General features: G+C 70.7%; 62 protein-coding genes and 3 tRNA genes (1 of these 65 running past the window's edge). 17 read left to right on the plus strand and 48 right to left on the minus strand.

Features of this window, described 5'->3' with window-relative positions:
* Positions 1-209: 209 nt before the first annotated feature.
* The 3 genes from HGG74_RS10625 to HGG74_RS10635 form a co-directional block, all read right to left on the minus strand.
* Positions 210-689 carry a hypothetical protein gene (locus tag HGG74_RS10625; protein WP_168486340.1) on the minus strand — a complete coding sequence of 160 codons (480 nt, stop codon included), beginning with the start codon at positions 687-689 and terminating at the stop codon, positions 210-212.
* Entirely contained in the window at positions 670-1,479 is an 810-nt protein-coding gene (locus tag HGG74_RS10630; RefSeq protein ID WP_168486341.1) for a carbon-nitrogen hydrolase family protein, read from the minus strand. The genes HGG74_RS10625 and HGG74_RS10630 overlap by 20 nt, the downstream gene beginning before the upstream one ends.
* 70 nt (positions 1,480-1,549) lie before the next feature.
* Entirely contained in the window at positions 1,550-2,860 is a 1,311-nt protein-coding gene (locus HGG74_RS10635; RefSeq protein ID WP_168486342.1) for an adenylosuccinate synthase, read from the minus strand.
* A 253-nt stretch (positions 2,861-3,113) separates the two neighbouring features.
* On the opposite strand from HGG74_RS10635, the gene HGG74_RS10640 reads away from it, so the two are divergent.
* Entirely contained in the window at positions 3,114-4,019 is a 906-nt protein-coding gene (locus HGG74_RS10640; protein WP_312856824.1) for a DUF72 domain-containing protein, read from the plus strand.
* 132 nt (positions 4,020-4,151) lie between these two features.
* On the opposite strand, the gene HGG74_RS10645 is transcribed toward HGG74_RS10640, so the two are convergent.
* Positions 4,152-4,592, minus strand: a complete 441-nt coding sequence (locus HGG74_RS10645) for an SRPBCC family protein (RefSeq protein ID WP_168486343.1) — start codon at positions 4,590-4,592, stop codon at positions 4,152-4,154.
* Positions 4,593-4,641: 49 nt separating this feature from the next.
* On the minus strand, positions 4,642-5,268 hold the full coding sequence (locus HGG74_RS10650) for a thymidine kinase (RefSeq protein WP_168486344.1): 627 nt from the start codon (positions 5,266-5,268) through the stop codon (positions 4,642-4,644).
* A 185-nt stretch (positions 5,269-5,453) separates the two neighbouring features.
* Here HGG74_RS10650 and HGG74_RS10655 point away from each other — a divergent pair, with 185 nt between their 5' ends.
* Positions 5,454-6,275: a hypothetical protein gene (locus HGG74_RS10655; protein WP_168486337.1), complete on the plus strand. Its 822-nt coding sequence runs from the start codon at positions 5,454-5,456 to the stop codon at positions 6,273-6,275.
* Positions 6,276-6,383: 108 nt separating this feature from the next.
* On the opposite strand, the gene HGG74_RS10660 is transcribed toward HGG74_RS10655, so the two are convergent.
* A complete protein-coding gene (locus HGG74_RS10660; RefSeq protein WP_168486345.1) occupies positions 6,384-6,815 on the minus strand; it encodes a DUF3151 domain-containing protein in 432 nt (143 codons plus the stop codon).
* Complete coding sequence (fbaA, locus tag HGG74_RS10665; RefSeq protein WP_168486346.1) at positions 6,815-7,837, minus strand: class II fructose-bisphosphate aldolase; 1,023 nt, start codon at positions 7,835-7,837, stop codon at positions 6,815-6,817. Before fbaA ends, HGG74_RS10660 begins: the two co-directional genes overlap by 1 nt.
* 334 nt (positions 7,838-8,171) lie before the next feature.
* On the opposite strand from fbaA, the gene HGG74_RS10670 reads away from it, so the two are divergent.
* A complete protein-coding gene (locus tag HGG74_RS10670; RefSeq protein ID WP_168486347.1) occupies positions 8,172-8,729 on the plus strand; it encodes a hypothetical protein in 558 nt (185 codons plus the stop codon).
* Between the two features lie 82 nt (positions 8,730-8,811).
* Here the strand turns inward: HGG74_RS10670 and HGG74_RS10675 are convergent, their stop codons facing one another.
* The 5 genes from HGG74_RS10675 to hutG are packed head-to-tail and all read right to left on the minus strand — an operon-like array spanning position 8,812 to position 15,349.
* Complete coding sequence (locus tag HGG74_RS10675) at positions 8,812-9,390, minus strand: peroxiredoxin (protein WP_168486348.1); 579 nt, start codon at positions 9,388-9,390, stop codon at positions 8,812-8,814.
* A 30-nt stretch (positions 9,391-9,420) separates the two neighbouring features.
* Positions 9,421-10,104 (minus strand): TrmH family RNA methyltransferase, encoded by a 684-nt coding sequence (locus HGG74_RS10680; protein WP_168486469.1) that lies wholly within the window; start codon positions 10,102-10,104, stop codon positions 9,421-9,423.
* 33 nt (positions 10,105-10,137) lie between these two features.
* The gene (locus HGG74_RS10685) at positions 10,138-12,837 is read right to left on the minus strand and encodes an aminotransferase class I/II-fold pyridoxal phosphate-dependent enzyme (protein ID WP_312856817.1); all 2,700 of its coding nucleotides are present in this window, start codon (positions 12,835-12,837) and stop codon (positions 10,138-10,140) included.
* Positions 12,834-14,324 (minus strand): amino acid permease, encoded by a 1,491-nt coding sequence (locus tag HGG74_RS10690; RefSeq protein WP_168486349.1) that lies wholly within the window; start codon positions 14,322-14,324, stop codon positions 12,834-12,836. Before HGG74_RS10690 ends, HGG74_RS10685 begins: the two co-directional genes overlap by 4 nt.
* Positions 14,325-14,359: 35 nt before the next feature.
* A complete protein-coding gene (gene hutG, locus HGG74_RS10695; RefSeq protein ID WP_376766136.1) occupies positions 14,360-15,349 on the minus strand; it encodes a formimidoylglutamase in 990 nt (329 codons plus the stop codon).
* A 135-nt stretch (positions 15,350-15,484) separates the two neighbouring features.
* On the opposite strand from hutG, the gene HGG74_RS10700 reads away from it, so the two are divergent.
* The 3 genes from HGG74_RS10700 (at position 15,485) to hutH (ending at position 19,648) form a co-directional block, all read left to right on the plus strand.
* A complete protein-coding gene (locus HGG74_RS10700; protein WP_168486350.1) occupies positions 15,485-16,252 on the plus strand; it encodes an IclR family transcriptional regulator in 768 nt (255 codons plus the stop codon).
* Positions 16,253-16,399: 147 nt separating this feature from the next.
* On the plus strand, positions 16,400-18,094 hold the full coding sequence (gene hutU, locus HGG74_RS10705; RefSeq protein ID WP_168486351.1) for a urocanate hydratase: 1,695 nt from the start codon (positions 16,400-16,402) through the stop codon (positions 18,092-18,094).
* Positions 18,095-19,648: a histidine ammonia-lyase gene (hutH, locus tag HGG74_RS10710; RefSeq protein ID WP_168486352.1), complete on the plus strand. Its 1,554-nt coding sequence runs from the start codon at positions 18,095-18,097 to the stop codon at positions 19,646-19,648.
* A 33-nt stretch (positions 19,649-19,681) separates the two neighbouring features.
* Here the strand turns inward: hutH and HGG74_RS10715 are convergent, their stop codons facing one another.
* Together HGG74_RS10715 and pyrE are read right to left on the minus strand one after the other, a co-directional pair.
* Positions 19,682-20,692: a thioesterase domain-containing protein gene (locus tag HGG74_RS10715; RefSeq protein ID WP_168486353.1), complete on the minus strand. Its 1,011-nt coding sequence runs from the start codon at positions 20,690-20,692 to the stop codon at positions 19,682-19,684.
* A gap of 40 nt (positions 20,693-20,732) precedes the next feature.
* Positions 20,733-21,320 carry an orotate phosphoribosyltransferase gene (gene pyrE / locus HGG74_RS10720; protein ID WP_168486354.1) on the minus strand — a complete coding sequence of 196 codons (588 nt, stop codon included), beginning with the start codon at positions 21,318-21,320 and terminating at the stop codon, positions 20,733-20,735.
* Between the two features lie 83 nt (positions 21,321-21,403).
* Between pyrE and nadE the strand changes: the two genes are divergently transcribed.
* The 3 genes from nadE to HGG74_RS10735 are packed head-to-tail and all read left to right on the plus strand — an operon-like array spanning position 21,404 to position 23,880.
* Entirely contained in the window at positions 21,404-22,225 is an 822-nt protein-coding gene (gene nadE / locus HGG74_RS10725) for an NAD(+) synthase (RefSeq protein ID WP_168486355.1), read from the plus strand.
* A gap of 22 nt (positions 22,226-22,247) precedes the next feature.
* Positions 22,248-23,051: an exodeoxyribonuclease III gene (locus HGG74_RS10730; protein ID WP_168486356.1), complete on the plus strand. Its 804-nt coding sequence runs from the start codon at positions 22,248-22,250 to the stop codon at positions 23,049-23,051.
* A 4-nt stretch (positions 23,052-23,055) separates the two neighbouring features.
* Positions 23,056-23,880 carry a DUF8083 family protein gene (locus tag HGG74_RS10735; protein WP_168486357.1) on the plus strand — a complete coding sequence of 275 codons (825 nt, stop codon included), beginning with the start codon at positions 23,056-23,058 and terminating at the stop codon, positions 23,878-23,880.
* 21 nt (positions 23,881-23,901) lie between these two features.
* On the opposite strand, the gene HGG74_RS10740 is transcribed toward HGG74_RS10735, so the two are convergent.
* The 7 genes from HGG74_RS10740 to HGG74_RS10770 all read right to left on the minus strand — a co-directional run bounded on the left by HGG74_RS10740 (position 23,902) and on the right by HGG74_RS10770 (position 27,130).
* Positions 23,902-24,168: a DUF1876 domain-containing protein gene (locus tag HGG74_RS10740; RefSeq protein ID WP_168486358.1), complete on the minus strand. Its 267-nt coding sequence runs from the start codon at positions 24,166-24,168 to the stop codon at positions 23,902-23,904.
* A gap of 67 nt (positions 24,169-24,235) precedes the next feature.
* Positions 24,236-24,847, minus strand: coding sequence for a hypothetical protein (locus tag HGG74_RS10745; RefSeq protein ID WP_168486359.1), 612 nt, complete (start codon positions 24,845-24,847; stop codon positions 24,236-24,238).
* On the minus strand, positions 24,844-25,467 hold the full coding sequence (locus HGG74_RS10750) for a hypothetical protein (RefSeq protein WP_312856818.1): 624 nt from the start codon (positions 25,465-25,467) through the stop codon (positions 24,844-24,846). The genes HGG74_RS10745 and HGG74_RS10750 overlap by 4 nt, the downstream gene beginning before the upstream one ends.
* Entirely contained in the window at positions 25,464-25,835 is a 372-nt protein-coding gene (locus HGG74_RS10755; RefSeq protein WP_168486360.1) for a hypothetical protein, read from the minus strand. Before HGG74_RS10755 ends, HGG74_RS10750 begins: the two co-directional genes overlap by 4 nt.
* A complete protein-coding gene (locus tag HGG74_RS10760) occupies positions 25,832-26,023 on the minus strand; it encodes a DUF2273 domain-containing protein (RefSeq protein WP_168486361.1) in 192 nt (63 codons plus the stop codon). Before HGG74_RS10760 ends, HGG74_RS10755 begins: the two co-directional genes overlap by 4 nt.
* A gap of 19 nt (positions 26,024-26,042) precedes the next feature.
* Entirely contained in the window at positions 26,043-26,450 is a 408-nt protein-coding gene (locus HGG74_RS10765) for an Asp23/Gls24 family envelope stress response protein (protein WP_168486362.1), read from the minus strand.
* A 152-nt stretch (positions 26,451-26,602) separates the two neighbouring features.
* Complete coding sequence (locus HGG74_RS10770) at positions 26,603-27,130, minus strand: hypothetical protein (protein ID WP_168486363.1); 528 nt, start codon at positions 27,128-27,130, stop codon at positions 26,603-26,605.
* A 316-nt stretch (positions 27,131-27,446) separates the two neighbouring features.
* On the opposite strand from HGG74_RS10770, the gene HGG74_RS10775 reads away from it, so the two are divergent.
* Both HGG74_RS10775 and HGG74_RS10780 read left to right on the plus strand, forming a co-directional pair.
* Positions 27,447-27,887, plus strand: coding sequence for a hypothetical protein (locus HGG74_RS10775; protein WP_168486364.1), 441 nt, complete (start codon positions 27,447-27,449; stop codon positions 27,885-27,887).
* Entirely contained in the window at positions 27,884-28,303 is a 420-nt protein-coding gene (locus HGG74_RS10780) for a hypothetical protein (protein ID WP_168486365.1), read from the plus strand. Before HGG74_RS10775 ends, HGG74_RS10780 begins: the two co-directional genes overlap by 4 nt.
* A gap of 105 nt (positions 28,304-28,408) precedes the next feature.
* Here the strand turns inward: HGG74_RS10780 and HGG74_RS10785 are convergent.
* The 6 genes from HGG74_RS10785 to HGG74_RS10810 all read right to left on the minus strand — a co-directional run bounded on the left by HGG74_RS10785 (position 28,409) and on the right by HGG74_RS10810 (position 31,605).
* Positions 28,409-28,484, minus strand: a tRNA-Phe gene (locus HGG74_RS10785).
* Positions 28,485-28,543: 59 nt separating this feature from the next.
* A tRNA-Asp gene (locus tag HGG74_RS10790) sits at positions 28,544-28,617 on the minus strand.
* Positions 28,618-28,700: 83 nt separating this feature from the next.
* Positions 28,701-28,773, minus strand: a tRNA-Glu gene (locus tag HGG74_RS10795).
* A gap of 104 nt (positions 28,774-28,877) precedes the next feature.
* Complete coding sequence (lepB, locus tag HGG74_RS10800) at positions 28,878-29,384, minus strand: signal peptidase I (RefSeq protein WP_168486366.1); 507 nt, start codon at positions 29,382-29,384, stop codon at positions 28,878-28,880.
* An 11-nt stretch (positions 29,385-29,395) separates the two neighbouring features.
* On the minus strand, positions 29,396-30,889 hold the full coding sequence (locus HGG74_RS10805) for a multicopper oxidase family protein (RefSeq protein ID WP_246262833.1): 1,494 nt from the start codon (positions 30,887-30,889) through the stop codon (positions 29,396-29,398).
* Positions 30,890-31,071: 182 nt separating this feature from the next.
* A complete protein-coding gene (locus HGG74_RS10810; protein ID WP_168486368.1) occupies positions 31,072-31,605 on the minus strand; it encodes a hypothetical protein in 534 nt (177 codons plus the stop codon).
* Positions 31,606-31,695: 90 nt separating this feature from the next.
* Here HGG74_RS10810 and HGG74_RS10815 point away from each other — a divergent pair, with 90 nt between their 5' ends.
* Positions 31,696-32,064 carry a metallopeptidase family protein gene (locus HGG74_RS10815; RefSeq protein WP_168486473.1) on the plus strand — a complete coding sequence of 123 codons (369 nt, stop codon included), beginning with the start codon at positions 31,696-31,698 and terminating at the stop codon, positions 32,062-32,064.
* A 2-nt stretch (positions 32,065-32,066) separates the two neighbouring features.
* Positions 32,067-33,047, plus strand: coding sequence for a cation diffusion facilitator family transporter (locus tag HGG74_RS10820; protein WP_168486369.1), 981 nt, complete (start codon positions 32,067-32,069; stop codon positions 33,045-33,047).
* 6 nt (positions 33,048-33,053) lie between these two features.
* Here HGG74_RS10820 and HGG74_RS10825 read toward each other — a convergent pair whose 3' ends face one another.
* Positions 33,054-34,076 (minus strand): universal stress protein, encoded by a 1,023-nt coding sequence (locus tag HGG74_RS10825; RefSeq protein WP_168486370.1) that lies wholly within the window; start codon positions 34,074-34,076, stop codon positions 33,054-33,056.
* Between the two features lie 196 nt (positions 34,077-34,272).
* On the opposite strand from HGG74_RS10825, the gene HGG74_RS10830 reads away from it, so the two are divergent.
* Positions 34,273-34,878, plus strand: coding sequence for an FAD-binding protein (locus HGG74_RS10830; protein ID WP_168486371.1), 606 nt, complete (start codon positions 34,273-34,275; stop codon positions 34,876-34,878).
* On the opposite strand, the gene HGG74_RS10835 is transcribed toward HGG74_RS10830, so the two are convergent.
* Positions 34,875-35,474: a copper resistance CopC family protein gene (locus HGG74_RS10835; protein ID WP_312856819.1), complete on the minus strand. Its 600-nt coding sequence runs from the start codon at positions 35,472-35,474 to the stop codon at positions 34,875-34,877. The genes HGG74_RS10830 and HGG74_RS10835 overlap by 4 nt on opposite strands.
* Before the next feature lie 73 nt (positions 35,475-35,547).
* On the opposite strand from HGG74_RS10835, the gene HGG74_RS10840 reads away from it, so the two are divergent.
* Entirely contained in the window at positions 35,548-37,011 is a 1,464-nt protein-coding gene (locus tag HGG74_RS10840; protein ID WP_376766133.1) for an NCS2 family permease, read from the plus strand.
* A 364-nt stretch (positions 37,012-37,375) separates the two neighbouring features.
* On the opposite strand, the gene HGG74_RS10845 is transcribed toward HGG74_RS10840, so the two are convergent.
* From HGG74_RS10845 to HGG74_RS10895, 11 genes are all read right to left on the minus strand, one after another.
* A complete protein-coding gene (locus HGG74_RS10845; RefSeq protein ID WP_168486372.1) occupies positions 37,376-38,236 on the minus strand; it encodes a spermidine synthase in 861 nt (286 codons plus the stop codon).
* Positions 38,236-39,033 carry an O-methyltransferase gene (locus HGG74_RS10850; RefSeq protein WP_168486373.1) on the minus strand — a complete coding sequence of 266 codons (798 nt, stop codon included), beginning with the start codon at positions 39,031-39,033 and terminating at the stop codon, positions 38,236-38,238. The genes HGG74_RS10845 and HGG74_RS10850 overlap by 1 nt, the downstream gene beginning before the upstream one ends.
* Positions 39,023-39,355 carry a thiamine-binding protein gene (locus HGG74_RS10855; protein ID WP_168486374.1) on the minus strand — a complete coding sequence of 111 codons (333 nt, stop codon included), beginning with the start codon at positions 39,353-39,355 and terminating at the stop codon, positions 39,023-39,025. The genes HGG74_RS10850 and HGG74_RS10855 overlap by 11 nt, the downstream gene beginning before the upstream one ends.
* Positions 39,356-39,418: 63 nt before the next feature.
* Positions 39,419-40,441, minus strand: a complete 1,023-nt coding sequence (locus HGG74_RS10860) for a HoxN/HupN/NixA family nickel/cobalt transporter (protein ID WP_168486375.1) — start codon at positions 40,439-40,441, stop codon at positions 39,419-39,421.
* A gap of 17 nt (positions 40,442-40,458) precedes the next feature.
* The gene (locus tag HGG74_RS10865; protein ID WP_312856820.1) at positions 40,459-41,298 is read right to left on the minus strand and encodes an urease accessory protein UreD; all 840 of its coding nucleotides are present in this window, start codon (positions 41,296-41,298) and stop codon (positions 40,459-40,461) included.
* A 7-nt stretch (positions 41,299-41,305) separates the two neighbouring features.
* Positions 41,306-41,923, minus strand: coding sequence for an urease accessory protein UreG (ureG, locus tag HGG74_RS10870; protein ID WP_168486376.1), 618 nt, complete (start codon positions 41,921-41,923; stop codon positions 41,306-41,308).
* Between the two features lie 16 nt (positions 41,924-41,939).
* Entirely contained in the window at positions 41,940-42,632 is a 693-nt protein-coding gene (locus tag HGG74_RS10875) for an urease accessory protein UreF (protein WP_246262834.1), read from the minus strand.
* Positions 42,613-43,098, minus strand: coding sequence for an urease accessory protein UreE (gene ureE / locus HGG74_RS10880; RefSeq protein WP_168486377.1), 486 nt, complete (start codon positions 43,096-43,098; stop codon positions 42,613-42,615). The genes HGG74_RS10875 and ureE overlap by 20 nt, the downstream gene beginning before the upstream one ends.
* A gap of 33 nt (positions 43,099-43,131) precedes the next feature.
* Positions 43,132-44,853, minus strand: a complete 1,722-nt coding sequence (ureC, locus tag HGG74_RS10885; RefSeq protein WP_168486378.1) for an urease subunit alpha — start codon at positions 44,851-44,853, stop codon at positions 43,132-43,134.
* A complete protein-coding gene (locus tag HGG74_RS10890) occupies positions 44,850-45,206 on the minus strand; it encodes an urease subunit beta (protein WP_168486379.1) in 357 nt (118 codons plus the stop codon). The genes ureC and HGG74_RS10890 overlap by 4 nt, the downstream gene beginning before the upstream one ends.
* Positions 45,203-45,514, minus strand: a complete 312-nt coding sequence (locus HGG74_RS10895; protein WP_168486380.1) for an urease subunit gamma — start codon at positions 45,512-45,514, stop codon at positions 45,203-45,205. Before HGG74_RS10895 ends, HGG74_RS10890 begins: the two co-directional genes overlap by 4 nt.
* 154 nt (positions 45,515-45,668) lie before the next feature.
* Between HGG74_RS10895 and HGG74_RS10900 the strand changes: the two genes are divergently transcribed.
* Positions 45,669-46,322 (plus strand): hypothetical protein, encoded by a 654-nt coding sequence (locus HGG74_RS10900; protein ID WP_168486381.1) that lies wholly within the window; start codon positions 45,669-45,671, stop codon positions 46,320-46,322.
* Here the strand turns inward: HGG74_RS10900 and HGG74_RS10905 are convergent.
* From HGG74_RS10905 to HGG74_RS10940, 8 genes are all read right to left on the minus strand, one after another.
* Positions 46,319-47,245, minus strand: a complete 927-nt coding sequence (locus tag HGG74_RS10905) for an NUDIX domain-containing protein (RefSeq protein ID WP_168486382.1) — start codon at positions 47,243-47,245, stop codon at positions 46,319-46,321. The two genes, HGG74_RS10900 and HGG74_RS10905, sit on opposite strands and share 4 nt — an antisense overlap.
* Before the next feature lie 56 nt (positions 47,246-47,301).
* Positions 47,302-47,613: an AzlD domain-containing protein gene (locus HGG74_RS10910; RefSeq protein WP_168486383.1), complete on the minus strand. Its 312-nt coding sequence runs from the start codon at positions 47,611-47,613 to the stop codon at positions 47,302-47,304.
* Positions 47,610-48,419 (minus strand): AzlC family ABC transporter permease, encoded by an 810-nt coding sequence (locus HGG74_RS10915; protein ID WP_168486384.1) that lies wholly within the window; start codon positions 48,417-48,419, stop codon positions 47,610-47,612. Before HGG74_RS10915 ends, HGG74_RS10910 begins: the two co-directional genes overlap by 4 nt.
* Positions 48,420-48,428: 9 nt before the next feature.
* On the minus strand, positions 48,429-48,968 hold the full coding sequence (locus tag HGG74_RS10920) for an SRPBCC family protein (RefSeq protein ID WP_512698804.1): 540 nt from the start codon (positions 48,966-48,968) through the stop codon (positions 48,429-48,431).
* Positions 48,969-49,015: 47 nt separating this feature from the next.
* Positions 49,016-49,246: a hypothetical protein gene (locus tag HGG74_RS10925; protein WP_246262835.1), complete on the minus strand. Its 231-nt coding sequence runs from the start codon at positions 49,244-49,246 to the stop codon at positions 49,016-49,018.
* Between the two features lie 208 nt (positions 49,247-49,454).
* A complete protein-coding gene (locus HGG74_RS10930; protein WP_246262836.1) occupies positions 49,455-51,617 on the minus strand; it encodes a glycoside hydrolase family 15 protein in 2,163 nt (720 codons plus the stop codon).
* Positions 51,618-51,680: 63 nt separating this feature from the next.
* Complete coding sequence (locus tag HGG74_RS21940; RefSeq protein WP_281356119.1) at positions 51,681-51,809, minus strand: hypothetical protein; 129 nt, start codon at positions 51,807-51,809, stop codon at positions 51,681-51,683.
* 237 nt (positions 51,810-52,046) lie between these two features.
* Entirely contained in the window at positions 52,047-52,976 is a 930-nt protein-coding gene (locus tag HGG74_RS10940; RefSeq protein WP_168486386.1) for a glycerophosphodiester phosphodiesterase, read from the minus strand.
* Between the two features lie 176 nt (positions 52,977-53,152).
* On the opposite strand from HGG74_RS10940, the gene HGG74_RS10945 reads away from it, so the two are divergent.
* Positions 53,153-53,244 carry the 5' end (the start) of a DUF445 domain-containing protein gene (locus HGG74_RS10945; protein ID WP_168486481.1) on the plus strand. 1,114 nt of this gene lie beyond the right edge of the window, so the window shows 92 of its 1,206 coding nt (coding positions 1-92); the start codon lies at positions 53,153-53,155; the stop codon falls past the right edge of the window.

Below are 53,244 nucleotides of genomic sequence, written 5' to 3' on the forward strand. Positions count from 1 at the left end.
CCGGCGGCAACCGCCTGGCCTCCACCCGCTGGTCCTTCACCACCGGACGGTAAGGGACCGGAAGGGCCGGGTCCCGGAGAAATCCGGGGCCCGGCCCTTCGCTGTGGGAGTTGTGGGCGCTGCACAAAGGCGAAGGCGCCGCCGAAGCTCGTTGGGGGGAAGCTCCGGCAGCGCCTGCATAAGGGTAATCGCCGGGACGGGCGGAAAGGTTACGCGGGTTCCGAAAGTTTTTCGGATTCGGCGAACACCTGCCGGTAGCGCCTCAGGTCGGCGGCCGGTGTGTCCGCCGGATACGACACCACCACCCAGCCCGAGCGGTACGCGTCCCGGCCCGGCACCGCCGCCTCGCGCGCGGCGGCCTCGGCGGCCAGTTCCCGGGTGGCAAACCTGGCGAACAGGCTGCCCGTGCCGGCGCTGACCGCCTGCCGGCAGCGCCCGCCGCCGCACGCGGATCCGGTCACATCCTCCACCGGAGCCAGCCGGCCGGCCAGGCTCCGGTCCAGCTCCAGCACGGCGGCGTGGACGTCCTGGTGCTTGGCCGGGTAGAGCCAGTGCTCGGCGGCGGCCAGCCCCAGCGTGGCCAGGACCATGGCCACGGCAATCAGTGCCAGGGTCCGCCACCGCCGGCCCGGGGCCCACTGCGCGCGGCCGGCCCCGGCCGGCACCGGATCAGTACTGTGGTTCGACAATGGTGGTGCCGGCGGCGAGCCGGCGGTTCCTCAGCACCGGCAGGAATTCCCGGACCTCGTCGATGCGCCGGCGGGTGACGTCCACGGTCACCAGGCCGCGGGGTTCGTCGCCGAGCCAGTCCTGCGGAACGCCCATCGGGTCCAGGATGGCCGAGTGCCCCACGGTATGGTCGCTGGATGTGCCCGCAGCCGCCACCCAGCAGGTGTTCTCGATGGCCCGGGCCTTCAGCAGGGTCTCCCAGTGCTCGACCTTGTGGTCCCCCTTGAACCAGGCCGCGGCCACGCAGATCAGGTCCGCGCCCTCGACCGCCAGCGCGCGGGCCATCTCGGGGAAGCGCAGGTCGTAGCAGGTCATCACCCCGACCTTCAGGCCGCCGAGCTCCACCAGCACCGGTCCGCCGTCGCCGGCCTTGATGTGCGCCGATTCCTGGTAGGAGAACGCGTCGTACAGGTGCAGCTTGCGGTAGGTCGCCGCGATCCTGCCGGTGGCGTCCACCACCACCAGGGTGTTGTACGGCCGGGGCTCGCCGCTGGCCTCGTAGCCGCCGGCGATGACGGCGAGGCCCACCTGGGCGGCGATGAAGGACAGCTGCTGGACGAAGGTGGACCAGCTGGCCTCGACCGCCTCCGCGAAGCCGCCCTCGACCTTGCCCACGGTGAACATGGATTCCTCTGGGAAGAGCACCAGCTCCGCGCCGCCGGCCTTGGCCTCCTCGGCCAGCGAGCGCATGACCGAGAGGTTCTCGCTGACATTCCCGGTGGGGTCGAACTGCCCCACGCTGACCTTCATCGGTCCTCTCCCGTCTTCGCTGCGTCTTACCTGGCGGTCATTACCCTTCCAGCCTACCGCCCGGTGCCGGTCAGCCGCGGACGGCCACCGGCTCCTCGCTGATCAGGTCCCGGACCACGATGGTCTGGTCCCGGTCCGGGCCCACGCCGATGGCGGAGAACCGGGTCCCGGACATCGCTTCCAGCGCGTGCACGTAGGTCTGCGCGTTGGCCGGCAGGTCCTCGATGCTCCGGGCGCCGGTGATGTCCTCGGTCCAGCCCTCGAAGTACTCGAAGATCGGCTTGGCGTGGTGGAACTCGGTCTGGGTCATCGGCATCTCGTCGTGCCGCACGCCGTCGACGTCGTAGGCCACGCACACCGGGATCCGCTCGATGCCGGTAAGCACGTCCAGCTTGGTGACGAAGTAGTCGGTGAAGCCGTTGACCCGCGAGGCGTGGCGGGCCAGCACCGCGTCGTACCAGCCGCAGCGGCGCGGCCGGCCGGTGTTGACGCCGAACTCGCCGCCGGTCTTCTGCAGGTACTCGCCCATTTCGTCGAACAGCTCGGTGGGGAACGGGCCGGCGCCCACGCGCGTGGTGTAGGCCTTGATGATGCCCACGCTGCGCGTGATCCGGGTGGGGCCGATGCCCGAGCCCACGGAGGCACCGCCGGCGGTGGGGTTGGAAGAGGTGACGAACGGGTAGGTGCCGTGGTCCACATCCAGGAAGGTGGCCTGGCCGCCCTCCATCAGCACCACCTTGCCCTCGTCCAGGGCCTTGTTCAGCAGGTAGGTGGAGTCGACCACCAGCGGGCGCAGCCGGTCGGCGAAGGAGAGGAAGTACTGCACGGTCTCCTCGATGTCCACGTCGCGCCGGTTGTAGACCTTGACCAGCAGTTCGTTCTTCTGCCGCAGCGAGCCTTCGACCTTCTGGCGCAGGATCGACTCGTCGAAGACGTCCTGGACGCGGATGCCCAGCCGGGCCACCTTGTCCATGTAGGCCGGGCCGATGCCGCGGCCGGTGGTGCCGATGGCCCGCTTGCCCAGGAAGCGTTCGGTGACCTTGTCCATGGTCTGGTGGAACGGGGCGACCAGGTGGGCGTTGGCGGAGACGCGCAGCCGGGAGGTGTCGGCTCCGCGGGCTTCCAGCCCGTCGATCTCCTCGAACAGGGCCTCGAGGTTCACCACGCAGCCGTTGCCGATGACCGGGGTGGCGTTGGGGGACAGGATGCCGGCGGGCAGCAGCTTCAGTTCGTACTTTTCGCCGCCGACGACGACGGTGTGGCCGGCGTTGTTGCCGCCGTTCGGCTTGACCACGTAGTCCACGCGGCCGCCGAGCAGGTCGGTTGCCTTGCCTTTTCCTTCATCGCCCCACTGGGCGCCGACGATCACGATTGCTGGCATGGGATCCTCCCCCATATCGAAAGCGGCAGGGTCCCCTCCGGCGCGGCGGCTGCCGGCCCCAAGTTCTCTGCCGTGCATGAGACAGCCCCGCACCCCGTGCCCGGATACTGCTGCGGAACGGAGTTCTGGGGCTCTTACCCCCTAAGTTTAGCGAATCCGCTGCCGGACCGGCGGCTGCAGGCGGTTGTGTCCGCGGCGGCGCCCGCCGCTGGCCCCCGGCGGTGCCGGACGGTAGCGTGCGGGTGTGGATACCATTGACCCGGGCGGCGGACCGTCCGCGGGCCCGGCAGGGGCACCCCCGGTGCTGGTCGGCACGTCCGGCTGGCGGTACCCGGAATGGCGCGGCAGCTTCTACCCGGCGGGCCTGCCGCAGCGTCTGGAACTCGAATACGCCGCCGGCCGCCTGGCGTCCGTGGAGCTGAACGCCTCCTTCTACGGCCTGCAGCGCCCGTCCAGCTACCAGCGGTGGCGCGAGGCCACGCCGGCCGCCTTCGTCTTCGCGGTCAAGGGCCCGCGGCAGGTGACGCACCTGAATGCGCTGCGCAGGGTGCAGGTTCCGCTGGCCAATTTCTTCGCCTCGGGCGTGCTGGCCCTGGGCGCCAAGCTGGGGCCTCTCCTGTGGCAGCTGCCGCCCCGGCTGGCCTGGGACCCGGCGCGGCTGGAGGAGTTCCTGGCGCTGCTGCCGCGCGGCACCGCCGCGGCAGCGGAGCTGGCCGCCCGGCACGCCGACCTGCCCGCGGACCGGACCTGGACTGCCGGGGAGCCCGGGGCGGGCAGCACGGTCCCGGACCGGCCGCTGCGCCACGCCGTGGAAGTCAGGCATCCCAGCTTCGCCAATGCGCAGTTCTACGACCTGCTGCGCCGGTACGACACAGCCCTGGTGGTGGCCGATACCGCCGGCCGGTGGCCGCTGCTGGAGGAGGTGACGGCCGGCTTCATGTACGTGCGGCTGCACGGCAGCGAGGAACTCTACGTCAGCGGCTACAGCGATGCCGAGCTTCAGGCCTGGGCCGGCAAGATCCGCGGCTGGCTGGCCGGCACCGGCTGCCCGGACGGGGCAGGACGCCCAACGTACGTCTACTTCGACAACACCGCCGGGGCGCGGGCACCGTTCGACGCCATCGCTCTGGCCTCCCGGCTCGCGGGACGGGGCAGCTGACATGGGCGGGAACAAAGGCGGGCCCGTGATGCGCATCCGGCGGGAGCAGGTGCCGCGCCTGCCAGGCCAAGCACCTGTACGAGCTGCCGTTCCGGCTCCCGGCCCTGCAGGCCGGGAGCCGGGCACCGCGGACTACGGGGCCTTCTCCGCGTAACGCTTGAAGTTCTCCAGCAGCTGGCCGTCCGCTGCGGCCAGTTCGTCCCGGATCTGTCCGGCCAGGCCGGCCAGCCGGTCGCTGACGACGACGTCGACGGTCAGCGTCAGCCGCGTGTCATCGCCGTCCTCGGCCAGGTCGTAGCGGTAGTCCGTGCGCACATCCCCGGCCCCGAAGCTGATGGTGATGCTGCGTCCCGGATCCACCGCGGACACCGTGGAGGTGCGGTCATGGCCCTGGACATGGAAGTCCAGGGCCAGGCCCGGCGCCAACGGTCCCTCGGCATGCATTTCGGTGACCCCGGGCATCCAGGCCGGCGCCGCCGCGGTCCAGTCGGTCAGCAGCGCCCAGACCCGGGCCGGCGGCAGGAAGACGAGCTCGCTGGTGGTGAAGGCTGTGGCGGAGGTGTCGGCACCCATAGGGGCATTGTGCCTGCCGCCGGCGCGGCTGGGAAGAAGGGCTGCGGACTCAGACCCCCAGCCGGCCGCCGGAAGCCTGCAGGTAGCAGGTGCCGCAGAAGGATTCGTACCAGACGTCCTGGCCGTCGATGGCCACCTGGTCGCCGTCGAAGACGATGTCCGAGCCCACCCGACGGGTGTTGAACACCGCCTTGCGCCCGCAGCGGCAGATGGTCTTGAGCTCCTCGAGGCTGTGGGCGATTTCGAGCAGGCGCCGCGCCCCGGGGAAGGCCTCGGTACGGAAGTCGGTGCGGATGCCGTAGGCCAGCACCGGGACATCGTCGAGCACCGCGATGCGGAACAGATCGTCCACCTGCGCGGGGTCCAGGAACTGGGCCTCGTCCACAAGCAGGCAGGCCACCGGCTGGACCTCCACCTGCTCCAGCAGGGCATCCGGGTCCACCCCGGCGGCAAGCTCCGCGAAGTGCCCGCGCACCGGCTCGCCGGGACGGATCAGGAAGTCCGCCTCCCGGGTCATGCCCAGACGGGAAACGATCGCGCTGTCCCCCTTGGTGTCCAGCAGCGGTTTGGCCAGCAGCACCCGCTGTCCGCGCTCTTCATAATTGAAGGCCACCTGCAGCAGCCCGGTAGACTTACCCGAGTTCATCGCCCCATAGCGGAAATACAGCTTGGCCAATCCGGTCCTTTCGCGCGGTTCCAGCAGCCGATTCTACTGGCCGCCGTGCTGCGACAGGGCACCAGGTGAATTTCCGCGGCTGTGGGGCGCTCGAGCCTGCAAGGGCACAAAAAATCCAATTGACGTGGTTAACGTGGCCACCGATTCCGCCTCGGCGTGCCGGCGGCCATGGTGAAAGGATTCCGATGCGCCCCTTTGCGCTCGCCGCCGCGGCGGCACTGCTGCTGTCCGGCCTCATTTCCGGTCTCCTGGCCGGCCCGGCCGCCGCAGTCCCGGCTCCGGTCCCGGCGGCGGTATCTGCCGCCACCGGCACCGTCGTCGCCAAGTACCAGACCAAAGTCTCCGCCGCGCTGTACGCCGCGTCGACCGGGAGCACCCGGCTCGCGACGGTGCCGGCGGACTACACCCTGGGTACCAAGACCAACCGCAAGAGCCCGGACGGCACCCGTGTCCAGGTCCAGTACGGCTCCCGGACCGGATGGGTCCTACTGTCCAAGGTCACCAAGGTCAGCCTGTCCACCAAGATCGGCCGCTTGTCCTGGGCCCAGTCCGCCGCCAAGAACATCGCCAAGTGGTGCCGCGGCGTGCCGGTCTCCACCAACACGACCAACCGGAACATGGCGACCATGTCGGTCTCCTGGTCCGGATCGACGCGGACGGTGAAGACCCGGATCCACCTCTCCACCATCACCGGCTGGGGGACGAAGCTGGATCCGAACCACAAGATGGCCGTGGCCATCCAGTACCACGAGTGCGGCCACATCCTGCAGTACCGGGCCTACAACTACGACCCGGCGGCCCTGGACCGGGCCATGAACCAGGTCTACGGCAGGAACGGCACCGAGCACATGGCCGACTGCATCGCCGACGTGATGGGGGCCCAGCGCGAGGGTGTCTACAGCACCTCCGGGAACACCACCCGGACCTACGTCGCCGGCTACGGCGGCACGTGCACGTCGAAGCACTACGCCGCGGCCAAGCGGATCATCGCCGGTTCCAGGGCCTGACCGGCTCCTGTTGCTGCCGGCAGGCAGTGCAGGCAACGCCGCAGGCCCGTGCCCCGTCGGGACGGGGCACGGGCCTGCGGCGTTTCGCTGTCAGGGGCTGGAAAGGACTCAGGGCCTCCCGGCTGCCTCGATGGCCGCCTGCGCCTGCGGGTCCGAGTCGTCGAGGAACTTGCCGATCCGCTCCACCTCGGCGGTCTCGCCGATAGCGCCGGCGGCCCGCCCGAGGGCGTAGAGGGCGCGCAGGAAGCCGCGGTTGGGCTCGTGCTCCCACGGGATCGGGCCGGTCCCGCGCCAGCCGGAGCGGCGCAGCGCGTCCAGGCCGCGGTGGTAGCCCACGCGGGCGTAGGCATAGGACTCGATCGTCCGGCCTCCGGCCCAGGCCTCCTCCGCGAGGATGGCCCAGGGCAGCGAGGACGCCGGGAACCGGGCGGCCAGGTCGGCGGCCTCGTCGCCGGCCTCCAGCCGCGCCAGCACCTCGGTTTCCTCCGGCAGATACGTCGGCTCCGGCCCCAGCAGGTTCCTGCGGAACTCCTCGCCCATCAACTGACGGTCCGTCCGGCGGAACCCAGCTGCTTGGCGGCCTCCACCACGCGGGCGGCCATGGACTTCTCGGCGGCGGCGCCCCAGACGCGCGGGTCGTAGGCCTTCTTGTTGCCGACCTCGCCGTCGACCTTGAGCACGCCGTCGTAGTTGGTGAACATGTGCCCGGCCACCGGGCGGGTGAAGGCGTACTGGGTGTCGGTGTCGATGTTCATCTTGATCACCCCGTAGGAGACCGCGTCCGCGATTTCCTGCTCGGAGGAGCCGGAGCCGCCGTGGAAGACCAGGTCGAACGGGTTGTCCTTGCCAATCCGGGCGCCGACCTCGGCCTGGATCTGCTGGAGCAGCTCCGGGCGCAGCTTCACGCCGCCGGGCTTGTAGACGCCGTGAACATTGCCGAAGGTCAGCGCGGTGATGTAGCGGCCCTGCTCGCCGGCGCCGAGGGCCTCGATGGTCTTGATCCCGTCGTCGACGGTGGTGTAGAGCTTTTCGTTGATCTCGTGCTCGACGCCGTCTTCCTCCCCGCCGACGGTGCCGATCTCGACCTCGAGGATGATCCTGGCCGCGGCCGTGCGGGCCAGCAGCTCCCGGGCGATGCGCAGGTTCTCCTCCAGGGTCTCGGCCGAGCCGTCCCACATGTGGGAGTTGAAGATCGGGTCGCGGCCGGCCTTGACCTCGGCTTCGGAAGCCTCCAGCAGGGGCAGCACGAAGGAATCCAGCTTGTCCTTGGGGCAGTGGTCGGTGTGCAGGGCGACATTGACCGGGTACTTCTTGGCCACCTCGCGGGCGAAGGCCGCGAAGGCCAGGGAGCCGGTGACCATGTCCTTGACCCCGGCGCCGGACCAGTAGGCGGCACCGCCGGTGGAAACCTGGACGATGCCGTCCGAACCGGCGTCGGCGAAGCCCTGCAGGGCCGCGTTCAGGGTCTGCGAGGATGTGACGTTGATGGCCGGGTAAGCGAAGCCGCCGCTTTTGGCGCGGTCGATCATCTCGGCATAGATGTCGGGGGTTGCAACGGGCATGGTTTCTCCTCGATCGCCTGGTGAGTACAGGAGGACGTGGCCTCTGTTACCCATCCTAGCCAGCCCGGCCCGGTGCACGGGCGAACAGGTAGTTGTGTGAAGTCCGGCACGTTCAGAAGGGAGGCGGTCCCGTTCCACTGGGGCATGTCTCGGGAATACGCGGTGCAGGCAACCCCACGCTTCAGTCCGGTGTCGCTGAGCCCCTGGACGCAGACCCGCGGCCCTCCCTCCCCACTTGTGTGCTGTGGATCCCGTTCGCAACGATCAGTAACGTCGGGAGCATGAACCTTCAGGCGCGCGGCGGGACCGGGCGCAACAGAAAGATTGGAGCCCCGTGGGCAGCGCAGACCGCAAGGACGAGACGCCGGAGGAGCGGGAGTCCAGGTTGCGCTCCATGGCCATGCACTTCGGCGGTCGGATGGTGGAGCGCAGGGACTTCCGTGAGGCCGTGCTCGAGCGGATGCAGGCCAACCTCCCGGGGTTCCCGCCGGAGCACTACGAGACCGAACTCGACGCCGCCCTGGCGCGGATCGACGAGGCCCAGGTGGGCGTCATGGTTCGCCGCGAGCAGAAGATCGCCGAAGCCCGCGAGCTGGACGTGCTCAACGCGGTGTTCGCCCTTCACTACTTCAACCAACGGTTCTCCGGGCACGTCGGCGAGTACGGCCTGGGCCGGATCAACCTGATCGAGGCCCTGGGGGACCTCTACTCCCGTAAGCAGATTACCGAGGCAGCCAAGCGCTCCGATGCCCTGATCGAGGAGGGCATCCGCATGGGCATCGGCCCCTGGAACCACGAGGCCGACATGGCCCATCTGCGCCGAGCCCATCCCGGCTTCAGGGACCGGGCCCTGAGCGACGCCCTGGACTGGGGCCACCTCATCCACCGCTGACCGTACGCCGAAGACCGGGGCACAGGTTCACAAGTGTTTCCTGCGTGCGGGAGCTTGCCTGCCCCGGTACTGTGCCGCGTTCCTAGCTGTCCGGCACCGGATGCGCCCGCAGCCAGCCCAGCACCTGCTGCGCATGCGTGTTCGGCGGGAAAACCGGGTAGAAGACGTGCTCGATCACCCCGCCGTGGACCACGAGCGTCAGGCGTGCGTAGAGGCGTGCATGGCCCGGGGCGGCAAACGTCGGCAGGGTCAGCGCCTCCGCCAGCGCCAGGGCTTCGTCCGAGAGCATCACGAAGGGCAGCCGGAGCCGCTGCACCACCTCGTCCTGGTAGGCGGGATCCTGGCTCGACATCCCGTAGACGCGCCCGGCGCCGGCCTGCCGGAGCAACTGGAAGTGGTCGCGGAAATCGCAGGCCTCGGTCGAGCAGCCCCGCGCTCCGGGGATCGCGTCCCAGCCCTCGGGCAGGTCGGCGCCCGGACGGCCGGTCAGCGGGTAAAGGTAGATGACGGTCCGGCCGGGGCCGAGGTCGGCAAGGTCCACCGCACCGCCCGAGGAGGTGGGCAGCGCCAGGGCCGGCATCGCCAGGCCGGGCAGGTGGGCCGCCGCGCCGTCGTCGGCGGGCACGGGCAGGTTTTCCGGAAGCTGGGTGAAATCGGCCATGGCCGGGTCCTCCTCTGGGAGCGGGCTGAGTCAGACGTGCTGCCCGAAGACGTGCCGGCGGATCCAGGCGTGCATGGCGATCGCCGCGGCCGCCGAGGCGTTGATGGACCGGGTGGAGCCGAACTGGGCGATGGACAGCGTGGCATCTGCGGCTGCGTGGACTTCCGGCGTCAGCCCCGGGCCCTCCTGGCCGAATACCAGCACGCAGTTTTCCGGCAGGTCGTAGGTCTCCAGCGGCACCGAATCCGGGAAGTTGTCGATTCCGATGATCCGCAGCCCCTCCCCGTGGGCCCAGGCCACGAAGTCCTCCACCGTGGGGTGGTGGCGCACGTGCTGGTAGCGGTCGGTGACCATCGCGCCGCGCCGGTTCCACCGGCGCCGGCCGATGATGTGCACCTCGCTGGCCAGGAAGGCGTTGGCGCAGCGGACCACCGAGCCGATGTTCAGGTCATGCTGCCAGTTCTCGATGGCCACGTGGAAGCCGTGCCGGCGCCGGTCCAAGTCCGCCACGATCGCCTCGTGCTTCCAGTAGCGGTACTGGTCGGTGACATTGCGCCGGTCCCCGTGCGCCAGCAGTTCCGGGTCCCAGTGGTCCCCTTCCGGGGCCGGCCCTTCCCAGGGGCCGACGCCGACCTCGGGCGCCGGGTGCTGCTGCTCTTGGGCGGGGACGACGGCGGTGCCCGCCGCCGTCCCTGCGCTGGCTGCCGGAGTCATGTTCGTTTCCACCAGACAAGATTAAAGGGAAAGTCAGGCCAGGACACGGTAGCCGAACTCCGGGTGGAAGCCGTGCACCTCCCGCACGTCCAGGGCCGCCATGTACTCGAGGATCTCCCGGGTGATCACCTGTCCGGGGACCAGCACCGGAAAGCCCGGCGGGTACGGGGTGACGAAGGCGGCGGAGACCAGTTCCTCGCCGCCGTCCACCAGGCGCGCGGCTGCCTCCGGCAGCAGGTAGCGGCAGGAGCCTTCCCGGTAGGTGAGGAAATGGGCGGTGCGCAGGTCCCCGTCCGGGGTGTCCGGGCCGGAGCGGAACCGGTCCGCGAAGCGGCTGAAGTCCGGCAGCGGCGGCGGCGCGGTGGTCAGCGAGGCCACCCGGGCGGCCCGGGCCTGCAGTTCGGCCGGGCTCATGCCGGCCTGTTCCTCGTCGAAGGCCGCGGCCAGCTGGACCAGGACCTCGATCAGGTAGGCGACCGCGCTGCGGGTGGTGCCGATATTGGTCATCAGCAGCACCGTGTTGCGGGAGGTCTTGTTGACCTGGATGCCGAACCGGTCCATCAGGCAGCTGGTGCGGAAGCTGTCCCCGTCCACCCCGGTCAGTCCGATGTGCAGGGTCAGCCGGCTGGGGTCCAGGACGAACTCGTCCGCGCGCCAGGCCCGGTCCAGCTCCGCCAGCCCGACGGCGCCGGCTCCGTGCGGCGGATCCTGCCGGCAGGCCGGAGGGATGAGGTCGCCGGGACCGAGGATCCGGAAGTACTTGCGCAGCAGCGGCTGGCGTTCCACGGCCGCGGCGATGCTGCCGGCCAGGTCCACCTGCCGCTGCACCAGTTCGAAGCCTTCCAGCTCGACCTGCCGGCGGCCGGCGTCCAGCGAGGCGAGGATCTGGTAGTTGGGCGAGGTGGAGGTGTGCGTCATGTACGCCTCGCGGAAGGACTCGGCGTTGAGCCGGTTGAAGTCGCGGTCGTACACGTGGATCATCGAGCCTTGGCGCAGCGCGGTGAGCGTCTTGTGTGTGGACTGGGTGGCATAGACCCGCACCCGCGTGCGGGCCGGGTCCGGGACCAGCCGGGTGCGCAGCCACAGCTCGTCCTCGAGCGGCTCCCCGGTGGCGGCGTCGTGCAGCGCGGCGGCCTGCTCCGCATACCGGGCCGCTGCCTCCGGGCCGGCCAGGTCCTGCTCGAGCCGGCGGGCCGCGGCCATGGCGGTGCGCCGGCGCAGCACCGGGTGGAAGGCCCCGAACGCGAACCACGCCTCGTCCCAGAGGAAGACCAGGTCCGGCTTGATCGCCAGGCACTCGGCCATCACCCGGTGCACGTCGTACACGATCCCGTCGAAGGTGCAGTTGGTCAGCGCGACCAGCTTTACCTCCTCCAGCCGGCCGGCCCGGCGGTAGTCCAGCAGCATCCGCTTGAGGTTCTCCAGCGGCACTGCCCCGTATACCGAGTACTCGTCCAGCGGGTACGCCTCCAGGTAGGCCACCCGGGCCCCGGCCAGCATCAGCGCATAGTGGTGTGATTTGTGACAGTTCCGGTCCACCAGGACCACGTCCCCGGGGGCCACAATGGACTGGATGGCGATCTTGTTCGCCGTCGAGGTCCCGTTGGTTACGAACCAGGTCCGCTGGGCGCCGAAGGCGCGGGCGGCCTTGACCTGGGCCGCCCGCAGCGACCCGTGCGGATCCAGCAGCGAGTCCAGCCCGCCCGCGGTGGTGGAGGTCTCGGCCAGGAACAGGTTCAGCCCGTAGAAGCCGCCCAGGTCCCCGATCCACTTGGAGGTGGTTACCGAGGTTCCGCGCGAGACCGGCATCGCGTGGAACACCCCGGCCGGACGCTGGCTGTGCCGGCGCACCGCGTCGAAGAACGGGGTTTCGTAGCGTTCGGCCACCCCGGCCAGGATGGACAGATGCAGCTCCTGCAGCGCCTGCCAGCGGAACACCCGGCGGAACCGGCTGGCCAGGGATCCGGCCACTTCCTCGATGGCGACGGCCGCGACCAGGTAGAGGTCCAGCTCCGGGCGCAGCGCGGCGATCCCCTCGGCCAGCCGCAGGGTGCGCGGCAGCGCCGCCAGCTGCTCCAGGTCCGCACCCGCGACCGTGCCCAGGTAGCCGGCCAGGCCGGGGTCCAGGCGGGCACGCGAACGGTTGGCGAAGCCGGGCCGGACCACGCAGGCCTGGATCTCCGGATTCAGCAGCACCGCCATCAGGGCGTCCTCGACGCTGGGGACGACGTTGACGGTGTAGGTGAACTGGTCCGAAGCATGCCGCAGCCGGTGCATCGACTCCTGCAGCAGCGCGCGTTCGGCCGGGGACACGTCGTCGATGACCAGCACCTCGAAACTGTGCCGTTCCGGGGCTTCCGGGGCCTCTTCGCCGGGGTTCCCGCCCGGCACCGGTCCGAGCCGCCGGGCCGTTGCTTCGGCCAGCCCGAGGGCGGCACGGAAGTCCCCGTCCCGGAGGCAGCGCCGGATCCGCCCCACCTGCCCGGGACCGGGGAAGGCCCAGTAGGCCTCCAGCGGTTCGAGCCGGTCCAGCCGCCGCAGGCACTCGGCCAGTACCGCACTCCCCGGGTGTCCGGGAGCGGAGCCGGCCAGCTGCCGGGCCGCCTGGGCCAGGAATTCCCAGTCATCGGCCCGCTGCCGCCAGATGCCGCCGGGAAAGCCGGGACCCGGCAGCTCTGCGGCTGCCTCCGCGGACAGTCCGCAGGACTGTGCAGGCTCCACGGATGCGGTCACCGGCCACCTGCCATGCTGTCCTCGGTGCCCTTGCCCGCGCTGCCGCCGGCGGTGCCGGCCTCCGCGGCGTCCGGCACGGTGTCCGGTGCCTCTTCCTCCAGCCGGGCCCGCTGCCGGCCGTGGCCCTTGACCCAGAGCCGGTAGGCGGCCACCAGCAGGCCGATCCAGACCACCCCGACAACCAGGGCCGCCCGGGTGTCCTCGAAGAAGCCGAGCACCGCCAGGACCAGGCCCATGAAGGCCAGCGCCGCATAGCTGGCGAACGGCCACCACGGCACCGGGAAGGCCGAGGCCCCGCCCTCGCGGGCCAGCTCGCGCTTCATGGCGATGTGCGCCAGCAGGATCATGATCCAGACCCAGACGGTGGCGAAGGTCGCGATCGAGGCGATGATCAGGAAGATCTGCTCGGGCAGCAGGGCGTTCAGCACCACGCCCGCCAGCAGCGTGCAGCCCATGATGGCGGCGGTCAGCAGCGGGACGCCGTTGCGCGAGACCTTGGCGAAGGCCTGCGGGGCGTGCCCCTGCCGGGCCAGGCCGAAGAGCATCCGGCCGGCGCTGAAGATGTCGGAGTTGATCGCCGAGATGGCGGCGGTAATGACCACCGCGTTCAGGATCGAGGGGGCCGCGGGGATGCCCAGGCCGGCGAAGATCTGCACGAACGGGCTGCCCTCGGACCCGATCTTCTCCCACGGGAACAGCGACATGATCACGCCCAGGGCGAGCACGTAGAAGAGCAGGATGCGCACCGGCACCGTGTTGATCGCCTTGGGGATGCTGCGCCCGGGATCGCGCGCCTCGCCGGCGGTGATGCCGATGGTCTCGATGCCGCCGAAGGCGAAGACCACCACGGCCAGCGAGGCGATGAGCCCGCCGATGCCGTGGGGCATGAATCCGCCGTGCTCCACGAGGTTCTGCGGTCCCACGGCGGCCTCGGCCTGCAGGTGGAACCCGAAGACCATCAGGGCAATTCCGCCCACGATCATCGCCACAATGGCCAGCACCTTGACCAGGGACAACCAGAATTCCAGCTCGCCGAACACCTTCACATGCAGCGTGTTCAGCCCGGCGATGACGAAGATGATCGCCAGCACCCAGATCCAGCGCGGCACATCCGGGAACCAGAAGCCCATGTAGACGCCGAACGCGGTGACATCCGCCAGCGCCACGATCACCATCTCGAAGGCGAAGGTCCAGCCGGTGATGAAGCCGGCCAGCGGGCCCAGGTAGCGGCTGGCGTACTGGCCGAACGAGCCCGGCACCGGATGCCGCACGGCCATCTCGCCGAGCGAGCGCATCACCACGAAGACGGCCGCGCCGGCAATCATGTAGGCCAGCAGCACCGCCGGGCCGGCCTTTTCGATGGCCGCCGCGGACCCGTAGAACAGGCCGGTGCCGATGGCCGAGCCAAGGGCGATGAAGTGGATATGCCGGGCGGTCAGGCCGCGCGACAGCGCGCCGCCAGCCCGGTGGTGGTTCATGGTTGTCATTTCCAGTTTTGCTTTCTGCGTAGGGGGGCGGCCGCTCAGGCCGAGTGCGCAATGGTGGTCAGCAGGCGCGCGGCGCAGCGCGCGGTGGCGCCGTCGACGTCGTACGCCGGGTTAAGTTCGACGACGTCGGCCAGCGCGAGCTTCCCGCTCGCCGCCGCCTGCCGGCAGGCGGCGGCGATGGCCGGGAACGGCACGCCGAAGGCGGCCGGGGCGCTCACGCCCGGGGCCGTCGCCGCCGGCAGCACGTCCAGGTCCACGGTCAGGTAGAGCAGGTCCACCGAATCGATGAACCCGGCCACGAAGCGCTCCACGGCGGCGCCGTCCTGGCACTGCTCGTCGGTGAGGAAGTCGACGCCGAGCCGGGCGGCCGTCTCGAACAGCGCGCGGGTGTTGTTCGGCTCGCTGATGCCGGCGACGGCGTAGCGGAACCCGCGCCCGGCGGCCGCCTCCGCCTCGGCGATCTGCAGGAACGGCGTCCCGGAGCTGGGGCGGGCATCCCGGCGCAGGTCGAAGTGCGCATCCAGGTTCAGGATGCCCAGCCGCCTGCCCTCCAAAAGCCCGGACCCGGCCAGGCCCAGGTAGCTGGCATAGGCGGTTTCATGGCCGCCGCCGAGCACCAGCACCAGCCGGCTCGCCGGCAGCAGGGCGGCGATCTTCTCCCCCAGCGCCTCCTGGCCGGCCTCGAGGCCGAAGCCGTTGACCGCCACGTCCCCGGCGTCGTGGACGGCAAAGCCGGCGTGCAGCGCCAGCGGGGCCAGCGCCTGGCGGATCGCCGCCGGGGCATGCCGGGCGCCGGGGCGGCCCTGGTTGCGCCGGACCCCCTCGTCGCTGCGGAAGCCCGCGATCGAGACCAGGTCCGCCGGCACCGGGTCGTCAAAGGCCCGGCCGGCGGCCGGATGCGGCCCGGCCGCCGGGACGGCGTTGTGCCAGCGGCGGTGCTCAGGCGACGGGCCGTCGTTGCGTCCGGTCCAGGCCGGGTGCGCGGGAGCTGGCGGGGCGAGCTGCGGGGACATGGATGAGTGCATCTGCATGGGAACTTTTCTGTGACGTGAATTACCTGCCCCAGCAACACAACCGCATCGGCGCCTTGCCGGTGTGCCAGAATTTGGGGAAAGGGTCTGGGATCCCGGACAAAGCCGACTCCCCGAGGGAGGGAACCGATGCCCGCCTCCAAGGTGCCTGCAGCCGAGAGCACGCTGCGGATCCTGCGCTTTATGGCCTCGCGCCGCGGCCCGGTCTCGGCCACGGCCATCGCCACCGCCCTCGGGCTGCCGCGGTCCAGCGTCTACCACCTGCTGGCGGTGATGCAGGAGAACGGCTTTGTGCTGCACCTGCCGCAGGAGCGGGTCTACGGACTGGGCATTGCCGCGTTCGAGCTCAGCTCCGCCTACAGCCGGCAGGAGCCGCTGGCCCGGCTGGGCCGGCCGCTGCTGGCCGGGCTGGTGGACCGGGTGGGCGAGAGCGCGCATCTGGCCGTGCTGCACGGGCGCGACGTGCTCTACCTGGTGGAGGAACGGGCCAAGAACCGCCCGTCGCTGGTCACCGACGTCGGGGTGCGGCTGCCGGCGCACCTGACCGCCAGCGGCCGGGCCATCCTGGCCGCGCTGCCGGCCTCGCAGCTGCGCGCGCTCTTCCCGGACAAGTCGGCATTCATCGTCAGGCAGCCGGACCCGGCCATCACCGGCTACGCGCAGCTGAAGTCCCATCTGGAGCAGGTCCGCCAGCGCGGCTACGCCACCGAGGAAGGGGACGTCACGGCCGGGTTCGGCTCGCTCGCGGTGGCGGCACTGGACCACGTCGGCTGGCCGGCGGCCTCGGTCGCAGTCACCTTCCTGAGCCACCGCGTCGGGGCCGAACAGCGCGAGGCGCTGCTGGCCGAACTGCGCTCGGTGGCCGCGGAGGTCTCGCACCGCATCTACGGCACCTGACAGGTAGGTTGTCTGGGATTCCGGACAGAACCGCACCAAAGGGCGGTGCGCCGGGGGTGCGGCGGCTGTTTCATAGATGCAGAGGTTGTGAGCCGTGCCACGCACGGACCCCGCGACAGTCCACGACGGAAAAGTAAGGAACGCGAAATGGTCGAGAACTTCACCCAGCACGACCCGTCCCGCAGCATCCGGGCGCCGCGCGGCACCAGGCTGCGTGCCAGGAGCTGGCAGACCGAGGCCCCGCTGCGCATGCTGATGAACAACCTGGATCCGGAGGTCGCCGAGCGGCCCGAGGACCTGGTGGTGTACGGCGGCACCGGCCGCGCGGCCCGCTCCTGGGAGGCCTACGACGCGATCGTGCGCACCCTGGAGACCTTGGAGGAGGACGAGACGCTGCTGGTCCAGTCCGGCAAGCCGGTCGGAGTCTTCCGCACCAACAAGTGGGCCCCGCGCGTGCTGATCGCCAACTCCAACCTGGTCGGGGACTGGGCGACCTGGCCGGAGTTCCGCAGGCTCGAGGCCGAGGGCCTGATGATGTACGGGCAGATGACCGCCGGGTCCTGGATCTACATCGGCACCCAGGGCATCCTGCAGGGCACCTACGAGACCTTCGCCGCCGTCGCCGCCAAGCGCTTTGACGGCTCCCTGGCCGGCACGCTGACCCTGACCGGCGGCTGCGGCGGCATGGGCGGGGCCCAGCCGCTGGCCGTGACCCTGAACGGCGGCGCCTGCCTGATTGTCGACGTCGACGAGTCCCGGCTGCGCCGGCGCGCCTCCAAGCGCTACCTGGACACGGTCGAGACCGACCTGGACGCCGCCCTCGCCAAGGTGCTCGCGGCCAAGGCCGAAAAGCGCCCGCTGTCGGTGGGCGTGGTGGGCAATGCCGCCGAAGTCTTCCCGGAGATCCTGCGCCGGCACCAGGCCGGGGAGCTGACCGTCGACGTTGTCACCGACCAGACCTCCGCCCACGACCCGCTGAGCTACCTGCCCGAGGGCGTCGCGTTCGAGCACTGGCGCGCCGAGGCCGAGGCGGACCCGGTGGGCTTCACCAAGAAGGCCCAGGCCTCCATGGCCCGCCACGTGCAGGCGATGGTCGAGTTCCAGGACGCCGGCGCCGAGGTCTTCGACTACGGCAACTCGATCCGCGACGAGGCCCGCAAGGGCGGCTGCGAGCGCGCCTTCGAGTTCCCCGGCTTCGTCCCGGCCTACATCCGCCCGCTCTTCTGCGAGGGCCTGGGCCCGTTCCGCTGGGTGGCCCTGTCCGGGGACCCGGAGGACATCCGCGTCACCGACGAGGCGATCAAGGAACTCTTCCCCCAGAACGAGCACCTGCACCGCTGGATCGACGCCGCCCAGGAACACGTCGAGTTCGAGGGCCTGCCGGCGCGGATCTGCTGGCTCGGCTACGGCGAACGCCACCAGGCAGGCCTGCTGTTCAACCAGCTGGTGGCCGAGGGCAAGGTCTCCGCGCCGATCGTGATCGGCCGCGACCACCTGGACTCCGGCTCGGTGGCCTCCCCGTACCGCGAGACCGAGGCCATGGCCGACGGCTCCGACGCGATCGCGGACTGGCCGCTGCTGAACGCGCTGACCGCCGCCTCCTCCGGGGCGACCTGGGTCTCCATCCACCACGGCGGCGGCGTGGGCATTGGCCGCTCCATCCACGCCGGCCAGGTCTCGGTCGCCGACGGCACCGAACTGGCAGCGGCCAAGCTCACCGCCCTGCTCACCAACGACCCGGGCATGGGCGTGATCCGCCACGCGGACGCCGGCTACCCCCGGGCCCTCGAAGTGGCCGCCGAACGCGGCGTCCGCATCCCGATGAACGAAGGACAGAAGTAAATGACGACGGCGCAGCTTGCCACAGTGGTCCTGGGCACCTCCGGCGCCACGGCCGACGATGTCATCGCCGTGGCGCGCCACGGCGCCCGCGTGGAGCTCTCGGCCGAGGCCCGCGAGGAGGTGGCCCGGGTCCGGGCCCACGTGGACGCCCTGGCCGGTTCAGCAACGCCGGTCTACGGCATCTCCACCGGCTTCGGTGCACTGGCCACCAGGCACGTGCCCGCCGACTACCGCACGCAGCTGCAGAAGTCCCTGATCCGCTCGCATGCCGCCGGCATGGGCCCGGCGGTGGAGCGCGAAGTGGTCCGCGCGCTGATGTTCCTGCGGGCCAAGACCCTGGCCTCGGGCCGCACCGGGATCCGTCCCGAGGTGCTGGAGACCATGCTCGCCCTGCTCAACGCCGGCATCACCCCGGTGGTGCACGAATACGGCTCGCTGGGCTGCTCCGGGGACCTGGCCCCGCTCTCGCACTGTGCCCTGGTGCTCATGGGCGAGGGCCGGGCCACCGGCCCGGACGGGGCCGAACGCCCGGTGCCCGAGCTGCTGGCCGAGGCCGGGATCGAACCGGTGGTGCTGGCGGAAAAGGAAGGTCTTGCCCTGGTCAACGGCACCGACGGCATGCTCGGCCAGCTGGTCATGGCCATCGCCGACCTGCGCGAGCTGCTCACGGCCGCGGACATCACCGCGGCCATGAGCGTGGAGGCGCTGCTGGGCACCGACCAGGTCTTCCGGCCCGAGCTGCACGCGCCGCTGCGCCCGCACCCGGGCCAGGCCGCCAGCGCGGACACCATGCTGCGCGTGCTGGCGCACTCCCCGATTGTGGCCTCGCACCGCGAAGGCGACACCCGGGTCCAGGATGCCTACTCGCTGCGCTGTGCCCCGCAGGTGGCCGGCGCCGCCCGGGACACCGTGGAGTACGCGGCCACCGTCGCCGGCCGCGAGCTGGCCGCCGCCATCGACAACCCGGTGGTGCTGCCCGACGGCACGGTGACCTCCAACGGCAACTTCCACGGTGCCCCGGTGGCCTACGTGCTGGACTTCCTGGCCATCGTGGCCGCGGACGTGGCCTCCATTGCCGAGCGCCGCACGGATCGGCTGCTGGATCCGGCCCGCTCGCACGGGCTGCCGCCGTTCCTGGCCGACGATCCGGGCGTGGACTCCGGCCTGATGATCGCCCAGTACACCCAGGCCGGGCTGGTCTCGGAGAACAAGCGCCTGGCCGTCCCCGCCAGCGTGGACTCGATCCCGAGCTCGGCCATGCAGGAGGACCACGTCTCGATGGGCTGGCACGCGGCCCGCAAGCTGCGCACCGCCGTCGGCAACCTGCGCCGGGTGCTGGCCGTCGAGTACGTCGCCGCCGCCCGCGGCATCGAACTGCGCGCCCCGCTGCAGCCGGGGCCGGCCACCGGTGCCGCCCTGGCGGCGCTGCGCACGCGGGTGGCCGGGGCCGGACCGGACCGCTTCCTGGCTCCGGAACTGGCCGCCGCGGAGGAGCTCATCGCCGACGGCACGCTGCGCACCGCCGTCGAAGGCGCCACCGGCCCGCTGGGCTAGGCACCGGGAGTCCTCCGCCGGCCCGCGTCCAGTTCAGACGGGCCGGCGGAGGCCGCCGAAGAACGGCACCGGGAAATGGGCGTCCTCGACCTGCTGGATCAGCGGCTGGTAGATGGCGGGGTTCCACTGCGGGCTGGCGTGGGCCGGCAGTGCCCCGGCCGTCACCAGCTCGTTGGTGAGGAAGTTGTCCTTGAAGTTGACCAGCCAGCTGCGGCGGGCGGTGCCGTAGTTGACCGTCTTGTCCGCCGGGTTGCCCATCCAGGCGATCTTCGTGGAGCCCATGTCCGGGGCGAAGCCGCGGCCCTCGAAATGGTAGATGTACGCCGACTGGGACTGGATCAGCCGGCTGGAGACGGCCAGCGGGGACAGCTGCGCCATGCTCTGCTCGATCACCGTCCGCCAGCTGCGCTCGTGCTTGTTCACGATCCGTTCCCCCAGCTCGTAGCCCCCGCGCAGCACGGTGGGCACCTGATAGCCGGCCTCGTAGGCAAAGACCACGCCCTCGAACATCGTCCTGTCGATCACATCGAAGCGGCTGTACGGGGTGCAGTCCATCAGGATCAGCTCCACCGGGTACCCCTTGGCCTGCAGCCGCGCGGTCATTTCCACCGCGACCATTCCGCCGAAGCTGTGGCCGTAGAAATACAGCCGGTTCAGGTCGTTCTGCTCGATATGCCGCTGCAGCACCTCGGCCAGGTGGGCCAGGTCCAGCCCGCGGTTGGAGTAGCCGGCCATGGCCAGCTGCCCGCGCCGGGTCAGGGCAGGACGCAGCGAATTCAGGATCCACAGGCCCTCTTCCCAGCTGGTCTTGTACCCGGGGAAGAGCACCCAGCTGCTGCGCGGGAACCGGCGGCGCGCGGCCTCGTCCTCGAGCACCAGGATGCGCGGGTCCGAGCGTTCGGCCTGCAGCCTGCGGGTGACCAGCAGGTCCGCGCTGGTGGCCAGGCCGAAACCGGCAGCGATCAGGAAGCTGCGCCGGGAGACCTGGTGCAGCCCGCTGGCCAGGCGCAGCCGGTGGACGGCTTCTTTGTCCGGAAACTCCATGTCGCTGCGGCGGGCCGGCTAGGCCGGCCGGCCGGATTCCTTAGTCGAGGCCCAGTTCGTCCTTGCCGAAGGCGAAGAGGTAGGGGACGGACGCCTCCTGCTCAATGCGCTCCTTGGCCCCGGTGTTCCGGTCCACGATCACGGCCACCGCCTTGACCTGGCCGCCGGCATTGCGCACGCCCTCGATGGCGGCCAGTGCCGAGCCGCCGGTGGTGGAGGTGTCCTCCAGCACGACGACGGGGCGGCCGGCCACGTCCGGGCCTTCCACCTGCCGGCCCATCCCGTAGGACTTCTGCGCCTTGCGCACCACGAAAGCATCCACGGCCCGGCCGGCGTCGGCCGCCGCGTGCATCAGTGCCGTAGCCACCGGGTCGGCACCCATGGTCAGCCCGCCGGCGGCCTCGAAGCCGATGCCTGCCTCGTCGAGCATGGCCAGCATGACCCGGCCGACCAGGCGTGAGGCCTCGTGGTGCAGGGTGACCCGGCGCAGGTCGATGTAGTAGTCCGCCTCGGCGCCGCTGGAGAGGATCACCTTCCCGCGCACGACGGCGAGGTCCTTGATCAGTTCGAGCAGGCGGGCCCGGTCGGCGGCCAGGTCAGGGGTCTGCGGCACAGAAGTCTGGGTCATGGATTCCAGTCTACGCACGGCTGGCTGGCCGGGCAGAACGCCGGGAAACGATCCGGAAACGCGCCGGTAGTACGCTTAGCCACATGCGCGAACTACAGGCGACCATCATCGAAGAAATGGGCGTGAAGCCTGCCATCGACCCCGCCGAGGAAGTCGCCAAGCGGGTGGCATTCCTCAAGGACTACCTCAGGGCCACCGGTACCAGGGGCTTCGTGCTGGGCATCAGCGGAGGGCTGGACTCCACCCTGGCCGGCCGGCTGGCACAGCTGGCCGTGGAGGACCTGGCGGCCGAAGGCATCGAGGCGGACTTCGTGGCGGTGCGCCTGCCCTACCGCGTCCAGCACGACGAGGCGGACGCCCAGGCTGCCCTCGAGTTCATCCGGCCCAAGAGCACCTGGACGTTCAATATCGCCTCGGCCGTGGACGGCTTCGAGGGCGAGTTCGCCGCGAGCACCGGCCGGGAGCTCTCGGACTTCGGCAAGGGCAATGTCAAGGCCCGATCCCGGATGGTCGCCCAGTACGCCCTGGCCGGGGAGCACAACTACCTGGTGATCGGCACCGACCACGGCGCCGAGTCCGTTACCGGGTTCTTTACCAAGTACGGCGACGGCGGGGCCGACATCCTGCCGCTGTTCGGCCTGAACAAGCGGCAGAACCGGCAGCTGCTGGCCTGGCTTGGTGCGCACGACAAGCTGCACGGCAAGGTCCCCACCGCTGACCTGCTCGACGACAAGCCCGGGCGCACGGACGAGGACGAGCTGGGCCTGAAATACGACGACATCGACGACTACCTCGAAGGGCGCCAGGTGCCGGACGAGGTGGCCGCGGCCATCGAGCAGAAGTACCTGCGCACCCGCCACAAGCGCGCCGTTCCGGTGAGCATCTTCGACAAATGGTGGCACTGAAGTTTTCGGTAACGTAGGCACTGTGAAGATTGCTACCTGGAATGTGAACTCCATCCGTGCCCGCGCCGACCGGGTCGAGGCCTGGCTGCAGCGTTCCGACGTCGATGTGCTGGCCATCCAGGAGACCAAGACCAAGGACGAGAACTTTCCCTGGGACCTGTTCGAAAAGAACGACTACGAGGTGGCGCACTTTGGCCTGAACCAGTGGAACGGCGTCGCCATCGCCTCCCGCGTGGGGCTCGAGGACGTCGAACGCACCTTCGCCGGCCAGCCTGCCTTCGGCAAGAACGGGCTGAACCCCGTTCCGGAGGCGCGCGCCATCGGCGCCACCTGCGGCGGGATGCGCATCTGGAGCCTGTACGTGCCCAACGGCCGGGCGCTGGACGACGAGCACATGCCGTACAAGCTCAAGTGGCTGGACACGCTCAAGGACCAGGCCAGCTCCTGGCTGGCCGGGGACCCGCAGGCGCAGATCGCGCTGATGGGCGACTGGAACATCGCCCCGCAGGATGAGGATGTCTGGGACATCGACTACTTCATCCGCGAGCGCCTGACCCATGTCAGCGAACCGGAGCGGGCCGCCTTCCGGGCCTTTGAAGCGGCGGGTTTCGCCGACGTCGTCCGCCCGCACCATCCCGGTCCCGGGGTCTACACCTACTGGGACTACACCCAGCTGCGCTTCCCGAAGCGGGAAGGCATGCGGATCGACTTCGTCCTGGCGTCCCCGGCCCTGGCGGCCCGGGTCACCGGGGCGGTGATCGACCGGGAGGAGCGCAAGGGCAAGGGGGCCTCGGACCACGCACCGGTGATCGTGGAACTGGACTAGGCCCATGGGGTTTCCGTACGTCTCCTTCCTGCGGGTGTTCGAGCCGCTGGACGCTTTCGACGACCAGCAGCAGATGCTCATCCTGGCCCAGCGCGGCCGGGACCGGGAGGCGACGGAACAGCTGGACCGCAGTGAATCGCTGCGGCGGATCACCCGGACGGTCTCGGACCCGTTCCCGCACGACGGTGAAGACATCGTCCGCGTGCTGAACTACCCCTCCCCGGAGGGGCTGGACACCCCGTACTACTGCCCGAACCAGCTGGCGGTCCGCAGCACGCTGGCCGCCGAGTCGCTCTCCCACAGCCTGCGCAACCCGCTGCTGGGGCTGCTGGTCCCCGATGCCGCGCGCGTGGCCCAGCAGGAGCGGCTGGACCCGGACAGCTTCGCCGAGTCGCTGTCCAAGCTGCACACCCGCAGCGCCACCTGGGGCATCCCCTTCGGGTGGTTCGTGCTGTTCCGCGAGGATGACCGGATCGAGGTGGTCGGGGACGGCCAGGGCATCGAAACGGTGCGGCTGGCCGCACCGATCTCCCAGTGCATCGACCGGGCGCGCTATGCCGCCGCCTCGCTGGCCATCGCCGCCCCCGGCCTGGACCTGCTCGAGGAGCTGACCGAAATCACCGAGTGGCTGGAGACCTTCTCGCTCAGATCGATCGTGGAACTGGACTACGGCGAGGTCGCGCACCTGGTCTTCCCGGACGAGTCCCCCACGGACGTGCGGGCGGGCATCGAATGCCTGGTCGAAGGGGATATGACCGGCGCGGCAGCGGCCTACCGCCGGCTGGCCACGCGCTGGATCAAGATCCGCCAGCTCGCCCGCGCGTCCTGACCGGCTGCCTGCGCTGCCGGGCTAGGCGCTCAGGTGCGGCGGCTTCTTGGTGACCCTCTCGATGTCGGCCGCGGTGGCCTCGATCAGCTGGTGCGCCAGATCCGCCAGGGCCCGGGCGGCCGAGAGCTCGTCGCCGATCTCGGGGACATCCGAGTCCGCCGGATTCAGCCTGGCCAGCCCGGTCCCGGTCAGTCCGGGACGGCCTTCGGCCTGAAGCCGCGCCGTGGCCCGTGTTTGGTTTTCGTGTTCGTCGATGACGATCTCCACCGACCAGCTTTTCTCCTGCATGGCGGCCGCCTCCTCGAATCAAGACCACGATGGCAGGCCTGCGGCAGCACGTCAAGGCCGGTGGAATTCAGTGCACGCGGTCGGCGCGGACCAGCCGGGCACGCGCCCCGGACCCGATGCTGACCACCACCGGCGGATGGATTCCGACCACCAGGTCCAGCGCCTCCACCAGGTCCATGACCTCCCCGGCCACCGCCTGCGGCGAGGCTCCCTGCCGGGGCAGCACCCGCACGTGCAGCCCCGGTACGCCGCGGTATTCGTAGGCAGCCACCGCGGCGTGCACGATGTCGGGGCGCTCCTGCAGCGCCGCCTTGAGCGGCTGCTCGGCCACCGCGGCGCTGAGCGAGACGATCCCGGGGGTACCGTCGCCGTCGCCGTCCACCGCCAGGGTGCCAACGCGGCCGCGCCCCTGCAGCGCCGCCCAGGCCAGCAGCAGCAGGATCAGCACCAGCAGCATTACGGCAGCGACGGCCCACAGCCAGCTCACCGGCTGGCCGGGCAGCGTGGTGGCCGCGAGCAGCCGGCCCAGCCTCTCCCCGGCCCCGGCCGTGGCCCGCTGCCACCAGCCGGACGCCCCGGGAAACAGGGCCAGCGCCACGGCCAGCCCGCCCAGGAGCATCAGGGCCAGGCCGAGCACGGCCAGGATCACGCGGTTGAGGGCGCGCGGTGTCTGGTTCACTGCCCCACCACCCCGGAGGAGGACACCCGCACCCGCACCGGCGGCACCGGGTCGATCCCGGTGCGCAGCAGTTCGTCCTCCACCGCTGCCTGCACGTCCGCGGCGCTGACCGGGATCCCGGAGGTGGGCCGCAGCTGCACCTGGATCAGGGAACGGGAGATGGTGACCAGGACCTGTTCCCGGCCCACGTTTGCCGCCGCCCGGGCCCGCCGCGCCAGGGCGGCGGCAATCACCTGGTTGTCGACGACGACGACGCCGCGGCTGCTGGGCAGCAGATGGCGGTGCAGGCGGCCCGGCAGCACCCCCTGCAGGAAGAAGTACAGCCCGGCCAGCAGCAGCAGGGTCCCGGAGGCGCCCAGGACCAGCGGGCTGGCATTGCCCGGCAGCCGGTGCAGCCAGGCGGCGAAGTCCGCCGGGTCCAGCAGCCACGACGGGTGGCCGAGGGCCTGGAGCACGGCTTCCAGCAGCACGTACAGGCACAGGGCCGCCAGGGCGAACGCGGCGACGACCGAGGCTGCTGCGCGCGAGCTGTGCAGCTCGCGCCGGGCCAGGCTGCTGCGGAAACCATCCGGCGCCGCGGCCCTGCCGGTACCGGCGGTGCCGTTCCTCAGCTGGGTCACCGCACCCGGCCTCCTTCCTGGATCCGCGCCCCGGTCACCCGGATGTCCACGCGGCTGAGCGCCGACCCGCTGATCCGCGCGATCCGCTCCAGGATTTCACTTTTGGCTGCCTGCACCCGGTCCCGCACGGAGCCGTTGAATCCGGCCACCAGGCGCGGGTCGGCCAGGACCCGGTCCAGCGACGGGATCCCGACGGGCAGCGACAGCGACAGCGCGAGCGAGCCGTTGTCGTCCCGCCAGGTGGCGCGGACCAGTTCCGGGGAGATGCCGATCACCTCCGCGGCCACGCCCTGGGCCGTGGTGGTCAGCGCCTGGGTGCTCACGCGCGTGTGGCCGGCCAGGGTCCGGCCGGGATGCCGGACGCTCATGAGGAGGAACGCCGCCCGGTCAGCGCGTCCCGGATGCCGCGCAGGTCGAGCTTGCCCTCGGCGGCCCGGCCGCACAGTGCCCCGGCGGCCAGGAACAGGACCATCAGCAGGAAACCCCAGAACCGGTACGTCAGCGTCGCCCAGGCCAGGACCGCCCCGACGGCCATGCCCGCTACGGTGTAGTTCATCCTTGCCTCGCTTCCGCCCTCAGTGCAGCTTCTCCGCTGCCCGGGGCTCGGGCAGTCCCGGCAGGTGGACGTCGCTGATCTCCACGTTGACCTCGATGACCTCCAGGCCCACCAGCTCCTCGACGGCCCGGTAGACGGCGGCCCTGACCCGCGCGGCCAGCTCCTGCAGCGGTTCGCCGTAGACGGCCACGAGGTTGATGTCCACGGCCACCTGGGTCTGGCCGACCTCCACGCGCACGCCCTGGCCCAGGTCGGATCCGCCCACCGCGTCCCGCAGCGCGCTCAGTGCCCGGGGGCCGCCGGTGCCGAGCGCGTAGACACCCTGTACGGAGCGGGCAGCGATCGCGGCCACCTTGGCCACGGCAGTCTCGGCAATGACGGTGCGGCCGGGCGCCTGCACCGCACCCGGTCCAGCGGTTTCTTCCATCTCAGCCCCCGAATCGGCACGTCACACTGGGTTTCCTGGTGCCAGCCTAGCGCTTCACGCCTTCCCCCCGCTCGCCAGCTCGCGGCGGGTCCCAAGAGAGCAGGCAGGGTCCCCGTGCGCGAAGCGTACGGGGCGGGGGCGAACGGTCCTGCTCAGCTATTGCAATTGGCTGCCAGCCAGTCGCGGATCGGCTCCACCGCCTCGAGCAGGGCCTCCTCGTCGAACTCTTCCTCATCCTCGTTCTCGGCCAGCACCTCTTCGAGATGCGCGAAATCTTCTTTCAACGCCTTGGGCACCTGGTGCCGGGTCCTGGACACCTGGGCCTTGAGCTCGGCCAGCTCCTCCTCGTCCACCTCGGTCAGGAAGCTCAGCGGGGCCAGCAGCAGCACCGCCACATTGGCCGCCACGCCCAGGCAGGCCTCGCGCTGGCCAGCGAAGCTGCCCCAGCGGGCGGTCCTGCGCCCGGGAGAGAGGAAGGAGGCGTCCGGGCCGGCGGTCCCGGTGCCGGGTGCCGGCTCCTCCGGAGTACCCGGCCGGGTGGTTCCCGGGGCCGGGACGGTGGCCGCAGGCGCGGAGGCAGTGCCTGTCCCCGGCCCGGAACCGGACGGCGTCAGGCTGCAGGAGGCAAGCAAAAGGACCGCCGCTGCGGCTGCGGCGGCCAACCGGAAACAGACCTGCACCGCGCTCCCTTCACCTTTCCCGGCCATCCCGGGCCCTGAGCTTATTCCAGCGTATACCTGCTGGTCAGGGGCAGACAGGCGGAAAAGGCAAAAGAAACCTCCGAACTCTCCACGAGTTTCAGCGGCGGCGGCTCCGACCTGGCAGTGGCCAGCCTGGCTTGAGATTATCTTGGGGGCGCCTTGTCCGCCGGCATCGCCGGTGACACACTACTTGCCGGGACACGCCCCACTGCTAGCAGGTCCCGGCAAGGCCAGAAGAAGACCACGAGCGTTCATGGAGGGCCCTCCGCCCTCCGGCCCGGCGCCGCAATGAGCGGTGAACAAGGCAGAAAGCTCGGTGCTTGTCCTGGGTCTTGGGCTGCTGATCGCCTATACGGGACCGGATGTGGCCATCATTCCGGCCTATTACGGGGTCATGTTCCTGCTGGCGGTGGCGCTGCTGGGCCGGCAGGGCGATTTGCCTGCACCGCGGACCTACAGCCCGACTTTGACCGATGTGTTTGACGACCCGGTCCGCTCTGCCAGCCTCCTGCTGCTCACGGGGTACTACCCGGCCCTGCCGTGGATGGCCTATATCTGTGCCGGCCTGGCCATCGGACGGCTCAACCTCTCGTCCCGGCGCACGGCGGTCTGGCTGCTGGCCGGCGGCGTCCTGCTCGCCACCGCGGCGTGGGCTGTCTCAGCGGCCCTGCTCGAGGCGGGGGCGGCTTTGGCCGGCTCGTTGCCTCTTCCCCGGAGCTCGACGCCGGTGACGTGAGCGGGATTCTCATTTACGGCCCGGACCCCGGCTTCCTGGGCGGGTCCTGGTGGTGGCTGGCAGTCGTCGCGCCGTATTCGTCGATGCCGCTGGTGCTGTTCCACACCATCGGCACGTCCGCGGCGGTCCTTGGCCTCATACTGCTGCTGGGCAGGGCCTTTGATCCGATTATCCATGTGCCCGCGCCGGCCGGCAGCATGACCCTGACCCTGTATTCGGCCCATCTGCTGTTCATGGCCTCCGGAATCCTCAAGGACAGGCCCTTTGCCTCCCTCGCCGTCCAGGCCGGCGCGGCAGTCACGTTCGCGGTGGTCTGGCGCAGCTTGATCGGGAAGGGTCCGCTGGAAAGCGCCTTGGGCGCGGTCTCCGGCAAGGTCCGCAGCCGGGTCGGATCCTCCAGGCCCAGCCGGCACTGAAACCAGACCGTGTGGGGCTTTGTGGGGCGCTACGTCTGTTCGTCCGGCCGGTTAAGAAAAAGAAGGCCCTCCCGGGGCGTTGTGCCTTGCGGGAGGGCCTTTCAGTGGTGGCTCCGACCGGCGTCGATCCGGTGACCTTTCGATTTTCAGTCGAACGCTCTACCAACTGAGCTACAGAGCCATGGGAACATCTGGTGATGATCACCGTTGTCCCTCCGGAAGTCCTCCGGAAGGACACAGCGACCCTGACGGGACTTGAACCCGCGACCTCCGCCGTGACAGGGCGGCGCGCTAACCAACTGCGCTACAGGGCCTTGCTTTGCACGAGAACCTATCCTATCAGGCTTTTCGGGAGCTTTTGACCACTCCTTCCGGCCCGGGAACAGATTCCCTTGCGTACCCCCAACGGGATTCGAACCCGTGCCGCCGCCGTGAAAGGGCGGTGTCCTAGGCCGCTAGACGATGGGGGCCTTGTTCGCTTCGGGTTTGATCCGCTGCGGACTCATAAAACTATAGGGCCTCCGCCGGAAAAATCCAAAACGGCACTCCGGCCCCTTGTTTCCAGGGGTTTCCGCTAGCGGGGCACGCCGATGACCGTCCCGCCAATCAGCTCCAGCGGCACCGGGCCGTAGTCCCGCGAGTCGATGGAACGCTCGCGGTTGTCGCCCATGACGAACACCGTGCCGGCCGGCACGAAGGTGCGCGGATAGTAGGTGCCGTCGATCGTGGCCGGATCCACGAAGGGCTCCTCCACCGGGACCGAATCCACGTACAGCACGGCGTCGCGGACCTCGACCCGCTGCCCGCCGGCGGCCACCACGCGCTTGACCACACGCGTTCCGTCCACCGGGGAGGTGAAGACCACCAGGTCCCCGGGGCCGACCCCGGCCAGCACCGGCCCCGGCTTGAAGACGAAGACCAGGCCGCCCGCCGCCAGCGTCGGTTCCATGCTGTCCGAGGCCACGGCCACCGGCTCCAGGACCCAGAGCCGGAGGGCCAGCAGGCCCAGGAGCAGCGCGGCAGCGGCCGGCAGGGCGGTCCGGCCCCGCCGCCGGAGGCGGTGGGCGGGACGCCGTGCCATGGCCGGCGGGCCTAGTCGGTGTCCGGATCCGGCTGGCAGGGTGCTGCGCTGATCGGATCGTGCTCGTCAGGGTCGTCCTCGCCCAGGCCGACCCGGAACTGGATCATCATCGAATGGTCCTCGTGCGGCAGGTTGTGGCAGTGGACCATGTAGCGGCCCTTGTGCGGGCCGAATTTCATGGCCAGCTCCACCTTTTCGCCCTCGCCGACGTAGACCACGTCCTTGGGGCCCCGCTCATAGGGGAACGGGGCCTTGCCGTTGCGGCTGAGGATCTTGAAGTCGACCAGGTGGATGTGCATCGGGTGGAACCAGCCGCCGGACTTGTTCTCGAACTCCCAGACCTCCACGGCCCCCAGCCGCGGGTCGGCGCTGGCCAACTTGAAGTTGCTGGCGATCACGTCTTCCCAGGTGACCTCGTTGATTGTCCAGGGCTTGCCCACGTCGGCGCGCTGGACCCGGAAGGAGCGCTTCTCCTCCGCATCCCCGCGCGTCAGCTGCATCACTTCGCTGCCCGCCAGCGTGCCGGGGATCTGGTTCCACTTCGGGTCCAGCTTCATGGCGCTTTCGCTGGGCGGTGCGACGACGTCGAAGGCCATGATCTTGTTCGTATGGTCGTAGTCGCGGTTGTTCGGGTTGGACAGGTTCCGCAGCTCGATGCGCTGGCCCGGCCGGTACTTGCTGAAATCGATCAGCACCTCGTACCGTTCGGCCGGGCCGTGCCGCCAATTGCGCACCGACTGGGTCGCCGGCATCAGGCCGCCGTCGGTGGCCACGATGTGGACCGCATCCCCGGTGCTCAGCGTCGGGCGGTACGAGCGCGAGATCGAGGCGTTGAGGATGCGGAAGCGGTAGACCCGGGGCTGGACCTTCATCACCGGCCAGGGCCGGCCGTTGACCAGGATCACATCCCCCCACAGGCCCGAACGGTCGCGGTCGTCGTAGCCAAGGCTGCCGTCGGAGGCAAACATCGCGTCGCTGATCACCAGCGGAACATCGAAGGCCCCCTGCGGCAGCAGTTCCCGCTCCACCGGATCATGCATCAGGTACAGGCCGGCGAGCCCGGAGTACACGTTCTGGGCCGTGAAGTGGACGCCGTGGTCGTGGTACCAGAGCGTGCGGGCCGGCTGGAAGTTCGGGTAGTGGTAGTCCTTGTAGAACCCGGCAGGGGTCACGTCGCTGGCGTAGCCGTCGTATTCGGGCAGCGTGGCCGAGCCGTGCAGGTGCGTGGACGTGGCCATCAGGTAGCCGAGCTTCGGATGGTTCTTCGGCAGCTGGTTGCGCACCTTCACCACCGCGCGCGTACCCTGCTCCAGCTCGATGGTGGGGCCGGGGAAGAGCCCGTTGTAGCCCAGGATGCTGGTCTTCTTCCGGGGCAGGATCTGGGCATCGGCCTGCCGCATGGTGATCCGGTAGTGGTTGACGGTGGCGCCGTCCGCATCCACCGAGGTGGACGCCGGCCTGAGCGGGGCCGGCCGGTAGAACGCGGCCGCATAGGGCCTGGGCATGTCCCGGGAACCGAGCTGGCTCGCGGACTTTGCCGAAACGGTCGATATCGGCACTGTCACCAGGCCGGCACCGACCAGTCCGAGACCTCCCAGGCCTCCCAGCTTCAACAAATCCCGCCTGCTTACTGACATTTCGAGCCACCCTCCCTAAAGATGACTGGTGTTACATGACATCGGGGCGCTCAATTGCCGCTGTGATGCTCTTTGCCCAGCGACAGCCGCGTGCCCGCCGGGCCTTCCAGGACCAGGGCGATGGCCTGGTCCGGCAGCTCGAAAACCATGGTGGCCCCCACGGAGTCGCCCCGTTCCAAGGTGGTGGGCCCCGGCGAAGCCCACAGCGGATGGGGCCGGCCGGAGCCGAGCCCGTCCACCACGAAGGCACCGGGGTCCAGTTCCAGTCCGCCGGGCTCGATGGCCGTGAACTGGACCTGGACCCGCACCCGGTGGGCGCCTTCCTGCACCTGCTGCTGGAGGGAAGCCGCGGGAGAAGGCGGTTCCCATCCATCCGATTCCACCGGGATGATGCCGGTGATGACTGCTATTCCGCCCGGCACCTCGGCCGGAGCGCCGAGCTGGGTGCTCGGCCTGGCCTGGGCGGTCATGAACAGGTAGCCGAACCCGGCCGCGAGGATGCACAGCATCACCAGCGGAATGACCACCAGCCGGCGACGCCGGCCCGGCACGGGGCGGGTTTCCTGCTCCGGAAGAACTAACATGGCGACAAATTTCGCACCGCCAGCTTGGAGAAAACCTAGCTTCTCCAAGCTGGCGGACAGGCCGGTAAAGTCGGATACGTGCCGGTGGAAATGTCAGTGCGGGAATTCGAGGACGCTGTCAATGAAGCGATTGACCGCATCCCCGAAGAGCTTGCCCGCCAGATGGCCACCATGGCGAACGTCGCCGTGGTCGTCGAGGACGAATACCTGCCGCGTCCCGGGGATGACCCGGGGCTGGAACTGCTGGGCCTGTACGAGGGGATCCCGCTGACCGAGCGCGGTTCCTGGTGGGACGCCGGCTCCCTGCCGGACCGGATCTCCCTGTTCCGCGGTCCCATCCTGCGGGCCTGCAGCAGCCGCGAGGAAGTGGTCCACGAGATCAAGGTGACCGTGGTTCACGAGGTGGCCCACTACTTCGGCATCGACGATGTCCGCCTGCACGAACTGGGGTGGGGGTGAGGATGGGACACAGCCACGTCCGCTCCCCCGGACGCAACCGGGGCCATAGTCATAGGCACGGCCACGGACACGGACACGGCCTGACCGGCCCGGGCACCGCCACCGGCAGGCACCGGCGCAGGCTCTTCTGGGTGGTGGGCATCACCCTGGCCGTGGTGGCGGTCCAGGTGGCCGGCGCCATCCTGTCCGGGTCGCTGGCGCTGCTGGCCGACGCCGGCCACATGCTTTCCGACGCCGCGGGCGTGTCCATCGCGCTGCTCGCGGCCTGGATCGCCACCCGGCCGGCCTCGGACCGGCGCACCTACGGCTACCAGCGGGCCGAGGTCCTGGCGGCCCTGGCCAACGCCGCGCTGCTGGTGGTAATCGCCGTCGTCATTTTCCTGGAGGCGCTGCGCCGCTTCAATGCCGTGCCGCAGATCCACACCGGGACCATGCTCCTGGCCGCCGTCCTGGGCGCGGCCGCGAACCTGGTGTGCCTGCTGATCCTGCGCGGGGGCCAGGCCGAGAGCCTGAACGTGCGCGGCGCCTACCTGGAGGTGCTCGGGGACCTGCTCGGCTCGCTGGCAGTGATTGCGGCCGCCGTGGTGATCACGCTGACCGGTTTCCGCCAGGCGGACGCCATCGCCTCCATCCTGATCGCAGTGATGATCCTGCCGCGGGCCTGGAGCCTGCTGCGCGACGTGGTGAATGTGCTGCTCGAAGCCACGCCGAAGGGTGTGGACGTGGCCTCGGTGCGCGAGCATATCCAGGCCGCCGCGGGCGTGGTGGACGTGCACGATATCCACATCTGGACCATCACCTCCGGCGTCCCGGTGTTCTCTGCCCATGTGGTGGTCGAGGACGAGGCGCTCAATGCGGACGGGCTGGACCGGGTCCTGGACCGGCTTTCCAGCTGCCTGGGGGACCATTTCGACACCGCGCACTGCACGTTCCAGGTGGAGCCGGCCTCGCACGCGGTCCACGAGACCCGGCACCACGACTGAAAACCCTCAGGCCTGGTCCTCCGGCATCGGGCCGAAGTTCTTCCGGTCCTCCAGGCGCGGGTCCTTGGTATCCGGGACCACCATTACCGGGCCCTTGGCATGGTGCAGCACGCCCTGGCTGGTGGATCCGAGCAGCATGCCCGCGAAGCCGCCGCGGCCGCGGGTGCCCAGCACCACCAGCTCGGCGGTACGGGTCGCATCGATCAGCAGCTCGATGGGCGAACCCTCCAGCACCTCGCCGGTGACCGGCAGGCCCGGGAAATGGCTCTGGAGCCAGGCCACGCCGGCGTCCAGCTGCTCCTTGATGTCCGCATAGAGTGCGTCCCGGTCAAGCGGCGCCGGCACCCAGGCCAGCGAGCCGGTAAACGGCGGCAGCGCGCAGACCACCTTCAGCGGGTAGCCCCAGCGCTCGGCCTGCTCGGCCGCGGCCAGCATGGCCGACCGGGCCTGCTCCGAGCCGTCCACGCCCACCACGACCACCTTCTCCACCTCCTGGGGGCCCACCGGAGGCTGCTTCTTGCTGCGCGGGACCTCCAGGTCCGTCTGGCCCAGACGCGGCGCGCAGGCCAGCGGCACGGTCACGGTGGGGCACTTGGCGTGCGCCGGTACCGCGCTGCTGACGGAGCCAAGCAGCCGCCCCACGAAGCCGCCCCGGCCACGGGTGCCCACCACCAGCAGTTCCGCTTCCTCGGACAGGTCCAGCAGCACCCCGGCGGCGTCCCCGGTTTCGACGGCGGGATGGACGTCGATCCCGTAGCCGGCGATCCTGGCCACCGCCTGCTCCAGCACGGCCTCGGCGCCTTCGCGGATCACCTGGTCATCGAGGGTAGCGTAGCCGGCGTCCATGCTCGATGCGGCGAAGACCGGGATGGTGTAGGCGGTAATCACATGCAGCGGCGTCCTGCGGGCCGCAGCTTCCCGGGCAGCCCACGTCAACGCGCACAGGCTCTGGTCCGAGCCGTCCACGCCGGCCACGATGCCGTGCCGGCCGGCACCTGCCCGGGCACCCCCGGCTGATGCTTCTGTCATGGCTAACCCTCCCTTGACCTGCGGTTCCGGCATCATCGCCGGTAACCTCAGAATACTCCGCGGGCACGCCCGCGCTGCAGACCTTCTCCGCCGACCGAAAGTTCTGTAGGCTGCGAGGACGCGCTGGCCGGGGACTCCCCGGCCAGCGGGTTGTGACCGGGGCCCGCAGGTCCCCGCCCGTACCGTCCGAGGAGGCATGTTGGTGCCGGTATCCGCCGAGGGATTGCCTGCCGAATCCACCACCACGGTGGTGATCGGGGCCGGGCTGCCCGGCCTGGCCGTCGCCAGCGAACTGTCCCGGCGCGGGGTCCGGCCGATTGTGGTCGAAGGGCTCGGCGGTGCCCGTCCCCCCGCGGCCCCGCCGTGCAGCATCATGACCGACCCGGTTTCGCTGACCGAACGCAGCGAGCTGCTGCGCCTGCTGCAGGGATACGCCGCCAGCCGCTGCCTGGACGTCCGCCGCAGCACCTTCGCCCGGCAGGTCAGCCTGGTACCCGGGATCGGCATGCCGGTGCCGGAATCCGGGCCGGAGGGGGCCCGCCGCCAGTGGCGGATCCAGACCGACCGCTCGGTGCTGCTGGCCGACACCGTGGTGCTGACCGGTTGCCCGCAGAGCCAGATACGCCGCTTCCTGCGGGGCCTGGGCCTGCGCCTCGGCGCCGACATCGCGGCCACGCTGCGGAACCTCGGCCTGTACCTGGTGGGCATGGCAGGGCTGCTGACGCCGACCACCCGGGAGATCGTGCGCGAGGCCAAAATGGTCGGCGGCGCGATCGCCGGCGGCCGGCCGTGGCCGGCCTAGCCCTGCTGCCGGCCGCCGCCCAGCCGCCGTCGGGCCGTGACGGCGATAATGACAGCGAGGACCACCAGGACCGCTGCCATGCCGATGACGCTCCATGGCACCGCCGGCTCATCCGGGGCCGCGGCGGCCGGGGCCCCGGTCGCGGTCTCGATCGGTTCCGGCAGGCCCGCCGTCGGCTGCGCGGACGCCGCCGGGGTCCCCTGGCCGCCGGCAGTGACAGTGAAGCCGAACGACCCCTCGATCGGATGCGAGTCCGAGGAGGCCACGCGCCACAGGACGGTGTACCCGCCCGCCGGGGCGCCCGGCTTGATCCGCTGGGTGGCCCTCCGGTCCGTGATGACCACGTCCCCGTCCGCCCAGTCCGTTCCCGCGCTGTCCTGGATCCGGACCTCGGAACCCAGCCCGATCGGCACGTTGCTGAACGTGAGCACCAGCTCACCGGGCATTGCCTCCAGCTCGGCGCCGTCGGCAGGCGCGCTCGAGACCAGCTCGTCATGGGCCTGGGCGGCGGACGGGACCAGGAGGGCACCGGCCAGCAGCAGGACCGTAGTGATGAACCTGACGAGGACGGCAAGGGCATGCGGAGGCTTTTTCACCCCTCCAGCCTACGTCGAGGCGCTAGGATGCATTCGAATCCCCACACTCCAAACCGTCTCGGAGGACATTCCCATGCCCGATAAGGGAACCGCACTGGCCAAACGCGGCACGGTGCGGGGCAAGCTGGACAGTTATTTCGAAATCACCAAGCGGGGGTCCACCTACTCGCGCGAGATCCGCGGCGGCCTGGCCACGTTCTTCGCCATGAGCTACATCGTGGTGCTGAACCCGCTGATCCTCAGCGGGGCCGATGCCAGCGGCGCCGAACTCGGCGGCGCGCGGGTTGCCGCCGTGACCGCCCTGGTCGCCGGCGTGCTGACCATCATTATGGGCGCCTGGGCGCGCTACCCCTTCGCCCTCGCCACCGGCCTGGGCGTGAACGCCTTCGTCGCCGTCACCGTGGCCAGCAACCCGGAGCTGACCTGGCCGGATGTGATGGGCCTGGTGGTCCTCTCCGGCATCACGATGCTGATCCTGGTCCTCACCGGCTTCCGCACGGCCGTGTTCCGGGCCGTGCCGGCCAGCCTCAAAACAGCCATCGTGGTGGGCATCGGCCTGTTCATCGCGCTCATCGGCCTGGTCAACGCCGGCTTCGTCCGGCGCATCCCGGACGTCGCCGGCACCACCGTCCCGGTGGGCCTGGGCTTCGAGGGCAAGCTGGTCGGCTGGCCGACGCTGGTCTTCATCGTCGGCCTGATCCTGACCATTGCCCTGGTGGTGCGCAAGGTCAGGGGCGCCATCCTGATCGGCATCGCGGCCTCCACCGTGCTGGCGCTGATCGTCGAGGCCGTGGCGCGGCCCGGGTCCCAGGGAGCGGGGGATCCGGCCGGCTGGTCGCTGGTCACCCCGAGCCTGCCGGCCTGGAGCGCGCCGGACCTGAGCCTGCTGGGCCAGGTCAATGTCTTCGGTGCCTTCGGCGAGCTCGGCGTCATGGGCGCCTCCCTGCTGGCCTTCGCCATCCTGCTGAGCATTTTCTTCGACGCCATGGGCACCATGGTGGGCCTGGCCAACGAGGCCGGGCTGACGGACGAGGAAGGCAACATCCCGCACGTGGACCGCGTCCTGCTGGTGGACGCCGCCGGCGCCATCGCCGGCGGCGCGGCCTCGGTGTCCTCCAACCAGATCTACGTCGAATCCGGCGCAGGCATCGGCGAAGGGGCCCGCACCGGCCTGGCCAGCATCGTCACCGGCCTGCTGTTCATTGTCGCGATGTTCTTCACCCCGCTGATCTACCTGGTGCCGTTCGAGGCCGTGGCCCCGGCCCTGGTCGTCGTCGGCTTCATGATGGTGGCGCAGGTGGGCAGAATCGACTGGGCTGACTGGGGCGTGGCCATCCCGGCCTTCCTGACCTTCTCGCTGATGCCGTTCACCTACTCCATTGCCAACGGCCTGGGTGCCGGCTTCATCGCCTATGTGGTGATCCGCAGCGTCCAGGGCCGGGTGAAGGACATCCATCCGCTGATGTGGGCCGTGGCCGCCGCCTTCGTCATCTTCTTCGGTATCGGCCCGATCGAGCAGCTCGCCGGCCTCTCCTGACTCCGGCAGCACCTGCCGCCCTCAGTGGTGAAACGTTAAAACCAGGATGCCGGGCGCTTGGCCTAACTTGGGGGGATTAGGCGAGCAGCACCCGGCATCCGGCGCCGGACCGGGGTCCGGCCGAGCAGTCCGCGATCGCTCCAGCCACCATCCATAGTGTCGAAGCTTGCAGTTCGCCAGGACTGCCTCCGCAGCCGGCCGGAAACGGCCTGGCTGCGGGCCTGTTACAGCCGCTGACCGGCTGTTCGTTCTAAATCATACAAAGAAATTACCGGTGAGTCACAAAGCAAGGTTGCCATTTGGAAAACTTCCGTAGCTTGTGCGGAATCGCGGCCGTCCGGCCGCCTGCCGGCGGCAAAAGCCGCTAGTCTCCCGGCGTGTCCTGCAGGATCCGGGCGCCGGCACAGAACCTGGCCGCCTCGCCGCCGTCCAGGAAACGGGCCGGCACGGCCCCGCCCAGCAGCGTCCGCGCCAGCTGCGGGTCCTCCCCCAGCGGGGCGTCCGAGCCGGCGATCACCACGTTGCCAAAGCGCCGGCCCTTGAGCATGGGCGGGTCGGCCACGACCGCCACATGCTCGAACACTTCGGCGATGGTGGCCACCTCCCGCCGGGCGCCCTCCAGCCGGGGTGTGTCCCCGCAGTTGACCAGGTAGAGCCCGCCGGGGGCGAGCACCTGCCGGACGGTGCGGGTGAACTCGAGGGTGGTCAGCGGCCGCGGCGTCCGGCTGCCGGCGAACACGTCGCGGATGACCAGGTCGCGGCTGCCGCCGGCCAGGGACTCGGTTACTGCCCGGGCCTCGCCCACCCGGATCCGCACCAGCGGGGCCCGCGGGATATCGAACCAGGTCCGCACCAGTTCGGCCAGCCTCGCATCGATTTCGACGACGACCTGCCGGGCGTGCGGATAACGCGCGGCCAGGTAGCGGGCCATCGAGCAGGCCCCGCCGCCCAGATGCAGCGCGCGCAGCGGCCGGCCGTCCTCCGGTTCCGCCCAGCGGGATTCGATCAGCGCCGCCATCCAGCGCATGTACTCGAAGTCCAGCACCAGAGGCTGGCCCAGCACCACGTGCGAGGACTGCACCCCGTTGATCTTCAGCAGCCAGGCCCCGGGCATCTCCGGGTCCCGGACCAGTTCGGCCGTGCCGGAGGAGATGCCGTAGATGCCTTCCGCCGGGCCGGTCTCCGGCTCCCCGGCGGCGCCTGCCCCGGCTTTGCGCCGTCCCACTATTTGACGACGGCGAAGGCGAAGCCGTCCCAGCCCTTGGCGCCCACGGTCTGGACCGCCGTGGCATCCAGCCGGCGGTCGGAGCCCAGCAGCTCCAGCGCACCGCGGGTGCCGGCGATCGCCTCCGCCTCAGGGTCCCCGGCCGGCAGGTCCGTCCGCAGCACGGCACCGCCGCGGACCACATTGTCCACGATGATCACGGTGCCCGGCCGCGCCAGCTTCAGCGCCCACTCGACATAGTTGCGGTTGTTGGCCTTGTCCGCATCAATGAACACCAGGTCGAAAGGCCCGGCTTCCTCCGCCTCCAGCCGCGGCAGCGTCTCCAGCGCCGCACCCACCCGCACGCTGACCTTGCCGCCGACGCCGGCCCGGGCCAGGTTCGCCCTGGCCACCTCGGCATGGTGCGGCTCGTACTCGCAGGTGATCACTTCGCCGTCGTCCGGGATCCCCCGGGCCAGCCAGGTGGTGCTGTAGCCGCCGAGGGTGCCGATCTCCAGCACCTTCCGGGCGCCGACGAGCCGGGCCATGAGCATCAGGAACTTGCCCTGCGGCGCGGACACCTCGATGCCCGGCAGCCCGGCCTCGTGCGCGGCCTGCCGGCCTTCGGCAAGCACCGCGTCCTCGCCCACCAGGGTCCCGGCCAGGTACTGGTCGACGGCGGCCCAGCGGGCCTCCGCCTGCGATGCCGACGGGCTGCCGGGCGCCGCCTCGTAGCTGCTGCCGTCGTAGGCGCCGCCGGCAGGCACCTCACTGCCGTTGGTACCGCTCCCGCGTCCGGCCGAATCCTCAGGCGCCATCGGGGCGGTCCTGCAGGGCGGCCTCGAGCCGCTCCACCTTGCCGTCGAGTTCGCCGTAGTAGCCCGGGCGGATGTCGGCCTTGAGCACCAGCGAGACCCGCGACCCGTACACCGCCACGGCCTGCGTGGCACGCTTGACCACGTCCATCACTTCGTCCCATTCGCCCTCGATCTCGGTGAACATCGAGGTGGTCCGGTTCGGCAGCCCGGACTCGCGGACCACGCGCACGGCGGCGGCGACGGCGTCGTGCACGGAGGCATCATGCGGGGCGGGCCCGGCGACGGGAACGCCGGAGGGTGCGACTGAGAAGGCTACAAGCATGGTTTCAGTCTGGCACAGGCCGGTACCGGGCAACAGGGCATTGCCTGCAGGCGGCAAGGCCGGTCAGGCCGTCCGCCGGTGCAGCAGCAGGGCCCCGAGCCAGGTCGCCGCCAGCAGCCCGGTGACGATAAAGCCGGCGTTCGCCAGGTCCACCGACGCCAGCCAGGCCACCGGCCCGGACGTGATCCCGGTCAACTCCGAGAACAGCCCGCCAAGCACCACCGCGGCGACCAGGAACGCCACGAGCACCGACAGCAGCGTGACCGCAAGGTTGTAGTAGATCTTCTGCCGCGGCCGGCCGCAGGCCCAGCGGTAGACCCCGCTCATCACCACCCCGTTGACCGTGTCGCAGAGCACCATGCCGGCGGCGAACAGCAGCGGCAGCACCAGCACGGCGTACCAGGGCAGCGCCACCACGGCCCCACCGGCGACGACGAACAGGCCGATGGTGCCGGCGGTGTCCAGGCCAAGCCCGAACAGCAGCCCGAGCGGGTACATCTTCCAGGGCGCATCGACCCGGCGCGCCACCGGGGACAGCAGCCGGTTCAGCAGGCCCCGGCCGGCCAGGTGCCGCTCCAGCTCGCCGTCGTCCGCGCCACGGCCGGACCGCAGCACCCGGAGGATGCCACGCAGCGAGACCAGGTTGGTGCCGCCGATCAGCAGCAGGAACAGTCCCGACACGGCCGGGCCCCAGATGCGGGCAAAATCCTTCAGCACCGAGGCGTCGTCGGCCAGCTGACCGGCCACGGCGTTCATCCCGGCGGCCAGCATCGCCACCGCCGCGAGCACGACGGTCGAGTGCCCGAGGGCGAACCAGTACCCGGTGGACCGTGCGGCGGCGCCGGCGGTGGTCAGCTTCCGCGAGGTGTTGTCGATGGCGGCGATGTGGTCCGCGTCGAAGGCGTGCCGCGCCCCGAGCAGGTACGCGGTGGCGGCGAGCCCGGTGCCGAAGGCCTCGCCGCCCGAGACCCGGTAGCCGTGCGGGAGCACGGCGAGGACGAACAGGCCCCAGCCGGCCGCGTGCAGCAGCACGATGGTGGCCAGCATCGGCAGCAGGCCCCTTCCGGGCGTGGTCCGCAGTGCCATGGCCGGCCCCTTTCCGTCTAGTACTTGCGCAGGTCCCACGGCGCCTGCCCCGTCTGCGCGGACCGCAGGCAGGAGCCGACCGCGGCCACCAGCCCGGCCAGCCGCCCGCTGGACCCGGCCAGCGCGCGCAGCACCAGCCCGGGCCCCTCCAGCAGGCTGCAGCCGGCGTGCACGTCCGGGAACGCCGCCGCGGCCGCGCGCACCAGCTCCAGCTGCTCCCGGCCGGTTCCCGGGTGCACCGCCACCAGCGAGGCACAGTGTGAATAGCCTTCGAGCATGCCCAGGCCGGCGGGGCTGGCGGCCTCCGGGCGCAGCACCAGATTGTCCCAGAGCAGCAGCCGGCCTTCCAGCCATATCCGGGTCAGCAGCCCCACCTCGCGGTAGCGGAAGGGCTCGCCGCCGGCGGACCAGCCCGGGGTGACGATCTCGGCGGCCAGATAGGAGGCCCCGGCGGCGAGTTCGACGTCGGTGGCCTGCCGGTACTGCGCGTCCGCGTAGGCGATCAGCTGGTCCGGGACGTATTCCAGCCGCGCCCCGGGTCCCAGCCGGATGCGCTGGTGCTGGCGGGCCGGGCCCTGCGGGGTCCGGTACACCTTGGTGGCCGACTGCGTGGTGAGCAGGGCGCTGGAGCCGGCGCCGCCGTCGTACTCCAGGACGTAGCTGTCGTTGCCCAGGTAGCCGCCGCCGGGATTGACCACGGTGAAGACCGCCTGCCCGGACGCGTCCGGGTAGTGCGGGCGCAGCACGCGCAGTGCCCCGGCATGGTACTGCCCCACGGCCGTGCTGCGTCCGGAGCCGGCGCGCTCGACGCGCAGCCGCAGCGTGCCGGTGGGCGGGGCGGGCAGGACGGTGGACACGGCGGCTTCAGCCGGCAAGGTCGGACATCAGCACGTCGCGGCGGATCCAGTCCAGCACCGCGGCCAGCCCCTCGTCCGTCTTCAGATTGGTGAAGCAGAACGGCTTCCCGCCGCGGAAGACCTTCGAGTCGGCCTCCATCACGGCCAGGTCGGCGCCCACGTGCGGGGCCAGGTCCGTCTTGTTGATGATGAACAGGTCGCTCTTGATCATGCCCTGGCCGGCCTTGCGCGGGATCTTCTCCCCCTGTGCCACATCGATGATGTAGATGGAGAAGTCTGCCAGCTCGGGGCTGAAGGTGGCCGAGAGGTTGTCCCCGCCGGATTCGACGAAGATCACCTGCAGGTCCGGGTGCCGGGCCTTGAGCTCGCCGATCGCCGCCTCGTTCATGGAGGTATCCTCGCGGATGGCGGTGTGCGGGCAGCCGCCAGTTTCCACCCCGATGATCCGGTCCTCGGGCAGCACCGAGTTGGCGGCCAGGATGCGTGCGTCCTCGATGGTATAGATGTCGTTGGTGATGGCGGCCATGGACACCTCGCCGCTCATCGCCCGCGTGATGCGTTCGACCAGCTGCGTCTTGCCCGCCCCGACGGGGCCGCCGATGCCGATGATTACCGGATCGCCCATGGTGTGGTCCTTTCCTCTAGCTCATGAACATGCGCGCCCGCAGGTGCTCGTGGCGCATCTGGGCCACCTCCAGCCCCGGGGCCGCCGCGCCGAACTCCTCGGCGGGCAGCTGCAGTGCCCGGGCCGCCGCGGCGGCGACGGCCGGGCGCAGCCGGCCCAGCACCCGCTGGCCGGCCACCTGGCCCAGCGGCACCGCGCGCACCGCGTTCTGGACCAGGGCCGTGACGGCGCCGGCCAGGTAGGTGTGCAGAACCAGCGGCAGCGGCACAGCGCAGCGCGCCGCGGCCGCGGCGAAGACCAGGCAGTAGTGCGCCGGCCACGGCCCGGGGCCGGCTTCGGGCAGCGCGGCCGGCAGCAGCCGGGCCAGCTGGGCGCCCATTTTCCGGCTGGCCGAGCGCACCTGGGCGGCGACGACGGCGGCGTCGAGCATCACATCCAGCTCGCCGGTGTCGCGTTCGCCGGTGGCGGCCATCCGCATGGCCAGGGCGTCCGTGCAGCACAGCTGCGTGTCCAGGTAGGCCAGCAGCCAGGCCTGGACGCCGGCCTCGTCGGCCACCGTGCCGGCGGCCAGGTAGGACTCCAGCCCGAAGGAGTGGCTGAAGGCGCCGGTGGGCAGGGCCGAGTCCCCCAGCTGCAGCAGGACGGCCAGGTGCCCGGCCAGGGCCGCGGGCGCCTGGCCGGGGTGTGCGTCAGTGGGTGTGGGCGGCATGGCGGAAGGGTACGGGCATGACCCGCTCCTGGCGGCTGTAGGGCACACCGTGCAGGTCCAGGAAGTCCTGCACGGTGTGGTCGTACTGGACCACCATCACGGCCTGGCCGTAGTCGCTGCCGGCGTCGAAGAACTGGGCCTGCAGGTGGCGGTTGCCCAGCGAGTGGGCGGTGAACAGCGCCTGCCGCAGGTCGGCGGGAGCGATCACCAGCACATCGCTGGGCAGCACCGAAACCACCACCAGGCCGGCGTCCTCGCGCAGCAGCACGTCCCCGTCCCGCAGGTCGGCGCCGGCGGCGGGCAGGCGCAGCCCCAGCTGGCGGCCGTGATCGGTGACCAGCCGCTGGATCCGCTTGGTCAGCGCGCTGGCGGGCAGCACCACCTTCTCCCGGTGCAGGCCCTCGAGCGCCGCCAGTTCGGCAGGCGGCAGGTCGGCCAGGTTGAACAGGACAGCTTCGACGATCATGCAGGCCTCCCAGGGGCTCGTGGACTCAACAGGCTAGAAGAGGAAGTAGCGCTGCGCCATCGGCAGGGTGCCGGCGGGCTCGCAGGTGGCCGGCACGCCGTCGACCTCCACCCGGTAGGTCTGCGGGTCCACGGTGATCTGCGGGGTCGCCCCGTTGAGCACCAGGTCCTGTTTGCGCAGGCCGCGGCAGCCGGACACGGCCCGGATCTGCTTGCGCAGGCCCAGCTGCTGCGGCACCCCTGCCTCGATGGCCGCCTTGGACAGGAAGGTGATGCTGGAGCTGGCCAGGGCCGCCCCGAAGGCGGCGAAGGCCGGGCGCAGGGTCTGCGGCTGCGGCGTCGGGATCGAGGCGTTGGGGTCCCCCATCACGGAGTTGATGATCTGCCCGCCCTTGATCACCAGGTCGGGCTTGACGCCGAAGAAGGCCGGGTCCCAGAGCACCAGGTCGGCGAACTTGCCCTCCTCGACCGACCCGACGCAGTCCGCGATGCCCTGGGCCAGGGCCGGGTTGATGGTGTACTTGGCCACGTAGCGGCGGATCCGGAAGTTGTCCCCGGCCTCCGGCGCCGGCCCGTGCTCGTCGATCGGCCCGCGCCGGTCCTTCATCACCGAGGCCAGCTGCCAGGTGCGCGTGATGACCTCGCCGACCCGGCCCATGGCCTGCGAATCGGAAGACATGATCGAGAACACGCCCAAGTCGTGCAGCACGTCCTCGGCGGCGATCGTCTCCGGGCGGATCCGCGAATCGGCGAACGCCACGTCCTCGGGAATGTCCGGGCTGAGGTGGTGGCAGACCATGAGCATGTCCAGATGCTCCTCGGCCGTGTTGCGGGTGAACGGGATGGTCGGGTTGGTGGAGGCCGGCAGCACGTTGGGGTGGCCGGCGATGGCGATGATGTCCGGCGCGTGCCCGCCGCCGGCACCCTCGGTGTGGAAGGTGTGGATCACCCGGCCGCCGATCGCGGCCACGGTGTCCTCGAGGAAGCCGCACTCGTTCAGGGTGTCGGTATGGATGGCCACCTGCACGTCGTAGGCGTCCGCGACCCGCAGCGACAGGTCGATGGCGGTGTGGGTGGCGCCCCAGTCCTCGTGGATCTTCAGCCCCACCGCGCCGGCCCGGATCTGCTCGGTCAGCGGCTCCTCGGTGCTGGCATGGCCCTTGCCCAGCAGCCCGATGTTCATCGGCAGCCCCTCGGCCGCCTCCAGCATGCGCTGGATGTGCCAGGGTCCCGGGGTTACCGTGGTGGCCTTGGTGCCCTCCGCGGGGCCGGTGCCGCCGCCGATCATCGTGGTCACCCCGCTGGCCAGCGCGGTGGGCATCTGCTCCGGGGAGATGAAGTGGATGTGGGTGTCGACGCCGCCGGCGGTGAGGATCTTGCGCTCGCCGGCGATGATCTCGGTGGACGCGCCGATGGTGATGTCCACCCCGTCCTGCACATTCGCGTTGCCGGCCTTGCCGATCCGGAAGATGTGCCCGTCGCGCAGCGCGACGTCGGCCTTGTAGATGCCGGTGTGGTCCACGATGACGGCGTTCGTGATCACCGTGTCCGGCACGTCCCCGGCGCGCACCGCCTGCCCGTCGTGGCCCATGCCGTCGCGGATGACCTTGCCGCCGCCGAAGACCACTTCCTCGCCGTAAACGGTCAGGTCCCGCTCGATCTGCAGGAACAGCGAGGTATCGGCCAGCCGGATCCGGTCCCCGGTGGTCGGCCCGTACAGGTCCGCGTACTGGCGCCGGGGAATCTCCAGGCTCATGCGGTCCCGCCTTCCTGCTCTGTGTCCTGCTGTCTGCCCGGCTGCGGATCCAGTGCTCCGTTGACCTGCCCGCGCAGGCCGTAGACCCGGCGCCGGCCGCCGAGCGGCACCAGCCGGACCGTGCGCGCGTCCCCGGGCTCGAAGCGGGCCGCCGTGCCGGCGGGAATGTCCAGCCGCCGGCCCCAGGCCTGGGCGCGGTCGAATTCCAGGGCGGCATTGACCTCGGCGAAGTGGAAGTGCGAGCCGACCTGCACCGGCCGGTCCCCGGTATTGAGCACCGCCAGCTCGATGGCCTCCCGGCCCGCATTGAGGGTGACCGGGTCCTGGGCCAGACGGTATTCGCCGGGGATCATGTGCGCTCCCTGATCGGATGGTGGACGGTGACCAGCTTGGTCCCGTCCGGGAAGGTGGCCTCGACCTGGACGTCGTGGATCATCTCCGCCACGCCCTCCATCACGTCCGCGCGGGAGAGGATGGTGGCCCCGAAGGACATCAGCTCCGCCACGGACCTGCCGTCCCGGGCGCCCTCGAGCAGTTCGTAGGTGATGATGGCCACGGCTTCGGGATAGTTGAGCTTCAGCCCCCGGGCCTGGCGGCGCCTGGCCAGGTCCGCGGCCACGACCACCATGAGCTTTTCCTGTTCCCGGGCCGTCAAACGCATGCGCTCAGGCTAGGCCCGGGCCGTTTCATCCAGATTTCGGGCAGGAGTCGGCAGGGTTTCACGTGGATCCGGCCGCGCGGCAGGTAACCTGTGGGGAATGCGCCGGTGCCCGCAGCCCGGCGCTGAACCCCAGCCACCCCCGTGAAGGAATCCCTTGGTCCGAGGTAAGCACCACCCGCCCCGCCCGAAGCCCGCCGGCAGCGATGACTTCCTGATTGCCGGCGACCTGAAGAAGGACCGGGGGTGGACGGACACGCAGATCGGGAAGTTCCTGCCCGAACCGGACAAGCTGGCCCGCAACCCGCGCAGCCGCAAGGCCGCGCCGATGAAGCTCTACGCCCTGGAGCGCGTCCTGCAGGTCGAAGCCACCGGGGAGTTCCAGCAGGCCCGCCAGGCCTCGCGCAACCGGCAGCTTGCCGCCCGGGAACGCGCCCTGGCCCGGAAGAAGGAGGCCGTCGCCGTCGCCGAGGCCCTGCCGCTGCGGATCAACCCGGAACCGTGGCCGGTGGTGCAGCAGAAGGCCATCGAGCACTTCAACCGGCGACTGCGCCGCGGCCAGTCCCCGGCGAGCCTGAACACGGTGAAGCACCGGCTGGACCGGCTCACCGTGAACTATCTGCGCCACCAGCAGACCTCGTATGAGACCGAGCTGAAGGCGTTCAAGGGCGTGGTCGGCGTGGGCGAGGCCTATTTGGTGGTCCGCAACCGCATCCTGGACCTGATCGCGGCCACCTATCCGGTGCTGGCGGACGAATGCGGGCGGCAGAAGTTCGAGGAAGCCGAACTGCCCGAGGGCGTCACGCTTTAGCTCAGGCTCCCCCGGTCCAGAACCTCCCGGAGCGCCCCGGCGCCGATGCTGCGGGCGCCCAGCTCCGCCACGCGCCCGCGCAGCCCGCGGTCGGAGGTTGCCACGGTCACCGGGGCGGCGCCGTCGTCCGCACGGAGGGCGCGGACCCGCGCCACGATCTCGTCGTCGCCGGAGCCGGCGGCCTGGACCACGTCCAGCCGCGGCGTGCCGGCGGCACGGTCCGGCGGGCCTGCCGCCGTCGCTTCCCCTTCCAGCACGACGACGACGTCCGGCCAGGCGGTGTGAGCGTCCAGGCCCAGGAGCCCGGCCGGCAGCCCGGCGGAGACTGTCTGTTCCAGCTCCGCCAGCAGCCGGGCCGCCGCGCCGGGCCGGTCCCGCCACCAGCCGTCGGGCCGGGCGCCGACCACGTTGGCGGCATCGACAATGAGCACCGGCCGGCGGCAGATCATGGCCTTCAGCTCCGGCCAGGCCTCGGCGAACCGCGGGTGCAGCGGCAGGTCCTGGACGCCCTCCACCGGGATCCAGGACAGCGCCAGGCTTTCGGCATCGGCGATGGCCGGCTCGAACGCCCGGGTCGTCCAGGCCACGGCCGTCGTGTAGGTCCAGAAGCCCAGGTCGAGCACCTGGGTGAACAGCGGCTCGAGCGCGTCGGCCGGCACGCCGGCTTCCTCGTGCGATTCGCGCAGCGCCGCATCGATGGCGGCCTCGCCCTCGTGCCGGGCCCCGCCGGGGATGCCCCAGGTGCCGCCGAAGTGGCTCCACAAGGCCCGGTGCTGCATCAGCACCCCGCGGGAGGGGTCCACGACCAACAGCCCGGCCGAGCCGAAACGGCCCCACATCCGGGTGCCGTCCGGCCCCACGGCCCAGGCGTCCCCGGGATCGCGCGGGCCGCTGAAGGGCGGCCGGGTCTCTCCGATGGTCATCCCCCTAGGATGCCACGTGCTGTCAAGGGCCGACCCGGAGGAACCCTGCCCCAATCTCAGCCCCAGCCGGCCAGGCGCAGCAGCGCCGCCGCGGCCGCGCCGGCCAGCACGACGACCAGGAACGGCGCGCGCAGGACCAGCGCCAGCGCGGCGGCCGCGAGCGCGCCGAGCCTGGCATCCAGGACCAGCTCCTGCCCGCTGGCGAAGGTGTTCACCATGGTCAGCGAGGCCAGCAGGCCGATGGTCAGGGTGGCCGCGACCCGGGACATCCGCGGGTTCTTCATCCAGGCGGCCGGCACCAGGTAGCCGGCCAGCTTGGTGGCATAGGCCAGCGCGCAGGCAACCAGGATCCAGCCCCACAGGCTCATCCGCCCGGCCCCTCTGCGGAGCGGCCGCCGGACCGGCCTGCGTCCGGTTCCTGCCGGCGCGCGGGCAGCTGCATATGTTCGGCATCGTGCGCCGCATAGGGTTCGGCGTACGGCTCGATGTCCGGCTCCAGCCCCTGCGGCACCGGCCGGTGCGTGAACCAGCCGATCAGCCCGGCCACCGCGGCGGCCACCAGGATCGGGACGCCGCTGGGCAGCAGCGGCACCGCCAGCACCGTGGCCAGGGCGCAGACGGCGGCGATGGCGGCCGGCTCCCGGCCTTTCAGCCGCGGCCAGAGCAGGCCCAGGAACGCGGCCACGGCGGCGCCGTCGAGCCCCCACAGCTTCGGGTCCCCGAGTGCGTCCCCGGCCACCGCGCCGACGGCGGTGAACAGGTTCCAGAGCACGAACACCCCGGCGCCGGCGGTCCAGAAGCCGCGCTGCTGCTCGCCCGGGTCCAGCTGCCCGGAGGCGGTGGCAGTGGATTCGTCGATGGTCAGCTGCGCCGCGGCCGGCCTGCGCCAGCCGCGCGGGCCGAGCATGGCGTTCATCTGCATGGCGTAGACGAAGTTGCGGATGCCCAGCAGCGCGGCCGCGCCGGCGGCGGCGGCCCCGGTCCCGCCGCCGCCGACGACGCCGATGAAGGCGAACTGCGAGCCGCCGCTGAAGAGCAGCAGGCTCAGCGCCATGGTCTGGAGGAAGTCCAGGCCGGCGGCCACGGAGAGCGCGCCGAAGGAGATGCCGTACAGTCCGGTGGCCACGGAGATGGACAGGCCTACCTTCACGGCCGGAGACTGCAGGAACTTCACCCTCCCAGCCTACGGGCAGCGGCGCACCGGCCGCGAAAGCCGGCCCAGGACCCCGGCCAGGCGGGCGAACGCCGGCCGGGGCGGGGCCGGGATGCGGGCCAGGGCCGCAGCATCCGGGGCCCGCCGGCGGCGCAGTTCAAGGGCCAGGCTTTCCTGCCCGCGGGCCATGGCCCAGCGGTGGTTGGCGGCGAAGGCGGGCTTGAACAGCCAGGACAGCCGGCACAGCAGCGGCTTCTCCGCCCGGACGCGCCAGAGGTAGGTCACTACCGCCTCCGGCCCGTCCTGGGCGAAGGTCCAGCGGCCGGTGCCTGCCAGGTCCCCGGCCGCGCGCACGGTGTACCCGGCGGCGGTGACCGGCTCGGTAACCGTCATGGTCCAGCACAGGGTGTAGGGCAGCCATCCGGTGGTGCGGAAGGCGGCGGTGGTGCCGGTGCCGTCCGCGGCGCCGCCGTCCAGCACCGCGGCGTCGAGGTAGACCGCCGGCCACCACCGGGGCAGCGCGCGCACATCCGCGAGCACGCCCAGCACCTCGGCCACGGTGCCGGCCACCCGCCAGGTGGTCCGGAATTCATAGTCCGGACCGGGCAGCCGCAGCGTCAGGCGACGGCCTCCTCGGTGTAGCCGTAGGGCACCTCGCGGCTCAGTTCCACCGTGTAGCGGCCGGCGCCGGTCCGGGTGACCAGGATGCCGCGGGTACGGTCCGCCCGCGCCCGCAGCTGCAGCTCGCGCACTGCGGCGTTGAGCTTCTCATCCGCCTCGTCCGGATGGGAGGCATTGACCTCCAGCTTGGCCTGGAACGCGGCCATCCGCTCTTTCACACTATTCATTGCTGACACCATTCTTTCGGCCCGGTTCCGCCGAGGAGAGCGGCAGTCCCGGGATTTGGGGAAGAGACCGGCCCGGAAGTGGGGGCCACCGGGCCGGCTGTCGGCACGAGTTTCCCACTACGGACGTTGAATTTACCAATTATGTGATTCGCCTTACTATGTTTTCCAGCAGGTTACGAATGTTTCGTAAAGGTGCAATCCGCAGGCATCAGAGGGCCTGCTGGGCATGGCCGTTGATCGCATCCGCCGCCCGGATCAGCGCCAGATGCGAAAACGCCTGCGGGTAGTTCCCGGCCATGCGCCGGTTCACCGTGTCGTACTCCTCGGACAGCAGCCCCAGCTCGTTCGCGTAGCCCACGAGCTGGTCCATCAGGTCCCGCGCATCGCCGATCCGCCCGGACCGCGCATACTGCTCCACCAGCCAGAAGGAGCAGGCCAGGAACGGGTACTCCCCGGGCGCCAGCCCGTCCACGCCGGTCTCGGTCCGGTAGCGCCGCACCAGCCCGGCCTCGTCCACCAGTTCCCGCTCCAGCCGTTCCACCGTGCCCAGCATCATGTCGTCGTCGTACTTGACGAAGCCCACCTGCGGCAGCACCAGCAGGGCGGCATCCAGCTCGGTGCCGCCGTAGGCCTGGGTGAAGGAGTTCAGTTCCTTGTTGAAGCCGTGCGCCAGGATCTCCTCGCGGAGCCGGTCGCGCAGCTCGGCCCAGTGCCGTGCCTCCCCCTCCAGCCCGTGGTCCAGCACGGCCCGCACACCGCGGTCGAAGGCGGCCCACATCATCACCCGGGAATGGGTGAAGTACTGCGGCTCCCCGCGGGTTTCCCAGATCCCGTGGTCCTTGGTGTCGTAGTGCTTCTCCACATAGCGCAGCAGGGCCTTCTGCAGCGGCCAGGAGAAATGGTCCTCGACGCATCCGGAGTTGCGCAGCTTTTCCAGGGCCACCATGACCTCGCCGACCACATCCGCCTGGTACTGGTAGACCGCGCCGTTGCCGATCCGCACCGGCCGGGAGCCCGCGTAGCCGGGAAGGTGCTCGAGCACCACCTCGGGCAGTTCCCGCTCGCCGGCCACCCCGTACATGATCTGCAGGTCCTCCGGATCCCCGGCCACCGCCCGCAGCAGCCAGTTGCGCCACTCCAGGGCCTCTTCCCCATAGCCGTGGGTCATCATGGATTCCAGCGTCAGCGCGGCGTCGCGCAGCCAGACGAACCGGTAGTCCCAGTTCCGCATCCCGCCGAACTGCTCCGGCAGCGAGGTGGTGGGGGCCGCCACGATGCCGCCGGTGGTCTCGTGCGTCATGGCCCGCAGCACCAGCAGCGACCGCTTGACCAGGTCGTGGTAGTCCCCCTGCGGCGGGAACCGGGAGCACCAGTCCTGCCAGAACCGGGTGGTCTGTTCCAGCGCTTCGTCCACATTGATCATCGCCGGCACCGGCTCGTGCGACGGGAACCAGCACAGCTCGAAGTCCACCGTCTGCCCGGCAGCCACCGTGAACGCACCGCGGTGCCGGCGGTGGGCCCGCGACGGCAGGTCCCCGCCGTGCAGGACGACGGCGTTGGGCCCGGCAATGCCAACGATGGCCTCGGCATCGGTGCCGGGGTCCCGGGTCCGGAACACCCAGGGCACCACGTCGCCGTAGTGGAAGCGCAGGACGAGCTCCTGCTGCATGTCCACCGTGCCGGACAGGCCCTGCACGCGGCGGACCAGCGAGGCCCGCCGGTCCCCGACCGGCATGAACTCGGTCACCAGGGCCTCGCCGGTCGCCGTGCGCCAATGCGTCTGCAGCACGAAGGTGGAGGGCACGTAGGAGCGTTCGACGACGGCGGGCCGGCCGGAGTCCGGCAGGCCGGCTTCACCCGCGGCTGCCGCCATGTCCGCCGCGGGCGGCTCGAAGCCCAGGTAGTAGTCCGCCTCGGCCTCGCTGGGTGTGTAGGGCAGGTCCCAGGCCCGCTCCGCGGCGTGGCGGCCGTTGCGCGCCCCTACGGGATTGCCCGCCGGAACGGCGTCCCCGTTCCCGGCGTCGCCGTTGCCGGAAACCTCAGTCAGCCCGTCCCGGGCCTCGGCGTCCGCACCGGCGCCGCTGGCGGCGGCGTCCGGCGCCACCGTGCGGTCGGGCCGTTCGGCCACCCGGACCGGGTCATTGGTGCCGGCAGCTTCCGGCCCGGCTCCCATGGGCGCCCCGCTTTCGCGCTCGGCGGCGGCGGGAGCCAGCAGCCAGCGGCCGTGGTGCGGCTCGCCCAGCAGTGCGGCGAAGACCGAGGGCGAATCGAACCGCGGGAAGCACAGCCAGTCCATGCTGCCCGAGCGCGAGATCAGCGCCCCGGTATGCAGGTCCGATAGGAGAGCATAATCCTCGATAGGCGACGCCATTCATCTACTGAATCACAGCAGACTTATTATTTCCACGGCGGCTGGGCCGGGCCGGCCCGGGCGTCAGTCGGTTTCCGGGCCCGCGCAGCGGCGGCAGCCGTGGTGGCCGGAGCCGGCGCACGCCTGGGGGCCTGAGGCGATGCCGGCCAGCCAGGCCTGCTGGAAGGACCGTTCTTCGTAGGGTTGCTGCATAATGCCGATTCCTGCTTCGTGTTCCACCTGATGTCCTGCCTGTGGCAGCGGCTGCGGCGGTGCCGGCGCACGCCTGGCGTCGAATGCGCACGGCGGCGCACCGCAGGATCGGCTGCGGCGCGCCGCCCGGTCCGGGGCCCGGAGCGGGCAAGAGGTCCTCGGGGCTTCCCGGACCGCGCACTCCCTGAAGGAGCGGGCCGCGGCGGTGGTGTGGATGCGCGGCCCTCCGGGATCAGGCTACAAAGGCGGCGCCGGGGTGTCTGTGTGCAGGCGCACAGCCCCGTGCGGCAATTCCTGTGCAGCTGCTGGACCGTGCTCCAGTTGCCGGCGCACCTGCGCCGGCCAGTTCGTGGTGATCTCCTGGATACCCAGCTCCCGGCACAGCTCGACGTCGGCAGGGCTGTCCACGGTCCACGCCCGCAGGCGCACGCCCCGGGCCAGCCAGCGCTCCACGAGCGGGCGGTGGGACCTGATGTAGTCCACGCCCGGGCCGGCCATCCCCGCGCGCTCGTGCTCGACCAGGCGCTCGCCCTCGGACAGCGCGCGGCGGATCAGGGTGGCGACGGCGCCCGCCGTCAGGCTGCCCAGGAACAGGCTGTCCCGGATCTCGTCGGAGGTGACATCATCCAGCAGCTGGCACAGATGGTCGGCGGGGACGAGTTCGCCCAGATGCTCGATGGCGCCGGGATGGAAGCTCATCAGGGAGATCCTGATCCCGTCGAGGGTGGAGGTCTCCGGGTCCCAGCCTTCGGCCAGCAGGTACTCGAGCAGTTCGTCCTCCAGCTGCTGGCCGTAGGGGCTGGGATGCTTGAGCTCGATGGCCAGATCCAGCGGGCGGCCGGCACCGCGCATGATCTGCAGCAGGTCGTCCACGGTGACCAGCTGGTCCGCGGTGCCGCCGTATTCGGGCGGGATGGCCGCACCCCGCCAGGAGGAAACATCCAGGCTCAGCAGTTCCTCCAGCGTGTGGTCGGCGACGTGGCCGGTTCCTGTGGAAGTACGCTCCAGTGTGAAATCGTGGAAGCAGACGAGCTTGAGGTCTTTGGTCAGGTGGATGTCGCATTCGATTCCGTCCGCGCCGTCGGCGATGGCCTGCAGGAACGCTGCGCGCGTGTTCTCGGCGTATTGCCCGCTGGAGCCGCGGTGGGCGAAGATCTTGTGCTTCATGATGTTCACGGTACGCGGACTGGCTGCCCGGACCTAAGGATCCGGCTCAAACTAGGAACGGTGGACTTGCAGTGACACTTCGGGAAACGGACCGGCAGGTCCCGGCCGGGGCGCGGGCTGCCGGCAGCGGACGGGACCTGCCCGGCGATGCCGGGCGGGCCGCCGCCCTGCGGGAAATGAAAAGGGTGGCCACCGGCCTGCTGGTGCTGCTGGCCGTAATCTTCCTGGCCGCCTTCGCGCTGCAGGAACGCTACCCCTGGCTGCAGTA

It is taken from the genome of Arthrobacter mobilis (genome assembly GCF_012395835.1).
Lineage (GTDB): Bacteria > Actinomycetota > Actinomycetes > Actinomycetales > Micrococcaceae > Crystallibacter > Crystallibacter mobilis.

Excerpts from the sequence above, each read along its gene's own strand:
- HGG74_RS10805 (WP_246262833.1), bottom strand. The coding sequence starts at position 30,889 with ATGCCCAGGCCCTATGCGGCCGCGTTCTACCGGCCGGCCCCGCTCAGG.
- HGG74_RS10675 (WP_168486348.1), bottom strand. The coding sequence starts at position 9,390 with ATGGCCGATTTCACCCAGCTTCCGGAAAACCTGCCCGTGCCCGCCGAC.
- HGG74_RS10855 (WP_168486374.1), bottom strand. The coding sequence starts at position 39,355 with ATGCTTGTAGCCTTCTCAGTCGCACCCTCCGGCGTTCCCGTCGCCGGG.
- HGG74_RS10715 (WP_168486353.1), bottom strand. The coding sequence starts at position 20,692 with ATGGAGTTTCCGGACAAAGAAGCCGTCCACCGGCTGCGCCTGGCCAGC.
- ureE (WP_168486377.1), bottom strand. The coding sequence starts at position 43,098 with ATGATCGTCGAAGCTGTCCTGTTCAACCTGGCCGACCTGCCGCCTGCC.
- HGG74_RS10925 (WP_246262835.1), bottom strand. The coding sequence starts at position 49,246 with ATGAATAGTGTGAAAGAGCGGATGGCCGCGTTCCAGGCCAAGCTGGAG.
- HGG74_RS10810 (WP_168486368.1), bottom strand. The coding sequence starts at position 31,605 with ATGTTAGTTCTTCCGGAGCAGGAAACCCGCCCCGTGCCGGGCCGGCGT.
- HGG74_RS10860 (WP_168486375.1), bottom strand. The coding sequence starts at position 40,441 with ATGGCACTGCGGACCACGCCCGGAAGGGGCCTGCTGCCGATGCTGGCC.
- HGG74_RS10815 (WP_168486473.1), top strand. The coding sequence starts at position 31,696 with ATGTCAGTGCGGGAATTCGAGGACGCTGTCAATGAAGCGATTGACCGC.
- HGG74_RS10875 (WP_246262834.1), bottom strand. The coding sequence starts at position 42,632 with ATGCCGCCCACACCCACTGACGCACACCCCGGCCAGGCGCCCGCGGCC.
- pyrE (WP_168486354.1), bottom strand. The coding sequence starts at position 21,320 with ATGACCCAGACTTCTGTGCCGCAGACCCCTGACCTGGCCGCCGACCGG.
- HGG74_RS10910 (WP_168486383.1), bottom strand. The coding sequence starts at position 47,613 with ATGAGCCTGTGGGGCTGGATCCTGGTTGCCTGCGCGCTGGCCTATGCC.
- HGG74_RS10700 (WP_168486350.1), top strand. The coding sequence starts at position 15,485 with ATGCCCGCCTCCAAGGTGCCTGCAGCCGAGAGCACGCTGCGGATCCTG.
- HGG74_RS10660 (WP_168486345.1), bottom strand. The coding sequence starts at position 6,815 with ATGGGCGAGGAGTTCCGCAGGAACCTGCTGGGGCCGGAGCCGACGTAT.
- HGG74_RS21940 (WP_281356119.1), bottom strand. The coding sequence starts at position 51,809 with ATGCAGCAACCCTACGAAGAACGGTCCTTCCAGCAGGCCTGGCTGGCC.
- HGG74_RS10755 (WP_168486360.1), bottom strand. The coding sequence starts at position 25,835 with ATGAGCGTCCGGCATCCCGGCCGGACCCTGGCCGGCCACACGCGCGTG.
- HGG74_RS10850 (WP_168486373.1), bottom strand. The coding sequence starts at position 39,033 with ATGGCGCCTGAGGATTCGGCCGGACGCGGGAGCGGTACCAACGGCAGT.
- fbaA (WP_168486346.1), bottom strand. The coding sequence starts at position 7,837 with ATGCCCGTTGCAACCCCCGACATCTATGCCGAGATGATCGACCGCGCC.
- HGG74_RS10765 (WP_168486362.1), bottom strand. The coding sequence starts at position 26,450 with ATGGAAGAAACCGCTGGACCGGGTGCGGTGCAGGCGCCCGGCCGCACC.
- HGG74_RS10840 (WP_376766133.1), top strand. The coding sequence starts at position 35,548 with ATGCCCGATAAGGGAACCGCACTGGCCAAACGCGGCACGGTGCGGGGC.
- HGG74_RS10930 (WP_246262836.1), bottom strand. The coding sequence starts at position 51,617 with ATGGCGTCGCCTATCGAGGATTATGCTCTCCTATCGGACCTGCATACC.
- HGG74_RS10690 (WP_168486349.1), bottom strand. The coding sequence starts at position 14,324 with ATGACAACCATGAACCACCACCGGGCTGGCGGCGCGCTGTCGCGCGGC.
- ureG (WP_168486376.1), bottom strand. The coding sequence starts at position 41,923 with ATGGGCGATCCGGTAATCATCGGCATCGGCGGCCCCGTCGGGGCGGGC.
- HGG74_RS10820 (WP_168486369.1), top strand. The coding sequence starts at position 32,067 with ATGGGACACAGCCACGTCCGCTCCCCCGGACGCAACCGGGGCCATAGT.
- hutU (WP_168486351.1), top strand. The coding sequence starts at position 16,400 with ATGGTCGAGAACTTCACCCAGCACGACCCGTCCCGCAGCATCCGGGCG.
- HGG74_RS10655 (WP_168486337.1), top strand. The coding sequence starts at position 5,454 with ATGCGCCCCTTTGCGCTCGCCGCCGCGGCGGCACTGCTGCTGTCCGGC.
- HGG74_RS10645 (WP_168486343.1), bottom strand. The coding sequence starts at position 4,592 with ATGGGTGCCGACACCTCCGCCACAGCCTTCACCACCAGCGAGCTCGTC.
- hutH (WP_168486352.1), top strand. The coding sequence starts at position 18,095 with ATGACGACGGCGCAGCTTGCCACAGTGGTCCTGGGCACCTCCGGCGCC.
- HGG74_RS10635 (WP_168486342.1), bottom strand. The coding sequence starts at position 2,860 with ATGCCAGCAATCGTGATCGTCGGCGCCCAGTGGGGCGATGAAGGAAAA.
- HGG74_RS10735 (WP_168486357.1), top strand. The coding sequence starts at position 23,056 with ATGGGGTTTCCGTACGTCTCCTTCCTGCGGGTGTTCGAGCCGCTGGAC.
- HGG74_RS10630 (WP_168486341.1), bottom strand. The coding sequence starts at position 1,479 with ATGAAGGTCAGCGTGGGGCAGTTCGACCCCACCGGGAATGTCAGCGAG.
- HGG74_RS10940 (WP_168486386.1), bottom strand. The coding sequence starts at position 52,976 with ATGAAGCACAAGATCTTCGCCCACCGCGGCTCCAGCGGGCAATACGCC.
- HGG74_RS10830 (WP_168486371.1), top strand. The coding sequence starts at position 34,273 with ATGTTGGTGCCGGTATCCGCCGAGGGATTGCCTGCCGAATCCACCACC.
- HGG74_RS10890 (WP_168486379.1), bottom strand. The coding sequence starts at position 45,206 with ATGATCCCCGGCGAATACCGTCTGGCCCAGGACCCGGTCACCCTCAAT.
- HGG74_RS10825 (WP_168486370.1), bottom strand. The coding sequence starts at position 34,076 with ATGACAGAAGCATCAGCCGGGGGTGCCCGGGCAGGTGCCGGCCGGCAC.
- HGG74_RS10760 (WP_168486361.1), bottom strand. The coding sequence starts at position 26,023 with ATGAACTACACCGTAGCGGGCATGGCCGTCGGGGCGGTCCTGGCCTGG.
- HGG74_RS10680 (WP_168486469.1), bottom strand. The coding sequence starts at position 10,104 with ATGACTCCGGCAGCCAGCGCAGGGACGGCGGCGGGCACCGCCGTCGTC.
- HGG74_RS10895 (WP_168486380.1), bottom strand. The coding sequence starts at position 45,514 with ATGCGTTTGACGGCCCGGGAACAGGAAAAGCTCATGGTGGTCGTGGCC.
- hutG (WP_376766136.1), bottom strand. The coding sequence starts at position 15,349 with ATGCACTCATCCATGTCCCCGCAGCTCGCCCCGCCAGCTCCCGCGCAC.
- lepB (WP_168486366.1), bottom strand. The coding sequence starts at position 29,384 with ATGGCACGGCGTCCCGCCCACCGCCTCCGGCGGCGGGGCCGGACCGCC.
- ureC (WP_168486378.1), bottom strand. The coding sequence starts at position 44,853 with ATGAGCCTGGAGATTCCCCGGCGCCAGTACGCGGACCTGTACGGGCCG.
- HGG74_RS10740 (WP_168486358.1), bottom strand. The coding sequence starts at position 24,168 with ATGCAGGAGAAAAGCTGGTCGGTGGAGATCGTCATCGACGAACACGAA.
- nadE (WP_168486355.1), top strand. The coding sequence starts at position 21,404 with ATGCGCGAACTACAGGCGACCATCATCGAAGAAATGGGCGTGAAGCCT.
- HGG74_RS10905 (WP_168486382.1), bottom strand. The coding sequence starts at position 47,245 with ATGACCATCGGAGAGACCCGGCCGCCCTTCAGCGGCCCGCGCGATCCC.